We start from the raw sequence: 57671 nt of genomic DNA, 5'->3' as shown, positions 1-57671 counted from the left end.
ATCTTCCCGCAGGCTCACCCACCCACAGAACATCACCTTCATTATAGTTTTGAAATAACTGAGAAGTTGCTCCATCAGGGGAATTAACTTTTATTCCCAAGCCTATTTTCCCCTCATAAGGAGCCGAAGTCATTGAATAATCATTAATAACCTCTTTCCCATGTGATTGAAATCGTATACTGACGAACTGCCCTGCTTCAAACCTGAAATTTTCCTTTAAATTCTCAGGAATATCAAACTCCAGAGAAAAAGTATTTTTGGTCAGCTCTTCCTTTTTCGCTATTTTTAACGGATGAAACTGTATCAGTTTCCCTTTATAGATTTGTTGTTCCATAACTTCAATTCAAAAATAGATAAAAAATAATTTATGAAGAAGATAATTTTATCCACGTTACTTCTTACTGCACTGTACAGCTGTAAAAAAGAAGGTCAGAAAACTGAAAACACGGCAGCGGCAGACTCTGTTTCTGTATCTCAAACTACAGAATCTGAAGGTAGTACAGTTCTTCCTAAAGAACTTTCTCCTGAAAACGTGAGCCAGCATTTAGCAAAAAATAATGACACTTTATATGTTACCAATTTCTTTGCAACCTGGTGTGGGCCATGTATGAGAGAGATTCCAAGTTTTAAAAGTAAAATGGAAGAATTGAAGGGAAAACCTGTAAAATTCACTTTCGTAAACCTTGATGATAAGGCAGAATGGGCTGGTGCTGTGAAAAATTTTGCTACAGAAAATAAACTGGGAGGCAGTATTATTTTACTGGACGGACAAAAATTAGATCAAAACTTCTTCCATAATAACTTCAAACAATGGGACGGCGGTTCTATTCCTTTCACTTTCATGAGAAAAGGAGATAAAACCGATGAATACCTGGGAATGATGACGGAAGATGTCTTGAATTCAAAAATCGATTCTTTCTTACAATAAAAATAGACTGAGCTCTTTCTGAATCATGTCAAAAAGATTTAAAATCCTGTGTTTATTATTCGTGATTGCAATTATTTTAAGTGCTGTCATTAATCTGAACACAGGATTTTTAAGTTTAAGTTTTCAGGATTTCTTTCATGATTCTGCTCATAGCCAAATTGCTGAGATCCGTATCAACCGTGTTTTGGTAATGATGCTAGCTGGAATCTCAATTCCAACTTCGGGTTTTCTGATGCAGGAATATTTTCAAAACCCTCTGGCAGGACCTGATATATTGGGAATTACTTCAGTTGCAAGTCTGTCGGTTGCCTTTTACATTTTCTTTTCTCACAATATTTTATTGCCTGAATTTTTACAAAATAGTTTTCTCAGTTTATCGGCTATTGGGGGCAGCTTACTGTTGATGCTGATCCTTCTCTCGATGTCAAACAGATTCCAGGACAAATCGTACCTTATTATTTTCGGGTTTCTGGTATCTGCTTTTGCGGGAGCAATAGTTTCCCTTCTTCAGTTTTATGCGGAAAATCAAAGTCTCAAAAACTATATTTTATGGTCTTTTGGAGCGAATAATATGGTTACGAGAAATCAGATTTATGTGCTGTTTATTTTAGTTTTAATAGGTATGTTTATCTGTTTCAGAGCCATAAAACCACTTATTGGAAACTCACTGGGTAATTCCTACGCTCAAAGTTTAGGCGTTAACCTGAAAAATCTGAAGCTTTTAATCATCGTTGCATCTTCTCTCCTATCAGCTTCTGTTACGGCATTTTTAGGCCCTATTTTATTTATCGGAATTATTGTTCCTCACTTCTGCAGACTCGTTTATAACCCTTCAAAATTATGGCAGCAATGGATTCTTAATATGTTTCTGGGAATGCTAATTATGTTATTTTTCTCGGTGATTGCTGAGAAAACACAGATTCCTCTGAATGTAATAAGCTCCGTGTTTGGAATTCCTGTGATTCTGATGATGCTTTTGAAACAGAATAAAGTTTAAACTACCAATAACCGAAACAATGAACATTAGAATAACACCTAAACAACTCATTATGGTACACATCATTTTGTTTGTTGTAAGTCTGGCATTTCTGGAGTATTCAAAAATGTTTCGAATGACTCAGAAGTTACATTGGGTTTACTATTGGGGTCATAATTGGTGGATTATGTTTGCATTGCCTGCCGCCTTTTGGGGCTCTATTATCTTAGGTGTTTATACTTTATGGAAAGTCAAAAAAAATAAATTCTTATATTTATTTTTAAGTTTCCTACCTCTTCTGTTATTTATAACCCTTTTCTTATTTTAGTTATGCACCTACAGATCAAACAATCAAATATCGGTTACAATACAACACTAATTTCCAATGCTAATGCAGATTTGAAACTTGGTGATGTATGCCTGCTGATTGGCAATAATGGTGTAGGAAAAACAACATTAATCAAATCTATTCTGCATCAGATTCCTTTATTAAAAGGAGAAATTGCCATTAATGGAAAAAATGTAAAAGATCTATCTGTAAAAGAAATCGCAGAGAATATTGCTATTGTCTTTTCCAAATCGGTTATTCCGCAGCATTATACGGTTGAGGACCTTATTTCTCTGGGAAAATACATCTACTACCCTTTTTATTTTGAGTTAAAAAAAGAAGATCGTGAAGAAGTTACCCATATTATTAAGGAACTGGATCTGACACAATACAGGTATACCCTTTTAAAAAACCTGTCAGACGGCAACCTTCAGAAAGCATTTATTGGACGTGCTATTACTCAAAATTCACCTATTATCATTCTGGATGAGCCTACGACCCATCTGGATGAAAAAAACAAAATCATAATCCTTAAAACCTTAAGAAAGCTAGCCAAGGAACAGAATAAACTTATCTTGTTTTCTTCCCACGACTGGCGATTGGCCAAAGAGTTTGCAGACAAGATATGGTACGTAAAGGAAAATCACCTGTATTCAGGGATTGTTGAGGACATTTTGCTCCAGCATGAAGAACTTACCAATGCTTCGTTATTTCAAATCAACGAGACTTTTATCCCACCTTTTATCTCAGCACCGCAATTTCACAAAGAAATGTTGTATTCCCTGCTTCAAAAAAACTTCCAAAAAGACCTGTCTGAGCTTAATTTTGAGTTTCAGGACACTTTTTGGGTAATTACTAAAGATTCCAGCACTTATCAATATGAATCTTTTGAAGAAATCATTAATTTAGTTACAAACATTCATTAATACACGATTTTCTTTAATTAATTCATATACTATGCATGCATAGTATTATGCTAATCATATAATTTAATTCGTTTATTTACAGCCTATTAACAAAATTTAACGTTAATAAATACTATGCATGCATAATATTTACTAAATTTGGGTAAAACCATTGGCGCAAAAATGATGGATAATAATAAGGAAAAAATAGAAAACGTAGATTTAATTTTAAAGCAGACCTGGTTGGCTGTCTCTAAAATGTACACAGAATTAGCCCAGGAACATGATTCCACAGCGGTACAGGCACTCACTCTTCTTAAAATTGATCCCAAAGAAGGAACCCGAAGTACCAATCTTGGTCCGAAGATGGCTATTGAACCCACTTCATTAACGAGAATCATCAAACTTCTGGAAGACAACGGATACATCTATAAGGAAAAGACCACTACTGATAAAAGAGAGGTTATCATCAAGCTTACAGATAAAGGATTAAACTCCAGAAACATGTCTAAGGAAGTCGTTGTGAACTTCAACAAGAAGGTAATGGAGAAAATAGCTCCGGAAAAGCTGGAGGCTTTCAAAGACGTGATGACCGAAATCATGAAAATTGCAAACGAATTATTGAATAACAGAAAATAAATTATGATGACACCTTCGGGTTCATATAATCTTATAAAAAATAAAAATTTACATATGAAAAGAAGAATCAAACATGTAACGGTTCTTGGTTCAGGAATTATGGGAAGTGGTATCGCTGCTCACTTCGCCAACATCGGCGTGGAAGTATCACTCTTGGATATTGTTCCTTTTGAACTTACTGAAGCTGAACAGAAAAAAGGTTTGACCAAAGATGACAAGGTAGTAAGAAACAGAATTGCTTCCGAAAACTTTGAAAAACTTAAAAAAGCAAGTCCTGCACTCCTTTATTCACCAAAGTTTGCGGACAGAATCAAAATCGGAAACTTCGATGATGATTTACCGAAAATAAAAAATACAGACTGGATTATTGAAGTAGTAGTAGAAAGACTTGACATCAAAAAATCAGTTTACGAAAAGATTGAACAGTTCAGAAAACCGGGCACCTTAATTTCTTCTAATACATCCGGTATTCCTATTCATTTCCTTACAGAAGGTAGAAGTGAGGATTTCAAAAAATACTTCGCAGGAACGCACTTCTTCAACCCGGTAAGATACCTTCCTCTTTTAGAGATTATCCCAACCAATGATACAGCTCCTGAGATCATCGATTTCTATATGAATTACGGAGCAAAATTCTTAGGTAAAACAACTGTTTTAGCTAAAGATACTCCAGCTTTCATCGCTAACAGAATTGGTGTATTCTCTATGATGGATCTTCTTCACAACGTTCAGAAATTAGGACTTACCGTTTCTGATGTTGATAAATTAACAGGTCCGGTAATCGGGCGTCCAAAATCGGCTACATTCAGAACAGCTGACGTTGTAGGTCTTGATACTTTGGTAATGGTAGCCAACGGAGTTCGCCAAAGCGGTGCTGAAGCGAATGACTTCAATGATGTATTTGCCCTTCCTCCTTATATCCAGAAAATGATGGATAATAAATGGTTAGGTTCAAAAACAGAACAAGGTTTCTATAAAAAAGTGAAAAATGCAGAAGGAAAATCTGAAATTCACGGATTAAACCTTGATACTTTAGAATATGAACTTCAAGGAAAATCATCATTCCCTACTCTGGAATTAACAAAAGCTATAGATAAACCAATTGACAGATTCAAAGTATTAATTGGTGGTAAAGATAAAGCTGGCGAATTATACAGAAAATCATTAGGAGCATTATTCGCTTATGTTTCTCACAAAGTTCCTGAAATCTCTGACGAAGTTTATAAAATAGACGATGCTATGAGAGCCGGTTTCGGATGGGAAAACGGACCATTTGAAATCTGGGATGCTGTAGGTGTTCAAAAAGGTATTGAACTGGCAAAAGATGCAGGATACGAGGTTTCTGACTGGGTGAAAAATGTAGAAACTTTCTATAAAGTGAATGACGAAGGTCAAAGCATCTACGTTGATAAAAATTCAGGTGAATACAACAAAATCCCAGGTCAGGATGCATTCATCATCTTAGATAATATCAGAAAAAATAAAACGCTTTGGAGTAATTCCGGTGCTGCGATTGAAGATTTGGGAGATGGTATCATCAACTTCGAGATCCGTTCTAAAATGAATTCTCTTGGAGGCGAAGTTCTTGATGGATTAAACAGAGCCATTGATTTAGCTGAAAAAGAATACGATGGATTAGTAGTTGGTAACCAAGGAGCCAATTTCTCTGTTGGAGCTAACCTTGCTATGATTCTTATGATGGCTATTGAGCAGGATTGGGATGATTTGAATATGGCAATCGCTTACTTCCAGAAATCAATGATGAGAGTACGTTACTCTTCCATTCCTGTAGTAGTTGCTCCTCACGGAATGACTCTAGGTGGAGGATGCGAAATGACAATGCATGCAGACCGAGTGGTTGCAGCCGCAGAAACATATATCGGACTTGTAGAAACCGGAGTGGGTGTAATTCCTGGTGGCGGTGGTACTAAAGAATTGACTTTAAGAACTTCCAGAGAATTCCACAGCGATGATGTTAAAAATAACAGACTTCGTGATGCTTTCATGAATATCGCAATGGGTAAAGTAGCTACTTCTGCTTATGAAGCTTACGACATGGGAATCCTTGAAAAAGGGAAAGACATTGTTTCTGTAAGCAAAAACAGACAGATTGCTGAAGCTAAAAAAGTAGCAAAACTATTAGCAGAACAAGGATATACTCAGCCAATCGAGCAAAAAGTAAAAGTTCTTGGTAAAGATGCATTAGGAATGTTCTACGTAGGAACAGACCAGATGCTAACCGGAAACTTCATCTCTGCACATGATAAGAAAATTGCTGATAAACTAGCCAACGTAATGGTAGGCGGAAACTTATCTGAACCAACAGTTGTAACAGAACAGTATCTATTGAACCTTGAAAGAGAAACTTTCTTACAACTTTGCGGAGAAAGAAAAACGTTGGAGAGAATCCAATATATGTTACAAAATGGGAAACCTTTGAGAAACTAATGGGAAGCTCCGTAGGAGCGAACTGTTAATAGCATGAATAATTTTAAAAGTTGGAAAGCCTCGTAGAGGCGACCTGTTAATATGGCAAATACCTACACTCAGATTTATATTCAAATTGTTTTCGCTGTAAAAGGAAGACAAAATCTGATTGCAAAAGAAAACAGAGAAGAATTACATCAGTTTATTACAGGTATTGTTTCCAATAGAAATCAAAAATTATTCGCAGTTTTTGCAATGCCAGATCATGTACATATTCTTGTAAGTATGAATCCAACACTTTCGGTTTCAGATTTAGTAAGAGATATTAAAGCGGGTTCTTCAAAATTCATTAATGAAAAAGGATGGATCAATGGAAAATTTAATTGGCAGGAAGGGTATGGAGCTTTTTCTTATTCTAAAAGCAGTGTTGATTCCGTTGTAAAATATATTTTAAATCAGGAAGAACATCATAAAAAGAAAACTTTTAGAGAAGAATATCTGGATTTTATGTCAAAATTTGAGATAGAATATGATCCAAAATATTTATTTGAATGGATTAATGATTAACAGGTCGCTCCTACGGAGCTCCACAAAAAAGCATCAACAAACATCTATGAACAGTTTACCTCTACGAGGCAAAAAATTCTTAAAACAATTTAATTAAACAAAAAAAATGAAAACAGCATATATAGTAAAAGGTTTCAGAACTGCCGTTGGAAAAGCTCCAAAAGGAAGTTTAAGATTTACAAGACCTGATGTAATGGCGGCTACCGTTATTGAAAAATTAATGGCTGAGCTACCACAATTAGATAAAAACAGAATTGACGACCTTATCGTAGGAAATGCAATGCCGGAAGCTGAACAAGGACTGAACGTTGCACGTCTGATCTCTTTGATGGGATTAAATACTGATAAAGTTCCGGGAGTAACTGTAAACAGATACTGTGCTTCAGGAAGTGAGGCAATTGCTATTGCTTCTGCAAAAATCCAGGCTGGTATGGCAGACTGTATCATTGCGGGTGGTACAGAATCTATGTCTTACATTCCAATGGGAGGTTATAAACCGGTTCCTGAAACGGATATTGCAAAAACAAACCCTGATTACTACTGGGGAATGGGATATACTGCGGAAGAAGTTGCAAAACAATATAATATTACCAGAGAGGAACAGGATCAGTTTGCTTTTGAATCTCATATGAAGGCTTTAAAAGCTAATCAGGAAGGAAAATTTGCCAACCAGATTGTTTCGATTCCTGTAGAATATAATTTCCTGGACGAAAATCAGAAAATGCAGACTAAAAAGTTTGATTTCTCAGTAGACGAAGGGCCTAGAGCAGACACTTCTTTAGCTGGTTTAGCAAAATTAAGACCTGTATTTGCCAACGGAGGAAGTGTAACTGCCGGAAACTCTTCTCAAATGAGTGATGGAGCAGCTTTCGTAATGGTAATGAGTGAGGAAATGGTAAAAGAATTAGGACTGGAGCCTGAAGCAAGATTAGTTGCTTATGCTGCTGCCGGATTGGAGCCAAGAATTATGGGAATGGGTCCCATCTATGCTATTCCAAAGGCATTGAAACAGGCAGGTTTAGAATTAAAAGATATTGACTTGATCGAGCTTAACGAAGCTTTTGCATCTCAATCTGTTGCTATCAAAAAAGAATTAGGTTTAAATCCTGATATTTTAAATGTAAACGGAGGAGCTATCGCCCTTGGACACCCGCTTGGATGTACAGGAACAAAGCTTACCGTTCAGCTTCTTGATGAAATGAGAAGACGTGGCAACAAGTACGGAATGGTTTCTATGTGCGTGGGAACAGGTCAAGGAGCAGCTTCTATTTTTGAGCTACTTTAGATAGACAAATAGACAATAGATAGATAATAGAAGGACAAGACACAAAAATGCATGAATGATTTCAAAAGACACAATTTTAAGAAGCTTAAAATTTGGCAAATGAGTATGGAGTTATCAAGACTAACTTTAGATCTTACGGATACTTTTCCAACTTATGAAAAATATGGTTTGAAAAGTCAAATGGACAGATGTGCTATTTCAATTCCATCAAACATAGCCGAAGGTTCAAGCAGAACAAATAAGTCTTTCAGTCATTTTTTAGATATTTCTTTAGGTTCTTCATTTGAATTGCAAACACAAATATTGTTGGCAAATCATAGAAAATATTTATCTGATGAAAAAACTGAAATCTTTGAAACCAAGATTGAGGAATTTCAAAAAGCAACAATGGTATTTCAGAATACTTTAAATAGAGATTAATAAGAAAAAAGACAAAGAGAGAATAGACAAATAGAAAATAGGCCACAATAATAATCTATCATCTATCCGTCTATTATCTGAATGTCTAAAAAAATTTAAAAAACAAAATAATATATGGCTACATTAAAAGGCGGGGAATTCCTTATCAAACAGATTCCTGCAAACGAAATTTTCAGTATTGAAGAACTGAACGAAGAACAAAAGATGCTTCGTGATTCTGCAAAAGAATTTATCGACAGAGAGGTAGTTCCTCAAAAAGAACGTTTTGAGAAGAAAGATTATGCATTTACTGAAGAGACAATGCGTAAATTAGGAGAAATGGGTATGCTTGGTATCGCTGTTCCTGAAGAATATGGTGGTCTTGGAATGGGCTTTGTGACTACAATGCTTGCCTGCGATTATATTTCCGGAACTACAGGTTCATTAGCGACGGCTTATGGAGCTCACACAGGTATCGGAACCCTGCCAATCGTTCTTTACGGAACTGAGGAGCAAAAGAAAAAATACCTTCCGGATTTAGCGGCTGGAACTAAGTTTGGTGCTTATTGTTTAACGGAGCCGGATGCTGGTTCTGATGCCAATTCAGGAAAAACAAAAGCAAAACTTTCCGAAGACGGAAAACATTATATCATCAACGGGCAGAAAATGTGGATATCTAATGCAGGATTTGCAGATACATTTACATTATTCGCTAAAATTGATGATGATAAAAATATCACAGGTTTTGTAATCAACAGATCTGAACTTGAAAACCCTGAAAGCTTAACTTTTGGAGAAGAAGAGCACAAATTGGGTATCCGCGCTTCTTCTACGCGTCAGGTTTTCTTCAATGATATGAAGATTCCTGTGGAAAATCTTTTAGGAGAAAGAAACAATGGTTTCAAGATCGCTTTAAATGCATTGAACGTAGGCCGTATCAAATTGGCTGCCGCTTGTCTTGATGCACAGAGAAGAATTTTAAACCACTCTATTCAGTATTCTAACGAAAGAAAACAGTTTGGTGTTTCTATTGCAACTTTCGGAGCGATCAGAAAGAAAATCGCAGAAATGGCAACCGGAGTTTTCGTAAGTGAAGCAGGTTCTTACAGAGCAGCTAAAAACGTTCAGGATAAAATAGATGAATTAGTAGCAGCTGGATTAAGCCACCAGGAAGCAGAATTGAAAGGTGTTGAAGAATTCGCGGTAGAATGCTCAATCCTTAAAGTATTCGTTTCTGATCTTGCTCAGCATACAGCAGACGAAGGAATCCAGGTGTACGGAGGTATGGGATTCTCTGAAGATACTCCGATGGAAGCAGCATGGAGAGATTCAAGAATTTCAAGAATATATGAAGGGACCAACGAAATCAACAGATTATTAGCAGTAGGAATGCTTATTAAGAGAGCAATGAAAGGTGAATTAGATCTTTTATCTCCTGCAATGGCCATCAGCAAAGAATTGATGGGCATCCCTTCATTTGAAGTTCCTGATTATTCAGAATTCATGAGTGAAGAAAAAGCAATTATCGCTAATCTTAAGAAAGTATTCTTAATGGTTTCCGGTGCTGCCCTTCAGAAATACATGATGGATATTGAAAAACAACAGCATTTATTATTGAATGCATCTGAAATCCTTAACCAGATCTATATGGCAGAATCTGCAGTATTAAGAGCAGAGAAACACTTCTCTCCTGAGTCTGTAGAAGCAGCTATGGCTCAATTGAACCTTTACAAAGCTGTTGAGAAAATCATCACTGCGGCTAAAGAAGGAATCATTTCTTTTGCTGAAGGAGATGAGCAGAGAATGATGCTTTCAGGATTAAGAAGATTCACAAAGTATACCAACCATCCGAATGTAGTAGCACTTACTGAAAAAGTAGCCGCTCACTATATCGAGAAAGGAGCTTATTAGTCTTTAATAACATAAATTTGATTCAGCGTCTCAATTTTTGAGGCGCTTTTTTTATATACGTCGATAATGACAACCATTGAATTTACTGACATTCAGTGGTTTTATTCAAAAAAAATCATTATTTTTATTTAAAATTAACAAACACATGAGAATTATATTATTTCCCCTGCTCCTTATCTCTGCTGCTCTGACAGCACAAAAAAGAGATAAATTAATACCTTTTCCTAAAGCAGATACCGTAAAAATTCAGAATAAAGATTTGTTTAAAAGTTTTGGACTGACTTCAACTCAACAGCAGAAAGGATTGTATAAAATGCTGATAAAGAAGCCTAACGACACGATCATCTATCTTGCCCTAAAAGAGCCTTCAAAAGACTATTCTCAATACAAAATTTTAAACGCCATTACCCCGGAAAAAATTCAGGCGGATCCTAAAAAACTAATACCATCCAAATAATCACAAAAACTATTACCATGGGAAAATTTATTATCTCTAAAAGAACAAACGGAGACTTTCAGTTTAATCTTAAAGCAGGAAACGGACAGGTTATTTTAACCAGTCAGGGATACAGTACAAAGCCATCCTGCGAAAACGGAATCGGATCTGTAAAAACCAACTCACAGGAAGATTCAAAATTTGAAAGAAACACCGCCAATGACGGCAGATCTTATTTTAATCTTAAAGCTGGAAACGGACAGATCATAGGAACCAGCCAGATGTATGAATCTGACAACGGCATGGAAAATGGCATAGAATCCGTAAAAAACAATGCTCCGCACGCTCCTGTAGAGGATGAAAGCAATTCATAAAATCATTTGAAATAATTTTAATAAAAATGCCTTAGTTTTTAAGGCATTTTCTATTTTTGTATTCTATTTTTCATTAGCAATGACAAAAGAAGAATTACTGAACAAAGCAATCAAAATCGCCGATAAGGCTCATAAAGGACAAACTGATAAATACCATGCTCCATACATTGGCCACGTAATGCGTGTGATGAATTATGGTAAAACACTGGACGAAAAAATTGTAGGCGTTCTGCACGATGTTGTAGAGGATCACCCACTGGAATTCAGCCTTGATTATTTAAGATCTGAAGGATTTCCTGAATATATTATTTTCGCGATCAGCTGTCTTACCAAGTTTGACCCTGAAGAAGATTATGATGAATTCATAAAAAGAACAGAAAGATCCCTCCTTTCCGTTGCTGTAAAGCTGAATGACCTTCGTGATAACATGGACCTCAGAAGAGTAAACAGAGAACTTACTCCTAAAGACATCAAAAGATTTAACAAATACCTGAAAGCCTATCGTTATCTGATAGAAAAATATTAATCCGCACCCGGGAAATCATAAGTTTTCGTGTGATGGTCTGTACCGTCAATGTTGATGTTTAAAGCCAGATAAATAAAATGTAAATTTTTATTTCCTTTGGCTTCAAATTCACGCTGCCACAAATATCCGCTCACAATTCCAAAATAATCATCGATCTGATAGCCGAAACCGCCATAGACTCTGTTTCTGGCAAAAGTAGGCTTCATCGGAGAGACAAAGAAAACTTCGTCATAAGCATTAGCGAAAACAGTTCCTTTCTTGATCGTTTTGGCATTTAAAGGGACACTTACATTCAGACGGTATCTGTAACGCATTCTCTGGGAAGTCTGATCTGTTTTGGGCTCATAAAACCAACTCTTTTCAGCACGGAAACGGTTTTCAAATTTTACAATACCCTTTTTGATATCGATAACATCCTGCAGCCAAACCCTGAACTCCTCTCTGCTTAAGCTGTGGTCTTTGTAATTCACATATCTTCCAAGCCCCACAAAAGGTTTATGGTTTTTAGTAAGATTATACCCTAAGCCCCCTTTTATTTCATAATAATCAGGGTAGGTATAATCTTCGTTACCACGCATCTGCCCTTCTGCATAAAGGAAAAATTTGGGATGAAACTTATAGGTCAGAGTTACTGCATTGAAGCTGGAAATGTGTTCCTGTGCTTTAAAAAAAGAAATTCCAAGTAGTAAACCTAAGCCTATAAGACGTTTCATAAAAAATTTTTGCAAATGTAGATTTTTTAACAATTTGTTAATATTAACTTTCATTAATATTAAATTAACACCTACTTAATATTAATTGTATAAGAAAAACCAATGTGGAACCACCTTTGCGGCATTCCTACGCCAAACGCTTCTGTGTATTGTGTATTCGTAATATTGTTAATCAGCACATACACAGAGTAGTCTTTTTTAGCAAAGCTTAGTTTCTCATCTACAAGATTATAGGTTCCAAGATTTACTCTTTCATTGTAACGGTAAACAACCTCATTCGTAAAGTTTTTCAGGAATTTCACTTCTAATTTAGAAATAAACTGGTGTTTCAGATTGTCCAGAATATATCTTGAAACTAAACCATTTTTTTCTTCATATTTACTGTCGATATAGGTATATCCAATCGTATATTTTAACCAGTCCAGCGGTCTGTGGCTCCACTCTGCTTCAATTCCTTTGGTTTTGATATCTCCCACGTTTTCTGCAAACCAGATTTTATCATTTATATCTTTTTTCACCCAATCAATAGAGTTGCTGGAATTTCTTAAAAACCCGCTTACTTTGGCTAAAATTTTACTATCCTGATATTGGTATCCTACCTCGGATGACAGTGCATTTTCAGGCTGTAAATCCGGATTTCCCTGTTCTGTTTTACTGATATAATACAGATCCGTAAAAGTCGGGATACGGTGTACTTTTGCAATATTTCCGTACACTTTATGATTAGGATTGAAGTTATACCCTACATCCAGCCCAGGATAGAAAAAGTTTCCTTCCTTCGAATAGTTTGCCCAAGAAATTCCCGGGCTGATGTTCAGTTTTTTATCCAGCAATGAAAAATGATGTTCAAAGAAAACCTGAGATACAAAACGGTTTCTGTCGCCCAGATTACTGCTTGCTAAAAATTCTTTTCTCAATTCAACACCAATTCCGGTGGTTCCCAATCCCCATTGATAGCTGGAATTAACTTCTCCACCCACATTATTTCCAATATGCATATTTCGGTAAAAATCCGGATTCCATCTGTCATAAAGGTACATATCCTGCCCTCTTCGCCAGTATACATTAGAATTAAGCTTTAGCTTTCCAAAAGTCTGCTGATGAGCCACACTTACAATGGAAGCCTGTGTTTCCTCATACTGTTTTGTGGCAGCACTGGAAGCATAAAAGCCGTTAGCCCCGAATTTCTTTTCCGAAAAACCAGCCTGAACCCTTACATCTCCGTTTTTGATATTCAGTTTTCCCTGATAAAATACATTTCTGATCTCGTAATCTGTATTGAACATATATCCTTCAGAAGACGAAGAATTGGCCTGAAGTGAATTCGTAAACTTCTCATTTCCAATTTGCGCATTGAATCCGAGACCATAGGTACTATAATCTCCTCCATCAGCACTGATCTTCACTCTTTTTCCTGGTGTAGCTTTGGTAATGATATTGATAACCCCTGCGTAAGCATTCTGCCCAAAACGTCTGGCAGCAGGTCCTTTTATGATTTCTATCTTTTCTACGTCATCCAGATCTACCGGAATATTCATATTATTATGTCCGGTCTGGGAATCATTCATTCTGATTCCGTTCAAAAGCAGAAGAACCTGCTCAAAAGAACTTCCACGGAAACTGATATCACTCTGTACCCCATTAGCTCCTCTCCTTCTGATATCCATTCCTGTTACCTGCTGAAGAATTTCATCAATACTTTTAGCCGGAGAATTTACAATATCTTCTCGGGTGATGACACTGATGTTCTGGTTAGCACTTTTGTATGGTGTGGAGATAAATTTTCCCTGAAATTCAATGCTTTCAATATCCGTTGTCTTTTCCTGTGCGTTTATCCAAAGTAAAGATCCCAGAAAAAAAGCACTTCCTATCTTTTTGATCATAATCGTTTCCGTAGTTTTTTTAACAGGGTCAAAAGTAAGGGAGTTCATCAAGACAGACAAATGATAGTTGTCATAAAAAAAGATGCAACATAATGCTGCATCTGTGTGAGGGAGTAATTCTATCTTTTTCTCATTAAATGTGTAACTAGATCTCTGAATAATTTTCTCATTTCTATATTACATATTTACGAGTACAATTTTAAATAATTTTAAAACATAAAACAATACTTAAATAAAAAAACATAATGTATTTCGCAAATTCATGCAAAATACTGTAAGACAAGCTATGAAACTACAATAACTCCACAAAACATACTCATTCCTATTGTTTTCCAATGGAAATATTTTCACTTTGCTCGTCTTATTTAACGTTTACAATAATCAATTTTAACAATAAGATAAACATAAAATTTTCACTAAAAATTCGTAATTTTGTGGGTCTTAATTTTACGATGAAAGTATTCTTTTTTTAATGATAATTCTGTAAATACAAATGCAGGATATCTTATGAATACAGGGATACAGATAAGAGTTCAATTGATGACAGCTGCAGATATTCTGTGGCAAAACACCATTACTGACAGCCTTAATGCTGTACAGTCTTTTTATGAATAAAGAAAATATGGCTAACACAACAGAAATAGATATAAAAAAACAGATTTTCGTTAAGAATGCACATCTTAACAATCTGAAACATATAGACGTCCTGATTCCGAAGAACAAACTGATTGTTATTACAGGAGTTTCAGGAAGTGGTAAATCGTCTTTGGCTTTTGATACTATTTATGCAGAAGGACAGAGAAGATATGTTGAAAGTTTAAGTTCTTATGCCCGTCAATTCTTAGGAAAATTAGAAAAGCCAAAAGTAGATGACATCAAAGGGCTTGCGCCTTCTATTGCTATTCAGCAGAAAGTAATCTCTTCCAATCCACGTTCTACTGTGGGAACTTCTACAGAGATCTACGATTATATGAAACTTTTATTTGCGAGGATCGGAAAAACCTTTTCACCGGTTTCCGGAGAAGAAGTGAAAAAAGATTCGGTTTCAGATGTAGTTGACTTTATCAAAGCTTCTAAAAAGGATACTTCTTTTCTACTCACTGCTCCTTTGGAATATGATGCGGACAATTTTAAAGAAACCTTAAATATTTTAAAACTGGCAGGTTTCACAAGATTGGAAATTAATGGAAATGTAGCTGGAATTGAAGATTTGGAAAGCTTTGGTTTCAATCCTGAAAAAGGAATGGCAATCAATCTTGTCATCGACCGTTTCTCGTATGAAGAAGATGAAAGCTTTCTACAAAGGCTTGCAGACTCTATTCAAATGGCTTTCTATGAAGGACGCGGATATTGTTCATTAAAGAATACAGATACTGAAAAAGTAAAGGAATTCTCCAATAAATTTGAACTGGACGGAATGGAGTTCCTTGAACCCAATGTTCATTTTTTCAGCTTCAATAACCCATACGGAGCATGTCCTGCCTGTGAAGGGTATGGAAAAGTAATCGGAATTGATGAAGATCTTGTTGTTCCTAACAAAACATTATCGATCTACGAAGATGCCGTTGTCTGCTGGAGAGGAGAAACCATGAGCGAATGGAAAAAGGATTTCATTAAAAAAGCAGGTGATTTCCCTATTCACAAGCCTTATCATCAGTTAACAAAAGAACAGAAAAACTTCCTTTGGAAAGGTGACGGAAAAGGTAATTTTCCCTGCATCAATAATTTCTTCAAAATGCTTGAAGAAAATTTGTATAAAATCCAGTACAGAGTAATGCTTTCCCGTTACAGAGGAAAAACTCTTTGTCCGACATGTGAAGGATTGAGGCTTCGTGAAGAAACGAGCTGGGTAAAAGTAGACGGACATAATATCCAGTCCATGATTGAACTTCCTTTGGATGAACTGGCTCCGATAATTAGTGGATTAAAGCTTTCAGATCACGACAAAGAAGTGGCCAAAAGACTGACCTACGAAATCACAACCCGTCTGGAATTCTTATTAAAGGTTGGATTAGGATATTTAACCCTGAACAGAACATCCAATACCCTTTCAGGAGGAGAAAGCCAAAGAATCAATCTGGCAACCAGCCTGGGAAGTTCTTTGGTAGGTTCCATTTATATATTAGATGAGCCTTCTATCGGGTTACACTCTAAAGACACAGAAAATTTGATTGAAGTATTGAAAAATCTTCGTGATCTTGGAAATACCGTAATTGTGGTGGAGCATGACGAAGATGTGATGAGAGCTGCCGATTATATTATTGATATTGGTCCTGAAGCAGGTTATCTTGGTGGTGAACTGGTTTTTGCCGGGGATTACAAAGATCTGAAAAAAGCCAACACCCTTACTTCAGAATATCTTACCGGAAGACTTGAAATAGAAGTTCCAAAGAAAAGAAGAAAAGCAAAAGAATGGATTCACATTAAAGGAGCCCGTCAGAATAATCTTAAAAATATAGATGTAGACGTTCCTTTGGAAAGTCTGGTAGTCATTTCAGGAGTTTCAGGAAGTGGAAAATCTACTTTGATGAAAGAAATTCTTACCAATGACATCCAGATCCAGCTTGGAATGGGCGGTAAAAAGGGAGACTATGATTCTGTAGAATTCCCTAAAAAACTGATCAAAAATATTGAACTGATTGATCAGAACCCGATTGGGAAATCATCCCGTTCAAACCCTGTAACGTATTTAAAAGCTTACGATGATATCCGTGATCTTTTTGCCAAGCAGAAAGTAGCTAAAATGATGGGTTATAAACCTAAACATTTCTCTTTCAACGTAGATGGCGGAAGATGTGATGAATGTAAAGGAGAAGGAGTAATCAATGTTTCCATGCAGTTTATGGCAGATATTGAACTTGAATGTGAGGTTTGTAAAGGAACACGATTCAAAAATGAGATCCTTGAAGTAAGATTTGACGAGAAAAACATCTCTGATATTCTTCATATGACTGTAGATGAAGCATTGGCGTTCTTTAAAGATAATAATGAAGACAAAATTGTAACGAAACTGAGACCTTTGCAGGAAGTAGGTTTAGGTTATTTACAATTGGGACAAAGCTCTTCTACCCTTTCTGGTGGTGAGGCACAGCGTGTGAAACTGGCATCATTCCTTGTAAAAGGAGTAACCACGGATAAAACGTTATTCATCTTTGACGAACCTTCCACAGGACTTCACTTCCATGATATTCAGAAATTGCTGAAATCATTGCAGGCATTGATTGATCTTGGACATTCCGTGATTGTTATTGAACATCAGCCCGATATTATCAAATGTGCCGATCATATTATTGACATTGGTCCGGAAGCCGGAAAACACGGTGGAGAAGTCGTATTTACAGGAACACCTGAAGATCTGACAAAAAATAAAAAGTCTCACACCGCAAAATATATCAAAGAAAAACTGGAACAATAAATACAATCGGCTGTTATAAAAACAGCCGATTTTTTATTGAGATTCTCTATCTTTATTCAACTATTACAAAAATTATTTTATGCCCTGGAATCCCGAATTATATGATCAGTACAAAGATGTACGTTACAAACCCTTTTACGATTTAGCCGCATTAATTAAACCTGAAAATAGTATAAAAGCTATTGACTTAGGCTGTGGTACCGGAGAGCAAACCTCTATTCTGACGGAAAAACTGACAGGTTCAACATTTTTAGGAATAGATTCATCGGCAGAAATGCTTGAAAAATCTAAGAAGTTTGAAAAGGAGAATCTGCATTTTAAACTTCAGACCATTGAAGAAACAGCACAGTCTGATCAGAAATGGGATCTTGTTTTCAGTAATGCCGCTTTACAGTGGGCTGATGATCACGAAACTTTATTTCCTAAAATCATTGGCTTGCTTTCACAAAACGGACAATTAGCCATCCAAATGCCTGTTCAGAAAGAAAATATTCTGAACCAGATTTTAACGGAAATGGCAGATGAAGAACCTTATGCATCACAGTTAAAGCACTTCAACCGTGATTCGCCAGTGCTTTCAATGGATGATTATGCACAGATATTATTTGATAATGGAATTCAGGATATTGAAATATTACAGAAGGTTTATCCCATTATTGCAGATGATCACGAAGCCTTATATACTTTTATTTCAGGAACAGCATTATTGCCTTATTTGGAGCGTCTGGAAGGAGAACAGAAAGAACATTTCATCTCTGAATTTAAATCACGAATTGCAAAAAGGTTTACAAAATATCCTGCCATTTATGCATTCAAGCGCATTTTAATGTACGGTCGTAAGAAATAAAAAAGCTTAATACCCAATAAAAAAAGCTGCCACAATTGTCATTCTGACGAAGGAAGAATCTCATTAATAACCAATGATATGAGATTCTTCATTACACTTCTTTTCATTCAGAATGACAAAATTATGGTGGTTTCTTCTTTATAGATTCTTTACTCTTTCACATTATACAAAAACGGGCTTTTCCTGATATATTCAGAATCCTTGATCTGAGAAACTAAAAATTCCGCCAGATCTACAGCACTGATTCCTTCACCTTTGCAGTCTGTAAGGTTTGTTTCCGTTGGAAAGTTTTCTTCTGTAAGATGGATGAGTGGTAATCTTACCAAAGTCCAGTCGAGGTTACTATCTAAAAGAAGTTCATATTCTTTTTGCTTATCAGCTGTGGTCTCTGGATAATTCTGATACATCCAGTCTGTCGCCATTTTTACCCTTTCATTTTTATGATCGGATGCTGTATTTATACTTAAGCCAGTGGTTACAATATAACGCCTGATCCCATAATGATTCATTGCAGAGATAATATTTTTTGCAGCATCACTGAATATAGACTTCTCTCCTTTGGGTTGTCCTAAAGTACTTATGACAAGATTAGTTCCTTCAATCAGTTTATCAATCGTTGTTTTGTCCCTTGCATCTCCTTTTATAATTTCAATTAATGGATGTTGAAGGGTAAAATTTTCAGGATGTCTTAGCAAAAGTTTAAGATGATATCCCTTTGCAAGAAGGTTTTGCACCAAATATTGTCCGGATTTTCCGGTTCCGCCTATGATAGCTATTTTATAAGTTTTCATAATGATTTTTTTGAATATTAAATATCAATAATCAGCAGCAGATTGACTGCCAATGACCGTTGATACTGCAAATGACACATTGTCTTTGCTTTTAAATATGATATAATAGAATTATTGGGTTCAGAAGATTGAACCTAAGATGTTCAGGGTTAAAATAACACCTGACTCATTGTAATATGTATTACGAGATTTTAATGAATTAAAGTTACCAATTTTCCATCATTGAAAAATCAAAAAATTTATAATTTTGACAACATTTATTAAAAGAGAAAATTTTTAACTTTGATAACCATCTTACTATCAATATTTTCCATTAACAACACTTACACCAATAAAATATAATAATATGGAACCATTTACAGTAAACATTCCCGAATCAGTTATCACCGATCTGAAAAACCGTCTGCAAAATGCCCGCTGGCCAGGAGAACCAGAAGGATCTGGCTGGAACTACGGAACCAGCGAAGCTTACCTGAAAGAACTTACCCACTATTGGATCAATAGCTATGACTGGAGAATGCATGAACAGCAATTGAATCAATATCCCCAGTATATCGCCCTGATAGACGGAATTTTGATTCATTTTCAATACATAAGGGGAAAAGGCTCTAATCCAAAACCATTGATCCTTACTCATGGCTGGCCAGACAGCTATTACCGCTTTCATAAAGTTATTCCATTGCTTACAGAAGGGGAACAGAGTTTTGATCTTGTCATTCCTTCTATTCCCGGATTTGGCTTTTCTGATAAAACAGCTGGCAGTAGCGAAAGAGTGGCAGATCTCTGGAAAAAACTGATGACTGAAGTTCTTGGTTATGAAAAATTCTGTGCAGCCGGAGGAGATATCGGCATGGGGGTAGTAAAAGCACTGACTTCAAAATACCCTGAAGCATTGGAAGCCGTTCACCTTACCGATGTAGGGTATCCTACTGGTCAGGAAGATTTCACAACAATGAGTGAGGAGGAACAGGCTTTCGCTCAATTTGTGCAGCAATGGTGGTACAGTGAAGGAGCTTACGCCATGGTACAGTCTACCAAACCTCAATCTCTGGCCTATGGTCTCAATGACTCTCCAATCGGACTCGCAGCATGGATCATAAGTTTTACTAATGCAGGAGCTCCTCCGGAATTGATTGAAACCGCATTTGGTGGAAGGGACGAGTTGCTGACCAATATTATGATTTATTGGGTGACTCAAACCATAGGTTCTTCCGCAAGAATGTACAAAGAAGATGCAGCTGCTTTATGGAGCGGCGGACAGGTTCATCAAAAAAGTAACGTTCCTGCTGGAGTTCTTGTTTTTCCTCGTGAGGCACAGTTTCCAAAAGAATGGGCCGAACGTTTTGTGAATGTGACCAGCTTTAAAAAGATGAATGAAGGAGGACACTTTGCCGCATTGGAATTACCCCATATATTTGCGGAAGAATTAAGATCATTCTTTTATTCTGTCCCATAAAAACCAATTCATGAAATGCATTTTATCCACTCTTATTATAGCTTCTATTTTTATCACAAGCTGTACCCTGCAAAAGAAAACTACCGAAAGTAATGATTATGAAGTAAAACGGGACACTTTAACTTTATTTGACCACAGCAGAAACCGTAAAATTCCGGTTGCTTTTTATTATCCTAAAACGAATAAGAAAATTCCTAATCAACAGGTTATTATCTTCAATCATGGATATGGTTTTAATAAGGGTGGAGATTATTTTGTATACTCTTATTTAACGGAAAAACTGGCTTCAAAAGGTTATTTTACCGTAAGTATTCAGCATGAGCTTACAACAGACAGCCTTTTGCCGACAGAAGGAAATTTACAGATCGTAAGAAGACCTTTCTGGCAGAATGGTTCGGATAATATACTGTTTGTTCTGAATGAACTTAAAAAGACGAGGCCAGAACTTGATTATCAGCATCTGACCCTCATAGGACACTCTAATGGAGGCGATATGGCAGCATTATTCACTAATCAGCATCCTAATCTGGTGTATAAACTGATCACCATGGATAACCGGAGAATGTTTCTGCCGAGAACTTACGTTCCTAAAGTGTATACTTTACGTTCTAACGATTATCCGGCTGATGAAGGAGTATTACCCAACGAAGAAGAACAGAAGAAGTATCATATAACGGTACAGCCTACCCTCATCAATCATGGTCATATGGACAATAAAGGGACAGCTGAGGAGCAAAAAAACCTGAATTATTTTGTTTTAAAATACCTTTCTGAGCCGTAATTTCAGAGAATCATATAAGTTATCCACAGTAAATTGTGGATAACTTGTGAATTTTAACATTAAATTCATATTTCGTATTAAATTTATTACTACATTTACTATGTAATAAAAATCGAAGTGGAAACTTTATTTGCTTTTCTTACTACTATTGAAATTGCAATTAAATTTGAAATAAAAATTTAAGCACAGCATTGTCGGCTGTGCTTTTTATTGTTGTCTAATTAAAAAAATGAGATGTATTTATCTACTGAGTCTACCCCTAAAGGGTAGATTCTTTTATCCATATACCCTTTCATAAAAAGGTTTTCAGAGTTTTTGAATTATTGAAAATCTATTTATTCTAAACTGAATTATTGAGCCAATCAGAAAGCTTTTTTTCTTTAATAAAAGCAAAATTCATTTTAATCAAATTGTTCTTTATAATATTATAATTTTCTCTGTTTTTTCCTATGTACGGTATAACATTTGTATTTTAAAATTTAATTATCAACATTATGGACGAAACAAAAATAGAATTTTTAGACCTGATTAATGATAAGTATTTAATAGATGAATATTTTAAGCTTAAGGTAAATAGAGAATTAAATATTGACATTGATCTTAGCACTGAATATGTGACTGCACATAATATAGTTTCAAAAAAATTAATTCTTGTGCAAACATTTTCTGATACCACTATTGGAAATCCCCAGCTCTATCTTTTATTACGTTCTTTAATTCATAACGTTAACAGTTATCACATAACAAAAAGTCAAATGATTTCTGCACTGAGCAATAAATAAAAAATCTCTCAAGTTTTGAGAGATTTTAATTTTTGGAAAATCAAATGATTTACACCTGTTCTTTTATATGTTTTGCCACCATTTCTTCAAGATCATCCAGATTGAAAGGTTTTGATACATAATCATCTGCCTGCGCTTCGGAAGCCAAAGCCGCGATATCATTGTTTGCTGTAACATAGATGACAGGAATGTGATTAAATTCTTCACTGTTTTTAAGAAGTTTTGTGGCTTCCACTCCTCCAATTTTCGGAATCCAGTTATCCATCAGAATAACATCCGGATGATATTCAGCCACTTTCTCCAGGATATCATGTGAAGTTTCTGAGATTCTGACCTCGTAGCCATTCTCTTCAAATATGATGGTAATCACTTCTAAAATAGCAGCATCATCATCAAAAATTAAAATTTTCTTTTTGTTCATATTATTTAGGTTATTCTATTACAACTGATTGATATAACCTGCCAAATTATCTGGTTTGACAATGAGGTCATAATCAATTTCTTCTACGGCATGTTTGGGCATATATTCCACTTCTGCCGTTTCAGGATCCTGAATCCACACCTGTCCGTTATTTTTTTTAATGTAGCATAGTCCTTCCACTCCATCAGCATTGGCTCCGGATAAAAGAATTCCAATCATATTTTCTCCGTAAATTTCTGCTGCAGATCTGAAGGTAACATCTATTGAGGGGCGGGAATAATTCATTTTTTCTGAGCTGTCTAATGACATATTTTTCTTATTCTCAAACAGCAAATGATAATCAGCCGGAACAATATATATGGCATTATTGTCCATTTCAGTTTTATCTTCTACTTCTATCACCGGTATTTTTGTAAACTGCTGCAATAAGGTTCTCAGAACGTCTCCGGATTGGGCTTTACGGTGGACTACCACTACAATTGGGATTTTTAGAGTATCATTCAGGTTTTTGATCATTTCAATAATGACCTGTAAACTTCCTGCTGATCCTCCTATAACAATTAATTCAATGTTCATCTGTGATTCCATAGCCTTAGTTATTAATGATGATCAAGCTTTTTCCAGATTTTCTGGTCTTCAATCTGATGATAATTCTTTTCAATAGTGGAAAATCTAAGCGTTTCTTTTGCTCCCAACGCCAGAAAACCTAAGTTTTCCAGACTGTTATCAAAAAGTTTGAATACCCTTTCCTGCAGCTCTCTATCAAAATAAATCAGAACATTTCTGCATATAATCAGCTGAAAGCTATTGAAAGAACTATCTGAAACCAGATTGTGGGTAGATAAAATAAGTTTCTCCTGTAAGCTTTTATCAAATTTTACACTGTCATAATTGGCTGTATAATAATCTGAAAAATCACGCTTCCCTCCTGAAAGCATATAGTTTTCAGAATATAATTTCATCTGGTACAATGGGAAAACCCCTGCTCTGGCCGTCTCAAGAACTGCGGGATTCAAATCTGTACCATATATCAGGGATTTATCATATAACCCTGCCTCTTTTAGTAAAATGGCGATAGAATACGCCTCTTCTCCTGTAGAACAGCCTGCAATCCAGATCCTGATCAGCGGATAGGTGCCTAACTGAGGCAGAACCTTCTCTCTCAATGCTTTGAAAAAAGAAGGATCCCGAAACATTTCTGTGACGTTTACTGTAACTTCTTCTACAAAACGTTTCAAATATTCTGCATCATTCATGATCGTATATCTAAGTTCCGCGAAGCTGGTAAACCTATCCAAAAGGCATATCCTGTTTACCCTTCTTTTAAACGAAGCCCTGCTATAACCGGAAAAGTCATAGCCATACATTTCATAGACATCGTTGATCAGATATTCTACTTCTTCGTCTTTTACGATACTTGGTTCCAGCATCTATGAGAGTTTTTCTATTGCCATTAGTAAAAGGTCTACATCAATAGGCTTTGAAACATAATCATCAGCGCCTACCTCAATACATTTCTGACGGTCTTCAGGCATTGCCTGTGCGGTTACTGCAATAACTGGAATATCTTTGATTTCAGGAGTATTTCTTATGATTCTTACTGCTTCATAGCCATCTATTCCAGGCATCATCATATCCATAAGTACCATTGAAAAACCAGGATCAGCTTTTAGCATATCTAAAGCTTCCTGAGCCATTGTACAGGTTTCAACTGCATATCCACGAGCCTTAAGGGTAAGTTTCAATGCAAATATATTGCGTGGATCATCATCCACAATTAAAATTTTCTTCTTCATCAGAATTTTATCTGTTTAACTTTCATATAACCAAACGCGAAGCAGCGACAACAGCTGATCAATATCTACAGGTTTTGAGATATAATCTGAAGCTCCTGCTGTAATGCATTTCTCACGTTCTCCAATCATTGATTTTGCGGTTACTGCTATAATAGGCAGCTTCTTAAATGCAGGCATTTTTCTGATCTGCTTTATGGTTTCATAACCATCCATTTCCGGCATCATCATATCCATTAAGATCACGTCTATATCCGGATGGTGGTGAATTTGTTCTAAGGCATGCTTTCCGTCCATGGCTACAATAACCTCAACTTTATATTTTTCCAATGCTTTGGTTAAAGAAAAAATATTGCGGACATCATCATCGGTAATCAGTACTTTTTTGCCACTCAGCACTTCAGTTAGAGATCCCAACATTCTGCCTGTAGTATTTTCTGAAGAATTATTTTTTTCTTCCACTAAATGCAGGAACAAACCTACTTCATCTAAAATTCTTTGGTATGAATGTGCTGTTTTTACAACAATTGAATCTGCATACTGTTTTATTTTAAGCTCTTCTTCTTTAGATAAATGGTGTTCTGTAAAGATGATAATGGGAAGATTTTCCAGTCCTTCATGACTTTTTATTGACTCTATTACATGATAATCATTTCCTTTTGTACTTCCGATATCCAGAATAACGCAGTCTACAAGATCAGAAGTCAGGGCTTTTACACTATCTTCCACCGTATGCTCTACGGATAAAGAGATATTAAAATTGCTCAGGAAATAAGACAATGCACTGGCATGTTTAGCATTTTCTTCAACAATCAGAACTTTTTGGGATCCTTTTTTCAAAGCATCTTCAATCGTTTTGAATACGTCGGTCATTTTATCCAAAGCTACCGGTTTGTTAATAAAATCTACGGCACCTTTCATGAGACTTTCTTTTTTAAGATGAAGCACAGACATCATATGAACCGGAATATGTTTGATATAAGGATCAGATTTCAGTTCATCCATAACCTCCCAGCCATCTTTTACAGGAAGCTGAACGTCCAGTAAAATAGCATGCGGATGGTACTTCTGAGCCGCTGAAAGCCCATGATCTCCTCTTACCACAACCACTCCTTTATAACTCTGCAGGTGGGCGTATTTCAATAAAGCTTTTGCAAAATTGATATCATCTTCAATGATCAGAATAACTTTATCTCCTTCCTGAATATTTTCCCGGTCATCCGCTACATCTTCCGGGATTTCAAGGGTATTTACAGGAATTATTTTGACTTCTCCTTCTTCAAGGATATTCTGAATTTCTTCTACATCTTCACGGATCACCTCTACAAGATCCTGATCTGTTTCTGAATGTATAACTTCTGTTGCTATGTGTACAGGAATAATAAAACTGAATTCACTTCCTTTATCTACCTCACTTTTCAGAACTAGTTCACCTCCAAGGAGTCTTGCAATTTCACGGCTTATAGACAGTCCTAAACCTGTACCTCCAAATTTTCTTTTGGTAGAACCGTCAGCCTGTTGGAATGCTTCGAAGATAATTTTTTGTTTATCCTCTGCTATTCCAACGCCTGTATCTTTCACTGAGAATATAATGAAATCAGGTTTTTCAGAATGTTTCCTGATATGTAAATCAATGCTTCCTTTTGTGGTAAATTTTAAGGCGTTTGATAATAAATTTCTCAATACCTGATCAATTCTTAGGCGGTCACTTTCGATCACTTTCTGCACATTTGCATCAATCTCGATATTAAACGGAAGAGATTTCTCCTGGAATACCGGATTGAAAAGACTTTTCAGGTCTTTTACCACTTCTTCAAGGGTTACGTCCTGATATTCAAGGGTCATTTTACCGGATTCTATTTTGGCCAGATCCAGAATTTCATCAATAAGGGTTAATAAGCTTGTACCCGAACTATGAATTACTTTGGCAGATTCCATCTGATCTTCATTGAGATTTTCATCAGGATTTTCTGTCATTAATCGGGATAAAAGAAGAATTGAATTTAGCGGAGTACGCAATTCATGAGACATATTGGCTAAAAACTCAGATTTGTATTTGGTGCTTAATGCAAGCTCTTCCACTTTTTTCTGAATTTCATTATTACGTTCAGCAATCAAATGATTTTTTTCTTCCAGCAATCTGGAACGTTCTTCCAGTTCTGCATTGGCCTGCATCAATTCTTCCTGTTGTACTTTAAGCTCTTCTTCCGATGCCTGAAGTTTCTGGGTTTGTGCTTCCAGTTCTGTATTCAGATTTTCAAGCTCAGAATGCTGAACCTGCAATTCTTCGGACTGAGCCTGGGTTTCTTCCAATAACTGCTGTTCTTTTTCTCTGCCTTTTGCAGCGCTCAAAGCAATTCCTATATTGGTACAGCATTCTTCAAAATAGCTTATTCTGTCTTCCTCAAAATTAGAAGTGGAACCAAGCTCCAGCACTCCTATTATGTGGCCGTCTGCAAACAGCGGAAGCAATATAATTCCGTAAATTTTTATGGTACTGCTGGCAAAAGTGACCACAAAGTCCTCTTCATGAAGGTTATTATAAACCTGTGTTTTAGCATTAACAAAAGCCTGTCCCACCATTCCTTCTCCGGGCTCAAAAGCTTTTTTCATATTGGATTCCAATCCAAATGCTTTATTAAGCTTTAAAATACCCTCATCATATAAGTACAATGAACCGTTAATGCAGTTTCCATATTCAATCAGCTGCATTAAAGATTTATTGGAAACTTCCTGTACAGTCTTATTCCCTACCAGGGATTCATTGAGTAAGGCAAGTCCTTTCTGGCGCCAGTCGCTCTTATTAATAGTATCAAAAGATGTTTTAAGAGACTCTGTCATGTGATTAAGAGATTCTACAAGATCTCCAAGATCATCCTGAGCATTATCCACTACTTTTTCACTGTAATCACCATTTGCCACTCTGTTGGCAATTTTTTGAATAGCACTTACACGGCGTGTCATTTCTTCATCCTTTTCCTTAAGCATTTTTTCCAGTTTGTCTCTTCGGATAAGATCTGCACGCATTTTTATATAGAAAAATGTAGTTACCACTACTGCAGCAATTGCAGAAAAAAGGATAAAAATAACAGTTGTATCAGACGAACGGTTGAGATCATTATTTTTAATTTCAACCTGGCTTTCCTCATATTGAACAAAATCTTTGACAATTTTTCGGCATTGATCCATATAAGTCTTACCTTCAGTAATCTGCTGCTGAGTCATAATAATGCCTCTTCGTCTGTTCTCAACCAAATGCTCCAGATTCTGCATTACCTGATCAACTGAGGTTTTTAAACCTGCGAGTCTTTGTAATTGATTCTGATCATTGATACCCAAAGATTCAGCACGTACCAAAGCTTTAGGATATTCTCTTAATCCTCGTTTATAAGGTTCAAGAAAATCTTCCCTTCCGGTAAGCTGATAACCTCTGTTTCCTGTTTCTGCATCCAGCAAAGCAACCAGCACATCTTTCACGGCTGTTACAGATCGTCTGCTTTTGGAAAGACTTTCACGGTGATTCATTTGATTTTGGATACTCCAATAAGAGGCCAATGAACTGGCAATTAAAATCAAAAGTGAAAGACCTACTCCAAACTGAAGATTTCTTATTATTTTTTTCGGCATTAAAATTAGTTTAGTGGTAATGTGAAATAAAAAGTAGAGCCTTCATCTACTATACTGGAAACCCCAACACTTCCATGATGCTGTTTGATAATCTCGGAACAGATAAACAATCCGATTCCCATCCCTTGAAACTGCAGTGAAGATTCTTCTACACGATAGAATTTTTTGAATACAGCATCCTGTTTAAAATCCGGGATACCAATTCCAAAGTCGGTTACGTTCACCCTTACTTCTTCTGCTTCTTCATCTACAAAAGTGGTAACAATAACCTGATTATTATCTGGTGAATATTTTATAGCATTGGTCAGAAAGTTGATGAGCACCTGTTCTATACGGATTTCGTCCAAAGGAATTAAAATATCCGGTTTGGTTCCGTGACGCTCAATTTTCACTTCACGCTGATCATGAGTCTGTAATATTGTTTCAATAGCATTGCTAATCAAATTTTCCAGATTAACAGGCTTTTTATTAATTTTCAGCTTACCATTTTCTATTTTAGAAACATCAAGCAGATCAGTAATCAATGTATTCAGCTTTTCAATCTGCCCCTGAACTTTCGTTACAAATCCTGCTTCAGAGCTTTCTTTGTCGAGTTTCAATTTTCTTTCTAATAGCTGAACATAAGCTTTAATACTTGTTAAAGGAGTTTTCAGTTCATGGCTGGCGATGCTTAAAAATTCATCTTTTTCTTTTTCAACTTTCTTCTGATCATCAATATCGGTGAAAGTTCCCACCCAGTTTTTAATACGGCCTTCGTCATATACCGGCGTTACTCTAAGCAAATGATAACGGTAATTACCTGAAGCTACGTTTTTAATTCTAACTTCCAGCTCAAGAGCTTTTCCTTTTTTTCTGCATCTCTCAAACTCCTCTATGATATCGGGGTCATCGGAATATATTTCAGGAAAATTCTGTTCGGAATCTGAATATTCATACCATTTACCATTCACAAAATCAACGGTTCCTGATTCATTCAGGGTAAATGCAATTTGTGGAAGCGACTCCAGCATTAAGTGAAAATGGTCTATCTGAGACTTCATCGTCACTTGTGATTCACGTCTTCCCTTAACTTCCAGTTCCAGATTCTGCTGGGTCTTTTTCATCGCTATATTCTGTTCCTGAAGATTATAGAATGTTTTCACCTTAAGTAAAAGAATTTCCGGATCTACAGGTTTAGTGACATAGTCTTTGGCGCCAGAAGCATAGCCTTTCGTTATAAATTTCTTGTCTGTATTGACAGCGGATAAAAATATAATGGGAACTTCTTTTGTTTTACTATAATCTGCCAGTGTTTCTGCTACTTCAAAGCCGTCCATATCAGGCATCTGAACATCCAGAATAATGAGGGCATAATCGTTTTTAAGGGCCTTGCCCAGAGCCTCTTCACCGGAGTTGGCTGTTTCCACCTGAAAATCCTTGGACTCTAGTAATTTTTGCAGTGAATAAAGATTACTTTGATTGTCATCAACAATTAAAATCATAGAAGTTAAAATCAATAATTAGTTACAGATATTTAAACCTCAAAAATACTCACAATATTTCAAAACATAGCAATTTTTAAAGTGTTATGAATAACTATTTCATACCACATTTTGTGCTTTAAACAGGAATAAAATGAGGATTAGCACAGATTATAAAACTCCTAAAACATACCTGAGCATGTCTTGTTAAAGTTCCCCCCTTTAATCAACATCCTGATCATTAAGCTACTCCGGCAAATAATTTGTAATTTTATGATGTAAGCCAGGCCTCATAGTTCAATGGATAGAATAAAAGTTTCCTAAACTTTAGATCCAGGTTCGATCCCTGGTGGGGCTACAATTCACACTTATAATCAACACATTACACTAAATACCCCAAACAAACCCCCGGAAAAATATTTTTCACCTAAAATGATACGCCTTTTTCTTTTAGTTCTTGAATACTTTCTTCAGATTATTGCTTTTGATAGTAGTTATACAATCCTAAAGTTCAATAATATTTCTAATAATAGCCTATTTCTAAAATATAAAATAAACTGAAGTGTGAGGCATCGATATTTTACATTCAAAAGTATTTTTATCCTAATTTTATTTGTAATTTAACAATCTGAGCTAAGTGTCAAATATAGAATGATTTGATGCGAACCTGAAATATATCCATATTATAATAAGAAAAAGATAATTAAAAAATTGCTATAAAATAGTACAATGATAAAGTCTATCAATATCAAATTGTTATTAGTCCTTCTTTCCATTGTTTTTGCATTTGATTTAGTGTTTATTGCTATAGATCGTAGTTCTTGGCGGCTTCTTTCCAAACCACTGTTGTTACCTATTATTATCTGGTTTTATTTTACTTATTCCAAACAGGATGTATTTCGGATAAACCAATGGTTTTTGTCTGGATTAATTTTGAGTTTTTTGGGGGATGTGTTTTTGTTATTTAGATGGGGGTTTATGCCCGGTTTGGGCAGCTTTTTGTTGGCTCATATTTGTTACATCGTTTATTTTTTTAAGATTAGAAAGAAAAATGTATGGAGTTGGATTACCGTTGTTCTGCTATATTTAGTCTCGTTTATTTACTTTATATATCCGTATTTAAACGAAATGAAGATACCCGTGGTGATTTACGGAATTACCATTTCTACAATGCTGTATTTTAGTATCAGTACTAGTTCTTTATTATTGTTCATAGGAGCTATTTTGTTTGTAGTATCAGATTCTGTATTGGCCATTAATATGTTCGTACAGCATACTATCGGGAAAGAACTTGTTGTTATGATTACGTATGTTTTAGCACAATTGATGTTGGTATTGGGAGTGGTTGATGTTGAAAAAAAGAATAGAATTATTCAATAAAATGAAGACTTATGAAAGAAAAGATAACCTTTTTTCATAGTATTGGGTTATTCAGTCCATTGGATTTTACTGATCCGGTTACTGACCTTCTCCCGAAAAACCTTACCATTTAAAAGTAGAGATTTTCAATAAAAACAAAAATCCCCGAAACTCTCCGGGGATAAAAACTAATAACCATGAAAACTCAATTAAACTTGAGCTGTATCTTGATATACGATAAAGTGATTGGCTTGGTTTTGTCACGCATCATTAAAAGTCACTAAATAAAAAAACTCTCATAATTGAGAGGCAACATAGATTAAAGTAGTCGATAATTCGAGCTATCGATTAGTCAAATATACAAAAACCTCCAATTAATGGAGGTTGAATACATATAATCCGAAATTTAAATTAATCGAACATTTAAATATACTAAAACAAAACCCACCTCGAATGGATTGTGGTACTAAAATATCAAATTTAATTTACCCTTAAATAAAAATACCTCGACAATGCCCATTATTACAAGTAATTTCAAAACATAATTTATCACCAATTATAGAAATATTTAATTTTAATACATATTAAAACAATAACCTAATTTCCCTAACACAAAAAAACCTCCCGAATCATCGGAAGGTTATACTGTAATTTGTCAGAAATATGAAATTTTCTATGGGTCAAATATAATTAAGTGTTTACACCGCCGAGTATGATCTCAATCATACCACCAAGAAAAATATTTCATGTATCCAAGGAGGATAAATCAATAATTTTAAAGTTGTGGCCTTGTTTTTACTCAAAAAAATTACTACTTTTTATCGATAACTCAGTTTTTATCAAATTAAATTGTACATTTGTTTTTCTATTATGCAAAAATTTCTCAGAGTCTTTTTTGTTTTTTCTTTACTTCTGATATTTGTTTCGAATGTCAGCGGTGTAAGCACATGTCTTGATCATGCTAAGCACACCAAAAGTAAAGTGATGTATAAGAAAGGGTCAAAAGAAGAGAAAATTCCTACCTTTTCACAGGACGACGAATGTCAGTGTGTACTTCATATGCATATGAACAACATACTTCTTCCTGAACCTTTGAATTTGGATTTTGCCATCAATATTACAAACGACAACGAAATGCCACAACCGAAAGCTATTTCATATTGTTGTCTCCTTGACTTTTTCAGTTCAAGAGCTCCCCCAGCTTCATTTTTCGCGGTAGCTTAATCTTTGCTCCCCTACTTTTCATTTACAGATTTTTTAGTCTGTAGTGTTATTCCGTGGATACCTGTGTCTTCACACCAGTAAGGATATCCTTTTATTAATGGGCATAGTCACTGCCTGTACATTTCTATTCATGATTACCAATAATTTTAATTATTCGGAAATAATTCATTGTATTTCCCCAAATCCTGTGAAACTTTTCAGCGTAAGTTTCATCACCGTATCATCATTTCTCTATGCTCAGTCAAGTTCTGAAGACTCCTTATCTACAGAGGTTCAAACCGTTGAGGTTATTGGAAGAAAATCTAAAGATTATACTTCTGACTACTCTTTTGCTGCCACCAAGATTGCTATGAAAAATAAAGACCTCCCTTTAACGCTTAATACCATTACAAAAGAACTGATTACCGACCGTCAGGCTTTTCAGCTTGGAGAGGTCATGAAAAATGTAAGCGGAGTCTCTCCTTCCAGCTATTACAACCAATACAACATCCGTGGGATCAGTCAAAATGAAGAAGGACAGATTATCAATGGAATGCGTACCAGACAATATTATTTTTTACAGCCTATGACTTCCAATATTGAACGTGTAGAAGTTTTCAAAGGCCCTGCAAGCATTACCATGTCCAGTGTAGATCCCGGAGGAACGATCAATATGGTAACCAAAAAACCATTGTCTAATCCTCGTCATGAGATCAGTTTATCAGGGGGAAGTTTTGATACCTACCGTATTACCACAGATCTTACAGGTCCTTTAAATAAAAGTAAAACTTTATTATATCGTTTTAACGGAGCCTATCAGAATGCCCATTCATTCAGGGATCATGTTAAAAACAGCGGTATTCTCATCTCTCCTTCCATCACTTTTGTTCCTAATGAAAAAACATCGGTGAATGTGGAAATGATTTTCAATGATCTTTATGGAAATCTAGACCGTGGACAACCTATTTTCGGAGCGGTGGCAGGAAAAACAGACTTATACAGCACGCCAAGAACTCTGAATCTGGGAGCTCCGGACGATTTTTTTAAAACCAGAGAACTCATATTAATGGGAACGGTTGCTCATCATTTTAACTCATCTATCAGTTTTAATGCTTCCTATATGAAGCAATACTGGAGAGAAAATCTTCAGGAGCACAGAACAACCAACTCTTTTGTCCCTGATATAAAAAACAAACCAGTTTCCAGCCTTGCCATGATGCAGTTTGTGCAGAGAAAACAGAATTGGGCAACAGATAACATCAATGCCTATTTTAATTATAAATTCAAAACAGGTTCTGTTCAGCATCAGGCTTTGATAGGCTATGACAATCAAACCTGGGAAAAACGCAAAGGCGGGCAACAGAATGCAGCAAGAGGTTTTCTGTTAAAGAACGGTACTGTAGCTCCTTCCTACAATCCCGCAAAAGCTTCAGATTATCAAACTATTAATCTTAATGGAACAATCATTCCTAAGCCAAATGTCACTCCATTCGATTTGAACCCGGGAGCCGCAAATTATCAAGGTGCAGATTTTAATACCCTTAATGTGATCACTCCTTTACCTTCTGCTCTTACTACAACCCATGCAGCTTATATACAACATCTTTTCACCTGGAAAAAGTTTAAAATATTATCAGGACTCCGCCAAGAGTGGTTTCAGGATATTACCAACTTTAAAGATTCCAATGAGTCATCTTTTAAAAATAACAAACTTCTTTACAGGTTTGGTATTACCTACAGCCTGACAGATAACATCAATCTGTATGGAACTTATTTAACCGGATATCAGCCACAATCCAATACGGTAACCTTAATGCCCAATACCTCCAGTCTTACGGGATCTGCGGCCAGGTTTAAACCTTTGACCTCTGATCTCAAAGAATTGGGAATCAAAGCTCAGCTTTTTGGGAGAATCTCAATGAATCTTGCAGTGTATGAAATCAACCAGAGAAATATTTTAATTAATGCCAATAATCCTTCGGAACCTGATGAGCTTGTACAGCGTGGTGCTGACCGAAGCCGTGGATTTGAAGCTGAGTTTTCAGGACATATTCTTCCTCACTGGCATATTTACGGTGGCTACAGCTATATTGATGCTAAAATACTAAATGATACCAACCGTGATCTTATAGGAAAAAGGAAAGAAAACACTTCTAAAAACTCGGTTAATATCTGGACACGTTACAATTTTTCAACTATTGAACTGCTAAAAGACTTTGGAATCGGAGCCGGAATGCTTTATCAGAGTTCTAAAGTCCCATGGTTTACCAGAAGTTTTGAGCTTCCCGCTTATACAACAATAGATGCTGCCTTGTATTACACTCCGGCAAAATCTGTCCAGCTTTCTTTTAATCTGAATAATATCACCAACAAAGTTTACTGGATCGGGGCTCAGAACTATTTAAGACTATTTCCGGGAACCCCAAGAAATTATTTACTAACTGCTACTTATAAATTTTAAATTATGGCTATTTCAAACTTACAACTGATGGTGAGAAAAACCTGGCAGGATTTGTTTAAAGGCAAACAAAATCTTCTCACCACTATTGCCGTACTCTTATTCTGTATGTTGAGTATTGGTATAGGATATACAAAATATACGGACTCTTTTTCGAAAATAAAAGAATACCGCAAAGAAGTCCGGGAAAGCTGGGAGCATCGACCAGATAAGCATCCGCACCGTATGGCTCATTATGGTTATTTGGTTTTCAGAATCGGGCATCCATTGAATATTTTTGACAATGGACTGGATGATTATCTTGGAAATGTCATATTCCTGGAGGCTCATAAACAGAATACCGCCAACCTTTCGGAAGCAGGAAGTTCAGGTACTTTGGTCAGATTCGGTGCGTTTAGCAGTGCATTTATTCTGCAAAGTATTGTTCCATTGATTATTCTTTTCTTAGGATTTGGATTAATTGTGCAGGAACGTGAGAATGCCACTTTAAAGATTATCAGTGTGCAGGGAACTTCAGGAAGGGATATTATCTGGGGTAAAATTCTGGGACTCTGGCTTTTTTCTTTATGTTTCCTGATCCCGGTAATTCCTATTGTTTTTATGGCAGCATTCATGTCAGAGACAACAAATCCGGCTGATATTGTTTTACGGTTATCATTTCTGCTGCCAGCCTATATGATCTATTACTTTTTTATCAGCACTTTGACTGTTGTAGTTTCGGCAAACAGTAAAAATACTTCTTCTGCACTGATCAGCCTTATCGGTTTCTGGCTTCTTTTTATTATTGTTTTGCCTAAAGGAATTCAGTTTGCAGCACAGAATTTATATCCTGCCCCATCCCGAATTGCTTTTGAAACAACGCTGGAAAAGGATATTTTAAAATCGGGAGACAGCCATAACCCTGATGATCCGCATTTCAAAAAAATCAAAGATTCTTTACTGGCAAAATATAAGGTGAAAACAACCAATGAACTTCCATTCAACTATGGAGGATTTGTCATGAAGGAAGGGGAAAAAATAAGTTCCCAGATTTACATCAGACATCAAAAAGAGTTGCAGACCATTTACAATAAGCAGCAAAGACTGACTGATTTTTCAGGACTGATCAATCCCGCCATTGCTATTAAAAATTTCTCCATGATTGCTACAGGCACAGATTTCTTCTCTTATAACCAGTTTCAGAAACAGGCAGAAGAGTATCGCTATCAGATGGCTCAGCATTTAAATGATTTACAAATTGAACAGATCAGCAATATTAAACCGGAAAACGGCGGTCCACCTGCTGTAATCGACAAACATAACTGGGAAAAATTCCCGGATTTTCAGTATCGGTATACTTCTGTTCTGGACAGCATGAAACAACAGCCAATACCTGCTGCAGCATTAGTTTTATGGATGGCTGTATGCGTTATTGCGATTGAAATAAGTGCAAGAAAATTAAAATTAATTTAAATGAATCGTTATTTATATACCCAATTTTACCGTAACAAAGCATATGTCATTGCACTGTTGTTTTTATTGATGGCCGGTTTGATGGCTATTTATACCGGGGAAAAATTTCTGGACAGGAATGAAGATATCATCTCCAAAAGCGGAGCTTTTCAGAAAGAAAGTATAGAAAGGAATGTAAAATTTCATAAGGATGATCTGGGACTTGTTCTTTATTATATTAAATTCAACCTGGTGAATGAAACACCCAGATTGGCTGCATTGAATATCGGGATGCGTGATTTAAATCCATCCATCCAAGGAGTAACCATCCGAAATCTGGAGGAACAGCGCTACAATGCTGATTTTTACAATCCAGCTAATGCTGCTGCTGGAAATTTTGACTTTAGTTTTGTTATCGTTTTTCTATTTCCACTGGTGATTGTTGCATTTTGTTATAACCTGATTTCTGAGGAAGAAGAAAGAGGAACCTGGAAACTGCTCTCAGTTCAAAGTGGTAATTTGCAAAAGCTTCTGGATCATAAGATGTTCATACGTCTTTTAGCAGTAACCATTGTTTATCTTGTATTAATTATCATTGCTTCGGTTTGGCTAAAAATACCTTTAGACTCCTACTATATTGCTTTTCTCATCAGCGGATGGCTTTATATTCTGTTCTGGTTTGTCCTGTGCAGATGGATTATTTCTTTTCGTAAATCATCGGCTCAGAACGCTTTGATCCTTTTGATTGTATGGGTGGGGATCAATTTTATTATCCCAATGAGCAGTAATATTCTGATACAAAAACTCTATCCGGTGCATGAATCCCTTAAAGCGGTAATGGAACAGAGAGAAGGTTATCACAACAAATGGGATGAGGCCAAGCTCCCTACAATGGAAAAGTTTTACAAAGCCTACCCTCAGTACAGCAATTTCACTGTAGAAGAAAATGATGCCTTCACCTGGACTTGGTATTATGCCATGCAGCATATGGGAGACCTTGAATCTGCAAAATCATCAGAGCAGTTCACAGAAAAAATGGAGAAACGGAATGAGGCTGCAGCCTATTTAGGATTTTTCCTTCCAAATCTTCATACTCAGCTTGTAGAAAGTCATCTGGCAAAATCTGATATGCAGAATCATTTGCAGTACGCATCATCACTTAAGAAGTTTCATGAGAAAAAACGGTTGTTCTTCTACCCTCTTATTTTCTCCGGAAAGAATGCCGAATCTATCAACTGGGCACAGCAAATCATACAGGTATTCAAATTTTCTCCATCTATTAAATGGGGACAGATACTTCTTCCATACCTCATCTTTATTGCTTTATTCATCATGCTTTCACAATACAAATACAGAAAACTATGTTAAAAACGGTCAACTTACATAAAAAATACAACGATTTTACCGCGCTTCATTCTCTTAATCTGGAAGTAAAGAAAGGAGAAATATTTGCGCTGCTCGGGCAAAACGGAGCAGGAAAAAGTACAACGATCAATATTCTTCTGGGACTCATTAAAGCCACTTCCGGTAATGCTTTCATTAATGATATTTCGGTGCAGGAAGAGCCTCAGAAAATTAAAAAACATCTCGCTTATATTCCTGAAACTGTTCTTTTATATCCTAATCTTACCGGCATAGAAAACCTTGATTTCTTCTCCAAAATTGCAGGATTCAATTATCAAAAGGATGAATTGTCTGCATTACTCAAACGCACAGGATTGCAGGAAACCGCTCATGAAAAAGCATTGGGAGGATATTCCAAAGGGATGCGCCAGAAAGTAGGTATTGCTATAGCGCTTGCCAAAGATGCCAAAGTACTCCTTCTGGATGAGCCTACGAGCGGACTGGATCCTATCGCCACAGCAGAGTTTACAGAAATTGTACGCCAGCTGGGTAAAGAAGGAAGAACAGTTTTAATGGCAACCCACGATATTTTCAATGCGGTAAGTGTAGCCACCAATATCGGGATTATGAAGCAGGGGGAACTTGTACAGAACTTAACGTCCAAAGCATTTACAGCGCAGGAATTACAGGAACTGTACCTGAAAACAATTTAATATTCAGTTTACTTTCATATTAAATATCAATTGGTTGATGCCCGGTTACATTTTTGTTACCGGGCATTTTGCTGATATTGTATTATTTATGCCAGTGCTTTTTTGTATTCGGATAAAGCTCTTTCGCGGGCAAACGTATGTTCTACCATTGGTGAAGGGTATGCTGAGGTATTCCATTCCGGGAGCCATTTTTTGATATACTGTAAGTCTTTATCAAATTTTTCCATCTGAGCAGTAGGATTAAAAACTCTAAAATAAGGAGCAGCATCACAACCTGAACCCGCTGCCCACTGCCAATTTCCATTGTTTGCAGACAAATCATAGTCATTAAGTTTCAAAGCAAAATAAGCTTCACCCCAACGCCAGTCGATCAGCAAATGCTTGCATAGAAAACTCGCCACGATCATTCGCACCCGGTTATGCATAAAGCCAGTCTGATTCAATTCTCTCATTCCGGCATCTACGATCGGGTAACCGGTAGTTCCTTCACACCAATGTTTAAACTCTTTCTCATTATTCCGCCAATGGATATTGTCATACTGCCTTTTGAAAGATTGATGAACCACCTGTGGAAAATGATATAAAATCTGCATAAAAAATTCGCGCCAAATCAACTCTGAAAGCCACACAGCATTATGTTTCAATGCAAAATCCACACACTTTCTGATGCTGATAGTCCCGAATCGTAAAGCAATCCCGAGCTGTGTAGTATGCTGTAACGACGGATAATCACGAAACTGATCATAGTTATCTATAATAACAGCGTTCAAAACCTGTTTTTTAAAATCAAATTCTGTTTTTTTGAAACCGATTTCTTTTAAAGTAAGAATCTCAGAATACTTCTGTGGAAATAAATTTTTAACGTTTAATTCAACAGATTGATAATGTTCTGGAGTTAATAATTCCCGCCATTTCTTTGCAAAAGGAGTGTAAACGGTGTAAGGTGAACCATCTTTTTTAATAATCTGATCCTTATCAAAAATTACCTGATCTTTATAAGCTTTAAAAGGAATGTTCTTTTCTGTGAAAAAATAATAGATTTCCTTGTCCCTCTCAATCGCCTGAGGCTCATAATCCCTGTTACAGAAAACACCTTCGATAGTATATTCTTCTGATAGTTTTTTGAATATTTCGATGGGCTTACCATAATAGGTATTGACTTTTGAATGATATTTTTTTAATGAAATATTGATATCTGTCAAAGCCTGGTGAATATAATCTACCCTGCGGTCTTCTTTATCTTCCAGCTTTCCCAGAATATCAGTATCAAATATAAAAATGGGGATTACCGGAGCATCAGACTGGAGTGCATGATGAAACCCAACATTATCCTCCAATCTCAAATCACGTCTGAACCAGAAAAGGGTGATTGTATTTTTCATAGAAGTTCTTTTCAATTTCATTGATCATTTCTGTTTTAGAAATGCTTTCATAAATACGGATAAATATACAGATTTTAACCTATAAATAATTTTAGCGATTTGTATTATTTGGCTTTATCATTATAATTTGTATGATCATATGAATTATAATTTTCCGACATTTGTCCCGATTTTTAAATGAATAGAACTCAACAATGGAAGAATTTGAAGTACCGGTAACTTATAAGGGTCAAGAATTGCTTTTCAATGGAAAGCTTGCCACATTCTCTTATGGATATAAACTGTATGTGGACGTAGATGGAACCGAAGTCGTTATTGAACGTGATGATCACGGTGATTTGCGGGCTCTCTTGCCAGATGCTGCTTCGGAAAAAAATATAGACAAAGGGCTTATTGAAGCGATTATTGAAGTATTTAAAGAACTTCAGGTTTTATAATACGTTCTGCATAAAAAGTCGTCTCAAAAGTTGAACAATTTGGTTTCTGTCATTGACTGCGTCGAATCTTCGATTTCTGACGAAGGAAGAATCTCATTAATAACCAAACATATGAGATTCTTCATTACATTTCATTTCATTCAGAATGACACCTTGGAGATAATCTCTTTCATTTAATTCGTTTATTCAAAAACTACATAATTTACTTTATCTACTCCTGTATTTCCTGTTTTCTCATGATACGCATACAGGACCAGCTCATAATTTCCCGGAGAACTGATCATATGACTTCCTTCAAACAGATTAGTTGAAACCAGTGACATGTCTATATTCTTTACCCATTTTCCATCTTTTTTCAAAATTCCTTTCACTTCTATTTCATCGGAATTCCATACACCTCCTTTATCAATGACACATCCGCACATCATCACAATATTAGCCTGAAACAGAAAAGGTTTATCTTTAATACTGTTCAAAGCAATATATTGATGGGTTCTTGGTTTCAGAATATCAATAATATATCCGGGAATCTCAAGAATAATTCCTTCTCCCAGAATATGCTTTCCCGGGATCAGCCACAATTCTGTACTTACCACCGCCTGAGCCTGTTTGCTGTTCAGAGGGGAAATCACTTCTATATTTACAAATGTAGGCTCATCAATATCTACAGCAGCCATAAAACCTCCTGTCTGCTCATCTGCAATAGAGTTTCCTCTGATTTTAGGAGTTTTCATGATCAAATCTGTATTTCCGGTACTTCCGGAAGTATTTCCTTCTGCCAGGATTCTTTGATTAAGCTTGTTTCTAATGATAATATGAGCTCCACCCAATGAAGTTCCGATAAATTTGGCATCTCTTGCTTTTGCTCTGACCATGATTTTCGTTTCCGTTGCCGAAATCATACTATGGGAAAAAAGAAATACTGTGATGAGAATTAATGTTTTCATGATTGGATTGATTTTAAATATTCGTGTCTAAATCGATGATGAAAAGATTCATTTTTTAATTCCTGATCAATATGATCCAGATAAGTGAGAATCGAGAGATCTTCTGATAATACCTTCAGAATAGCTTTCTCACAACTGTCCCAGATGTGCTCCAACTTGGGAAGCATTTCAATGGCTTTTGGAGATAATGAAATAATCTGTTTGCGTTTATCTACCTTGTCTTTTTTGATGATAAGATAGCCGCTTTCATTCATTTTTTTGACAATAACCACAACTGACGGGTGAGAATATCCCAAAGGCTCTGCAATATCAGTAATTGAAATTTCACCCTTCTTTTGCAGTAACATAAAAACCAGATACCAGTTCGGCTCTACGTCAATCCCGAATTCTTTATAAAATTTACGGACATCGTGAGACATCCTGTCACTGATTCTTTTCAGCCTGCTATCCAAAGCTTTGTATCCTAATTCTTTAATAAAGTCAAAATCCATCTGAAATATATTTGCTGTAAATATATAATATATAAAGTCAACTATATAGTTAACTTTATATATTTTTTTAAAATGAATTTAAATACTCATGAAGAGGGTTGATCAAAAAAGATATTTATTTAAAATTTTTCCTGTATTCACCCGGAGTTACGCCCCTATATTTCTTGAAAAGTTTGGAAAGGTGGCTTTCATCACTGAACTGGAGTTCATAAGCAATCTCACTTAGCCGGACACTGCTGTATTTTAGATAGGTCTCAACTAATTTTAGTCTATAATCCAGCAGATAATCCTGATAAGAAGTTCCGGTCTGTTGTTTGAAATATTCGCCGAAATAATTCCCGGAAATACCAAAATGATCAGCAATAACCTGAATTCCGGTTTTCTCACGGTCTTTTATATGCTGTTGAATATAAGCGATAATCTTCATGATGGAGAAAGCCTTCCGGTTTTCCTGCAGGTCCGAAGTTTCGCTTTGAATGATATTCCGGGCAATCAAATTCAATAATATTGACATACAGTTACGGATAATAAGGTAATCTTCTGCTTTATTTTTGAACTCATTGGCAATCTGCAGAATAAGGGTTTCTGCAAAGTTCTCATCATTTTTATTCCTGAAGACACACCCTGCTCTTGCATGATAATTATGACTGATGTATTGCAGTTTATACAAATTCTCACAGCTTTCAATACGATCTGCTTCCAGGCGGATTTTATCAATAAATTCCACCGGACACTGAATACTGATAAGCTGAGCAGCATTACTTTCAAACCGGTACACCTCGTGCTGCGGAATAATGAAAAGCTTACTCTGAGAAAAATTAATATTGCGATCATCATAAATAAGCGTACCCATTCCTTTTACAATATAAATAAACGAGAGAAAACTCTTTGTTTTAAAGGTAATTTCTTCTTCTTTAAGTTTTATTTCCTTTACATCAATTTCTTCAAGAGGCAGTCCTTTCATGATACACTGTATTTTCCTCCAAAAGTACAATTTTAACAGAACGTAAAGTGGATAATTTTGCATAAAAAAATATGAATACATATCCGAAACGGTGGCAGGCACTCAACTTTCTGATTGCAGGAGCTTTTCTTTCGCCTCTGGATTATTTTATCGTCAATATGGCTTTGCCTTCTATTAAAAAGGCATTTAATGCAAGTGATCATCAGCTTCAGATGGTTATTGCTATTTATGGACTTACCTATGCAGCACTTGTTGTTTGTGGCGGACGGCTGGGAGATATTTACGGCCGCAAAAAGATATTTATATCAGGATTGTATACTTTCCTGTTTTCATCTCTTGCCTGTGCTTTTTCTCCGGATATTACATGGCTGATTATTTTCAGGCTTTTTCAGGGGATTGGCGCATCATTGCTTGCTCCGCAGGTATTAGCTTCAATAAAAGACCTCTTCAACAGTCAGGAACAACCTAAGGCTGTAAGTCTTTTCAGTTCAGTATTTGGTCTTGCTTCCGTGATCGGGCAATTGTTTGGCGGCGTTCTTTTAAGCATGCATTGGGGACATTTCTCCTGGGAAATGGTATTTCTTGTGAATGTACCCATTACCATTATTTGTATTCTGGGCATTCATTTTACGATGGACAACAGTAATCGGAGAGAACAAACAGGTATTGATTTTACAGGAGCTTTATTATTAGTTCTTGCCCTACTGCTTCTCATCTGCCCTCTTATTTTCGGACAGAAATTCGGATGGGCATGGTGGATTTTCGGAATTCTTCTTGCCGGAATCTCATTATTAATTTCATTTTTAAAATACGAAAAGAAGCAGCTTCAAAAAAACCGGCCGATACTTATAGATCTGGCTTTACTGCAGCAGAAACCTTTTGCACTAAGCCTTTTGATTATTTTCTTTTACAATTTCACTGCAGGGTTATTCATTTGCTATCCTTATTATCTTCAGCAGTTTCTTCATCAAAACTCAATGCAGACAGGATTGGCCATAGTTCCTTACGGGCTGGCCTTTTTTATAGCACCTCTGATTACTTCAAGGATAAAACTGACAGCTTCCAAAATAATCTATACAGGATTAGGATTATTAATGATAGGATTTGTGCTAAGTGCAGCCTCTTTCTATTTTCAGCAAAAACCCTCGTTTATCACTCATACTACCCTGTTTATTGCCGGATTTGGACATGGTATCATTATGCCTGTTATGATGCGGACAGCTATTTCTTTGGTTTCTAAGGATAAAGCCGGACAGGCTTCAGGGTTGGTAAGCATAGGAATTCAGATTGGAAGTGTCACTGGAGGAGCTATTATTGGTACATTCTTTTTTAATCTGATACCCGTTCTGGGATTCACAGAAGCATTTGCAGCAGCTGTAGGGATGATAGGTGTTTTTCAGCTGATTGGATTATGGGCAGGAAACAGATTAAGAAAAATAATTGATTGAAAGATAAATTTAAATCAAAAAATAAATACATTTAACAATGAACAATACAGAAAAGATCGTTTGGGAAATTGAAGAATTTCACAGGAATATCGAAAAATGGTTTCAAGGGAAAGCAGAGAATCAGGAAAGTCTTTATAAGGAACTATTATCCGGATTTTTGCCAGATTTTAATATGATTAACGGAAATGGTGATACTGTTACCTTACCTATGCTTAGCGACTGGCTTCCAACCGTATTTGGAAAATTTCCGGAGCGAAATATTCAGGTGGAGAATATAGAAGTAACTCATTCTGAACATCATGGATTGGCGACGTATATTGAAACGCAGGTTACCGGAGAAATCACAACCAAAAGAAAATCATCTGCTATTTTTCTGCTAAATAAAGAAAAAGCATTGTGGCTTCATCTTATAGAAAACTGGATATAAATTTTATATAGTAACAGCCCTGAAATCAGGGCTGTATTTTATTAATAACAGAAAAACTTCATTACGATTTCCTAAATACTTTCATCTGCCCTGCCATAATCGCCAGTAAAATTCCAAAACACGCAAAAAGTCCGTATGAATATCTGAGATCAAAGCTTTCTGCAATATATCCGATAAGAGGAGGTCCCATCAGAAAACCTAAAAACGAAATACTGGAGACAAATGATAAGGCAATACTTGGAGCCACTGTACTCACTTTTCCTACTGTACTGTAAACGGACGGCACACTCAGAGAGCTTCCAAGACCAATGATCATAAAAGCAATGATACAGATCCACAATTGAGGAAAAAAGACACTAAGAAAAAGTCCTCCGCTCATCAATATGCCACAACATTGCAAAACGATCTTCTTCCCGTATTTTTCAATGATCTTATTGCCAATAAAACGGCCTAAAGTCATCATTAAAATAAAACTCGTATACCCTAGTATCACAAGGTTTTCAGGTACCTTAACTATCGTTTGAAAATAAACTCCGCTCCAGTCGAACATAGCGCCTTCAATCGCCATACTCAAAAAACCTATAATCCCTAATCCAACTAGTGTAGGGTTCACAGCCTTGAATATAGAACGGGTTTGAGGCTCTGCTTTATGGATAATATTGGTGAGATTTCTTGTACTGTAGAACCAAAGTAATCCTACAAGAATGAAAATAACAGCAAAATGATAAAAAGTTCCTACATGAAGATTGATCATTAATAAGCCTACAACAGCTCCTGTAAGTCCTGCAAAACACCATGCTCCGTGGTACGAAGAAAGCAGCGTTCTTTTTGTGATTGATTCTATTTCTATAGCCTGAGTATTGATCGCAATATTGCACATATTCCCGGAAACTCCAAAGAAGAAAAGAACAACCCCAAGCGTCCAGTAAGATGGTGATAAACCAATTAGTAACAGAAAAAAAGGATATAGCAAAAAACATCTTTTAATAATCCCGCTGCTTCCGTAAATACTGATCAGTTTTCCGGCCAAAACCATTGTAGAAAGCTGTCCTATCGGCATGAGAAGCAAGAGTGTTCCTAATTGTGCTTCATTAATGGAAAGAGCAGTTTTAATAATAGGAATCCGGCTCGCCCATGAAGAAAAAACTAGCCCGTGGGCAAAGAAAAGTAAAAAACAGGCTGTTGGCATTTTTGCATTAAAAGATTCTTTCTCGTTCATTATAACAGGGTGATAAAAATTCCTTTTGCAAAGTTAGATAGGTAACCCTATTAAAATCTAGTCCGTTTTTGTCATTTTTATGTTCCATTTTAACCAATAACAGAAATGCAGCTCTTATCATGGCAGAAAATCACTTTATTTTTTGAATACAGATTTTCATTTTTCATTAATTTCGTCCTATAAAAATGAACCATGAAAGAAAAATGGATTTCCTATCCAACAATTTTAACAGGAGAAACCGTTGAATTAATTCCTCTTGAAAAAGAACATTTTGAAGAATTATATGCCGCAGCCGCAGATAAAGAGCTTTGGAAACTGATTCCTACAGATTGTTCAGAAAAAACAATGTTTTATAAAACATATGATTTTGCCTTATCAGAAAGAGAAACCGGAAATCAATATCCGTTTGTAATCCGTCATAAGGAATCGGGAAAACTGATTGGCTCTACCCGCTTTTTTGAAATTTACCCGGCTGACAGAAAACTGGAAATAGGATGGACATGGATCACAAAAGAATTCTGGGGAACAGCCATCAACCTTGAATGCAAATTACTGCTTCTCAACTTCTGCTTCGATGTATTGAAAGCCAACAGAGTACAATTAAAAACTAAAGACGATAACTTCAGGTCAAGAAAAGCCATTGAGAAAATTGGTGGTGTATTTGAAGGCATTTTACGCAAAGACAAAGTGCTTAGTGATGGCAGCACAAGAAATGCAGCCTATTACAGTATTTTAGATGATGAATGGAATATAGCCAAGCTTAAAATTGAAGTTCTGATAAAAGAAAAGCAACGCCAATAAATAATAAAAACAGTATAAAATCAATTCCAGCTGGGAAAAGATATTATACTGTCAACTTTATTAAGGTTTAAAACTGAATTCAGGTTATTTTTTTATAATTTTCTTTGAAATAAATCCTCCTTTCTTCAATTCTCCCCGAAGAATATATATTCCTTTAGAAAGCCCTGAAATAGTAATGGTTTTAGAATTTCCTGCAGTTAAAACAATCTTTCCATCCAAAGAAGTCACCGTCACATTTCTGATGTCTTCCTGAGTATTAAGAGTAATGACATCAGCAGCGGGATTCGGATAGACTGATATTTCTTTCTTTCTGATTTCCGGATCAGCAGTAGATAAAGAGGTCGTTTCAGGATATGAAACACTTTTTACAACACTTGTATTTCCATTGATGGTAAAAGTATTGATTGCAAAATTAAATACGATTCCTGCACTCTGGCTGACCCACATATAAGATTCATTAGTATAATTGAAAGGTCCAGGTGTTTGTGTGGCGGTTCTCATTCTTTTAATTCTCAGAACGTTCGGATAAGTTCCTGTAGGAGTAGTAATTGTTCCATAGGCATCCACTGTATACTCCACCTGCCCTGTTTCGGTCATATTGGGTACTCCTCCCGAAGTTACATTGAACTGATAATTATCGGTAAACTGCTGCAGATAAGTGACAGGAAAGTTAAAATTAATCAAAGGATCCGAATAAGAAATCAGCATATCTCCCGGATTAGCATAGCTTCCCAACATTACATCCTGCGTATCTGAAATAGAAGTAAAATCATAGACATCTGAGAGAGTTGGTGTAGTGATCCTGTTAGCTCCCGGAAACCTAAAGCAGTTGGCTTCTCCCGGACAAGCTTTTGTGGTGTTTGTATTGACATTGGGAGCTGTATAAGCAGAAAAATTCCACGTAACATTCGCTCCGGAAGGGCCTGCAGTCACAATAAGGTCTACATCTCCTGCTCTGAAGGTAAAAGGTATATTTACCCTGTCAACAGCAGATCTCGTTACGGAAGGCTGAGCATACGCTGCCATTCCTATAACAAGAAATAAAACAGAATTTAGCTTTTTCATATGGTTTAGTTTTAAAATTTGGTGTCTTGTAGTGTACAACAAATATATTTTTAGTTCCAAAAGCTATCAATCCTGAAAAGAATGTATTTTTATCTACCTGAAATCCGGTATTTTTTATATTATGATGAATGATTATTTTATGTAAAAATACCCGGTGTATGAACCGGGTGATTATATTTAATTGAAAGATTGTCTGTAACTCAGAGGAGTTTTATCTGTTTTCTTTTTGAACAGCTTATTGAAAGACTGAGGGTGCTCAAATCCCAGTGCATAGGCTACTTCAGATACAGAGAAGCCTGTGGTGGTAAGATATTCCTTAGCCTTTTCAATCAGTTTTTCATGAATATGCTGCTGGGCATTTAATCCCGTAAGATTACGAAGCATATCACTCAGATAATGAGGTGACAGATTGAGTGTGGAAGCCAGAAACTCTACCGTAGGAAGTCCTTTATTTAATGTTTCCTGCTGATTGAAATAATTTTCCAGCACAACATCCATTTTAGTCAATAAATCACTATTAACGGCTTTCCTTGTTATAAATTGTCTTTTATAAAAACGATTGCTGTAATTGAGAAGAACATCAATATAAGAAACAATAACGTCCTGGCTTACTTCATCAATAGCTGTATTCAGTTCATTTTCAATATTATCCAGCAGTCCTGTTATGGTAGCTTTTTCCTGATCAGACAAATGCAGTGCTTCGTTCGTATCATAAGAAAAGAAACCAAAATTTTTGATTTTCTTTGCAAGATCATAACTTCTGATGAAATCCGGATGCACCAATAAAGTATACCCGCAGTATTCTGCATTCTCATCGGTATAAAGAACCTGTCCTGGAGCAGTGAACATCATTCCGCCCTCATTGAAATCATAATATCCCTGCCCATAGCCCATTTTCCCAACGGTAGAATATTTATAAGAGATTTTATAAAAATTCATCATAAAACTTCTCTTCAGCATATCCTTTTTGATACTCATTTTCGTATTATCCACAAGGCTTACCAAAGGATGAAGCGGTTTAGGAAGCTGCAGCATACTGTGCAGTTCAGATATGGATGAAATTTTTAAAGGGATGTTATCTTTCTTTTCCATGATATAAAATTATAAATTATTTGGTGGAAAAGACAGCATAAATGTGATTTACTTTATACTGTCTTTCAAAAACCTGACTAAATAAATTGCTTTCCAAACTGCTCTCTGAAAGCTTCATCACCTAATTCAAGGCGCTGAGCATAAATCGCTTTAGCATCTTCTCCGGCTACATATCTCAACTGTTTTTTGCCATCTGTAGCAGCCTCATATACCACTTCTGCAATCTGCTCAGGTGTAGAAGCAGCTTCCATCATTCCTTCCATTTTAGAAAACAGAGAATTGGTCATGTCTTCATAGGCAGGGCTGGATGCTGAATCCAAGGAACGACTTACAAAATCGGTCTTAATCCCTCCTGGAGAAACCGTTTTAATATCAATTCCCAATGTATTAAGTTCAAAAGCTAGGCTTTCGCTCCATCCTTCAAGAGCCCATTTGGTAGCATGATAAGTAGAGCTTAACGGGAAAGCAACCAGTCCTCCTATAGACGTTGTAGAAATGAACATTCCTTTTTTCTGTTCTCTGAAGTAAGGAATAAATGCTTGTGTAACGCGTATAACCCCTAATAAATTCGTGTTAAGCTGTTTTACGATCTGATCATCAGAAAGAGCCTCTAAAGGTCCTATTAAGCCATATCCTGCGTTATTATACACCACATCGATATCTCCGAGTTCCAACGCATTCTTTACGGTAGACTGTATCTGTTCCGGATTGGTAACATCCAAAGGAAGTACAGTTACGTTCTCCAAAGCAGCAAGATCGGCAGCTACTTCTGGATTTCTCATTGTAGCGATTACTTTCCATCCGTTGTTTTGAAATAATTGGGCAGTTGCTTTACCTAATCCTGTAGAAGCACCTGTTATAAAAATTGTTTTCATTTTTCTTGGTTTAAAATTACAGGACAAAGTTCAGCATTAGAACAAACCCAAGAGTTGCCAAAATGGGGTAAGCTGTAGCCAAAACGGATAGGGATAAATAAAAAGTATTGAATAAAAAAAATCCTTTAGCCGACAATGCAGGCTAAAGGATTTCACTTCGGAAATACATATGGCTTATTTCCGGAATTAAAAATCAATATATAATAAACGTTTCTTTAAATAGTATCAGCTGTCACCTTCTTCATCTCATATCCTTCATAATCAAAAACTTCCGACATAGATAACCCAAGTGCCCGGCTCACTCCTTCTCCATACGCAGAGTCAGCCCTGTAACAGTTTCTGATATGGCGAATCTGTATAAACTTCTGAGCACCTCCCACGGCTTCGGCTGTATTCTTAAATAAAATCTCTTTTTGCTGATCAGACATCAGTCTGAAAAGATTTCCTGGTTGAGAAAAATAATCGTTATCCTCACGATGATCCCAATGACCGGCATCGCCATCAAGCTTTAAAGAAGGTTCGTTAAAATCATGCTGTTCCTGCCACTTACTAAAACTATTCGGCTCATATCCTATCGTACTTCCAAAATTTCCGTCCATTCTCATAGCACCGTCCCGATGATAAGAATGGTATGGACATTTAGGAGAATTAACAGGAATCTGATGATGATTAACCCCTAATCGGTACCGTTGGGTATCTCCATAAGAGAATAAACGCCCCTGAAGCATTTTATCTGGTGAAAAACTTATCCCCGGAACAATAGAAGCAGGATTAAAAGCAGCCTGTTCCACTTCCGCAAAATAATTAGCCGGATTTCTGTTCAGTTCAAGTTCCCCTACCAGAATAAGAGGATAATCTCCATGAGGCCATACTTTTGTTAAATCAAACGGATTGATATGATAGCTATTGGCGTCTTTTTCTTCCATAATCTGAATGTACATTGTCCACTTAGGAAAATGACCTTCCTCAATGCTCTCATACAGATCCTTCTGATGGCTCTCCCGGTCGGTTCCGATAATTGCCTTTGCCTCTTCATTACTCATATTCTGGATTCCCTGTTGTGTTTTAAAATGAAATTTAACCCAAAACCTGTTATTTTTATCATCAATAAAACTGAAAGTATGACTTCCAAAACCATCCATATGGCGGTAAGATTTTGGAATACCGCGGTCACTCATGGTAATGGTAACCTGATGAAGAGATTCCGGCAGTAAAGTCCAGAAATCCCAGTTATTGTCAGCACTTCTCATATTGGTTCGGGGATCTCTTTTCACGGCATGATTTAAATCCGGAAATTTTAAAGGATCACGAAGAAAGAAAACAGGGGTATTATTTCCTACAAGATCCCAATTGCCTTCTTCCGTATAGAATTTGATAGCAAAACCGCGAATATCCCTTTCCGCATCAGCAGCTCCCCTTTCTCCTGCTACTGTAGAAAAACGGACAAATAAAGGAGTTTCCTTTCCAACAGAAGAAAAGAGATTTGCTTTTGTATATCGGGTAATATCATGGGTTACCCTGAAAGTACCATAAGCACCTGATCCTTTAGCATGCATTCTTCGTTCAGGAATGACCTCGCGGTCAAAATGAGCCATTTTTTCTAAAAACCAGATGTCCTGCAATAAAGCCGGACCACGACGTCCTGCGGTTTGAATGTTCTGATTGTCGGATACCGGAGCTCCGGTTCGGTTTGTTAATTTATTTTCGTTCATGTTGTATAATTTATAATTCAAAATTATAGGATTCATACCATGGCAGAGTCATCCAGTTTATATAAAAAAAAGCAGTCCAAAAAACGGTTAGCCTGAGCTGTCAACAGCCTCCTCATTCATTTGTTTTTTGTAAGTTTGTCTCCATCTATTTTTATGGCAGAATATATTCTTGACAACATCAATATCAGTACACTTTCCGTATATGACCTGCTGAAACATACCTCAGACAGTACATTTATCGGAATCAGAGATTTTCGTGAGATCTATCCCGTTGCTATTGAAAACAATACAGGAATATTTACAAAACAATCTTCATTACAGGACTTTCCGATTGTTACTATCAGCAAAATAGGCAGCTCATTAATTTGTTCCTGTACCTGTGACAATCCGAAAGACCAGCTTTGTTCTCATCAGGCAGAAATTATTCACTGTATTATTGAGGATAAGAATTACCGATTGTTTTTTGATGAAACTCTCCGCAAAAAGATACTTATTCCTAAAGCCAAAGGATATGGCCTTGAAAATGAAGGCGATCTGGATCAATATTTTCAGCTGGAATATGCTGACGGCAAAATTGAAATACTGCCCAAGATCAAGGAAATGCTTCCTGTAGATGATATGATGCTGACAAAAGATCTTCTTCCCCAGCTTCCTTCTAAGCTGGATGAACTGGCTGTACTTGAATCGGGTAAAAAGCAAATATTAGTTATCGGTAAACACCGTTATTACAATCATATGACCTTCTCTCTGATGGAGGCGGAAATAACGCAGACAGGAAAAATAAAAAATCCTGTTACTCCTGTAGATGCCATGCAGCTGATATGGAAAGCGGAGAAACCGGCAGACATCAAATTTTACACGGCTATTACTTCTTTTCAAAATAATTACAATGAAGATTACAATCCGTCAGAACTGGAAGCTTTAAAACTTATTGTACAGAATCCTCTGGAGCTTGAAGTCTATTATCACGACCGTGAAATTGCAGAAACAGTTTCCGCAAAGTCACTTTCCCATATTGAATTAAACACTTTAGATGCAGAGGTTCAATTATCTGTATTTAAGAAAGATCCGTTTTTTGAAATAACCGGAGAATTATTGTTTAATGACATTTCTGTTCCTTTTAAAAATATTATTCTCAGAAATGAATATTTTGTATATAACCAGAACATTTTCAGCTTTGTAGATGATCCGGACATACTCAGAATCATCAGGTTTTTTAAGGCTAATAACGAAATTTTACTGGTTCACTCTTCAAAATATGAAGCATTCATGCAGAATATTCTTTCTAATTTAGAAGAACGTATTCATATAAATTACAGCTACATACAACCCGCAACAAAAGTACAGCTTGAAGACAAGAATTATACGACTGAAAAAATCATTTATCTTCGTCAACAGGAAAATTATATAGGTATTACTCCTGTTATGAAATATGGAGATGTAGAAGTTCCGGTCTATTCCAGAAAGCAGCTTTTTGATACGGATCAGAATGGAAATCCGTTTAAAATAGAAAGAAATGAATCAGCTGAAGCCCGTTTTACATCTTTAGTAATGCAGCAGCATCCCGATTTTGAAGAGCAGATGGACGGCTATCAGTATTTTTATCTTCACAGAGATAAGTTTCTGGATAACAACTGGTTTCTTGATGCATTTGAGACCTGGAGAAATGAAGGGATTATCATACTCGGCTTTAACGAACTAAAAAACAACAAATTAAATCCTCACCGTGCTAAAATCAATATTCAGATCACCAGTGGACTGGATTGGTTTAATGCTAAATTAAAAGTTGGATTCGGCCCTAAAGAGGCTTCATTGAAACAACTTCACAGAGCGATCCGGAACAAGAGTAAATTTGTTCAGCTGGATGACGGCAGCATGGGAATTCTTCCTGAAGAATGGATGGAAAAAATATCCGCTTACTTCCATGCAGGAGAAATTGATGAAGAGCTTTTAAAGATTCCGAAAATTAATTTTACGGAGGTTACATCACTATTTGAAAAAGAAATACTGAGCCAAGAAGTTTACGAAGAACTTACTTCTTATTCCACCAGATTTTCAAACGTTAAAAACATCCCGGAGACAGCTGTTCCTGCTGAACTAAATGCCGAACTTAGAGATTATCAGCATGACGGACTGAACTGGCTTAATTTCCTTGACAGTTTCAATTTTGGAGGATGTCTCGCAGATGATATGGGATTGGGAAAAACCATCCAGATCATTGCTTTTATTCTTTCTCAGAGGGAAAAACGAGGGCATACCACCAACCTGATTGTGGTTCCTACTTCCCTGCTTTTCAACTGGCAGGAAGAACTCAGCAGATTTGCACCTTCTATAAAAGTTCTGCTTCATTATGGCGCAGACCGACCGAAAACAACAACTCATATGCCTGATTATGAAGTGGTGCTTACTACTTATGGAATGCTTCTTTCGGACATTCAATTTTTGAAAAACTTTAATTTCAATTATGCATTTCTGGATGAGTCACAGGTGATTAAAAACCCAAATTCAGAAAGATACAAAGCGGCACGCCTGCTTCAATCGAGAAACAGAATTGTACTGACCGGTACCCCTATTGAAAACAGCACTTTTGACCTTTACAGTCAGCTTTCCTTTGCATGTCCGGGATTGTTGGGAAGCAAACAGTATTTTAAAGATATTTATGCTATTCCTATTGATAAATTTGAATACAGCAAACGCGCAATAGAGCTTCAGCAAAAGATAAAACCTTTTATTCTCAGAAGAACCAAGAAACAGGTTGCCAAAGAGCTTCCGGAAAAAACAGAAACGGTCATCTACTGTGAAATGAATACGGAACAACGCAAAATCTACGATGCTTATGAAAAAGAACTTCGTGAGTTTATTGCCGCCAATGATGATGACGATCTTAACAAAAATAGTATGCATGTTCTTACAGGGCTTACAAGGCTCAGACAGATATGTAATTCCCCCGTTCTGATGAAAGAGGGATATTCAGGTGAAAATGCCGTTAAAATCGAAATTTTGATGGAACAAATCCTTGGGAAGTCAAAAGATCATAAGATCCTTGTTTTCTCACAGTTTGTCGGAATGCTGGATCTGATTAAAACTGAGCTTGAACGTCACAACATTCAATTTGAATATTTAACAGGCCAAACTAAAGACAGAGGGGAAAAGGTAGCTAATTTCCAGAAGAAAGAAGATATCCGTGTATTTCTGATCAGCTTAAAGGCTGGAGGTGTGGGTCTCAATCTTACTCAAGCAGATTATATTTATCTTGTAGATCCGTGGTGGAACCCTGCGGCTGAAAATCAGGCCATAGACCGTAGTTATCGTATAGGGCAGACCAAAAATGTAATTGCCGTAAGAATGATCTGCTCCAATACTGTAGAAGAAAAAATACTTACCCTTCAGAAAAAGAAAAAAGAACTGGCTCAGAATCTGCTTACCACTGACGGAAAAAAACTTCAGGGATTGTCTAAACAGGATCTGATGGATTTGCTGGAATCTGGTTCATAATAATCCCTTAAATTCTTAAAAATAAAAAACCGACAGGTAAAGGACCTGTCGATAAAAAACAAAAATTGATATGGATATGATTTAGATATGATGTGTCTATTTTTTAATAATCTTTTCTGTGACTGTTTTCTGATTTTTTGTCTTGATTTTGATCAGATAAGTTCCCGGAACAAAACTGTCCATAGAAACTGTGATCGAATTACCTTCAAGCATCTTTTGTCCGGTCATATTGTAAATTTCGTATTTCTCTAGTCCTTCTTTCATTTTGATCGTCACTGAACCTGATGTAGGATTCGGATATAGCTGCACACTGGCTGAAGCATCTCTCGAGACTTCTGATGTTGAAAGATTTTCAGGCTGAATTTTAAGGGTATAATCCTCTACCTGCCCGATAAACCAACCTGAAGGGCATGGAAGATTTTCCAATGTTCCCATCCATGAATTGGATTCATATGCTTTTACCAGTCTGAAGCGGGTGTCTCCCAGTTGTGCTCCTGCCGGAATGGTGATATTACCTGTTGTAACCCCGGACTGGTGACCAGAAACCGGATTCGAGTTGTCAAGATATCCCAGATTGAATTTTTCATCAGCATCAAACTGATTATTATGGTTAAAATCAATATAAGCATAAGCAGATACCGTATTTTGACCATGTGTACCTCCTGTTACTGTTATCGGATAGCTATTTCCGCGGTTCACATTGAAAACAGTTGCTGTAAAGTTCTCAAGAACATCAGAATTTCCGTCAAGCACACTGTTTTTAACCGTTCCTGCAAATTCTACTGTACTAATTTCGCTTACAGTAAGACTTGTGATGTTTTCAGTACCACAATAAGGAGCCGGGAAGTTGGCTGTATTTCCTATAATGTTAACAGTGTAATCTTCTGTCTGTCCTGCTCTTAAACTTGTATCGCAAGCAGAACTGATAGAATTAGCAGCTGTAGGATTTGAATAAGCCTGAACATTGGTATTTTTAAGAACTCTCATTCTTGTATTTCCGTTGACTGCATTAGCAGGGATTGTTATAGTATTGTTGATCGTAAAAGCATTGGCTGGATTAGCAGCTTCAAGTCTTCCGATATAGAAGCTTTCTCCTGCATCATCAAAATTTCCATTCTGGTTAAAGTCTATAAACACCACTACATCACTTGGAAATGTACTGGAAGGACCTTTCACTGATATTGGGTAAGAATTTCCCGATTGCAGATCTGTGGACATTGCAGTAAAATTCTCATAAATTTGCGCATTCCCCGATTGAACCGGTGATGAATTGTTAATCGTTCCGAAAGTCACATTACTGATCATGTTGCTGTCAGCGCCATACTGAAAGGTTGGTGTACAATATTGCACCTGTGCATTCATTAGTGAAGCAAGTACAATACCGGAAAGAGTAGTTATTTTCTTCATTTTCTTCGTTTAATTTCTTGGGACAAATTTATATTTATTTAGAATGAATAAAAATAGCAATGTGATGATATTTGTCAGTTTAATAAAAATAGATTGTTTAATGCTTATTTGCACTCATTGAATATGATGATTTATCAATGGATAATCAATCTGTTACCAATACAAAAGATCCCTCTCAAATTTAACTTCAAGAGAGATCTTTTTAATATAATAATTGGAATCTAAAGTATTTTTATCACTTTTAACCTATATTTTCAATAAGAATTGCGGAAGCTCCTCCACCTCCATTACAGATGGCAGCAATTCCATATTTACCTTTTTCCTGGCGCAAAACATTCACCAAAGTAGTTATAATTCTGGCACCCGAAGCACCAATTGGATGCCCCAACGCAACGGCTCCCCCATACACATTTACTTTATTCAAATCATACCCAAGAATTTTCTGATTGGATAAAATCACGGAAGAATACGCTTCATTAATTTCGAAAAAGTCAATATCTGATAGTCTAAGACCAGTTTGTTTTAAAAGTTTCTCAATTGCTACCGAAGGTGAAGTAGTAAACCACTCTGGTGATTGGGCAGCATCTGCATAAGCAATTATTCTAGCCAGTGGCTTCAGATGATGACGTTCTATAGCTTCAGAGGATCCTAAGAGTATCACTGCAGCACCATCATTAAGATTACTTGAGTTTGCAGCGGTGAGAGTTCCGTCTGCTTCAAAGGCAGGTTTCAAAAGGGATATTTTCTCAGGAATCAGTTTATCAATATCTTCGTCTTTATCAACGATTGCCGTTCCCTTTTTACCTTTAATCGATATTTTGATCAATTCATTGTCGAACTTGCCATTTTTGGCTGCTTCCTGTGCTCTATGGTACGAAAGCAATGCATAGTCATCAAGTTCTTGTCTGGTAAGCCCGTATTTTTTTACACCTAATTCGGCGGCACTTCCCATGTGGAAGTCATTGTATACATCCCATAGACCATCCTTAATCAATCCATCGGTAAGATTGGTATCTCCCAGCTTTGTTCCCTGGCGAATTTTGATATAATGCGGGACGTTACTCATACTTTCCATTCCTCCTGTCATGACGATATGATCCAGTCCAAGCTGAATCTGCTGAGCTCCAACCATGGCTGATTTCATTCCGGAAGCACAAACTTTATTAATCGTGGCAGCATCTTTATCAACAGGAATTTTAGCAAAAATTGCAGCCTGTCTTGCAGGCGATTGTCCCAGTCCGGCACTCAGTACACTTCCCATATAAATGCTGTCTATATGCTCGGGTGTAAGATTGATGCTTTCATAAGCATTCTGAATGGCAAGAGCTCCTAACTGCGGCGCAGTAAATCCAGACAGACTTCCCATAAAACCACCAACAGGAGTTCGTTTTGCTGATACTATAAATACTTCTTTCATAGGTTTTATTTTTACAATATACCGATCAGTATATTTTTAATTAAAAAAAACTCTCTTATTTTTCAAGAGAATGTAACAAAGATAATCAAAATATACCGATCGGTATCTTGCTAATGAAAAAAAATCTTACTTTCATTAGTAAGATTTTTTTATTTAAGTTCTGCTTAGCTGATCTAATTTTTTCAGCAGCGTAGGCATTCTGTAAGCACCATGCATCTGTTCTACTTTCATTTGAACTTCATCTACATCCATTCCTCTTGCCGTCACAAAAAGTGACGTTTTACTTTCTCCACGCACTACATTTCTTCGCTGGG

At 36.3% G+C, this 57671-nt stretch carries 50 protein-coding genes and 1 tRNA gene (2 of these 51 cut by a window edge); 29 read left to right on the top strand and 22 right to left on the bottom strand.

Annotated features, from left to right (window positions below; translation table 11 throughout):
- Positions 1 to 334, bottom strand: partial view of a 2Fe-2S iron-sulfur cluster-binding protein gene (locus ACM6F9_RS07895; RefSeq protein WP_414845203.1) — the start only. Its footprint begins 791 nt before the window's first position; only the first 334 of its 1125 coding nucleotides appear in the window; the start codon lies at positions 332 to 334; the stop codon falls past the left edge of the window.
- A 33-nt stretch (positions 335 to 367) separates the two neighbouring features.
- Here ACM6F9_RS07895 and ACM6F9_RS07890 point away from each other — a divergent pair, with 33 nt between their 5' ends.
- From ACM6F9_RS07890 to ACM6F9_RS07835, 12 genes are all read left to right on the top strand, one after another.
- Positions 368 to 928, top strand: coding sequence for a TlpA family protein disulfide reductase (locus tag ACM6F9_RS07890; protein WP_414845202.1), 561 nt, complete (start codon positions 368 to 370; stop codon positions 926 to 928).
- 25 nt (positions 929 to 953) lie between these two features.
- Positions 954 to 1925, top strand: a complete 972-nt coding sequence (locus tag ACM6F9_RS07885) for a FecCD family ABC transporter permease (protein WP_414845201.1) — start codon at positions 954 to 956, stop codon at positions 1923 to 1925.
- Between the two features lie 309 nt (positions 1926 to 2234).
- A complete protein-coding gene (locus tag ACM6F9_RS07880) occupies positions 2235 to 3158 on the top strand; it encodes an ABC transporter ATP-binding protein (protein WP_414845200.1) in 924 nt (307 codons plus the stop codon).
- A gap of 165 nt (positions 3159 to 3323) precedes the next feature.
- Positions 3324 to 3776, top strand: coding sequence for a MarR family winged helix-turn-helix transcriptional regulator (locus tag ACM6F9_RS07875; protein WP_105703816.1), 453 nt, complete (start codon positions 3324 to 3326; stop codon positions 3774 to 3776).
- 54 nt (positions 3777 to 3830) lie between these two features.
- Positions 3831 to 6224, top strand: coding sequence for a 3-hydroxyacyl-CoA dehydrogenase/enoyl-CoA hydratase family protein (locus tag ACM6F9_RS07870; RefSeq protein WP_414845199.1), 2394 nt, complete (start codon positions 3831 to 3833; stop codon positions 6222 to 6224).
- Between the two features lie 81 nt (positions 6225 to 6305).
- On the top strand, positions 6306 to 6770 hold the full coding sequence (gene tnpA, locus ACM6F9_RS07865) for an IS200/IS605 family transposase (protein WP_414845198.1): 465 nt from the start codon (positions 6306 to 6308) through the stop codon (positions 6768 to 6770).
- 106 nt (positions 6771 to 6876) lie between these two features.
- Positions 6877 to 8055, top strand: coding sequence for a thiolase family protein (locus tag ACM6F9_RS07860; RefSeq protein WP_121487666.1), 1179 nt, complete (start codon positions 6877 to 6879; stop codon positions 8053 to 8055).
- A gap of 51 nt (positions 8056 to 8106) precedes the next feature.
- Positions 8107 to 8475, top strand: coding sequence for a four helix bundle protein (locus ACM6F9_RS07855; protein WP_414845197.1), 369 nt, complete (start codon positions 8107 to 8109; stop codon positions 8473 to 8475).
- A 114-nt stretch (positions 8476 to 8589) separates the two neighbouring features.
- Positions 8590 to 10365 carry an acyl-CoA dehydrogenase family protein gene (locus tag ACM6F9_RS07850; RefSeq protein ID WP_414845196.1) on the top strand — a complete coding sequence of 592 codons (1776 nt, stop codon included), beginning with the start codon at positions 8590 to 8592 and terminating at the stop codon, positions 10363 to 10365.
- A 145-nt stretch (positions 10366 to 10510) separates the two neighbouring features.
- Positions 10511 to 10822 carry a hypothetical protein gene (locus ACM6F9_RS07845; RefSeq protein ID WP_414845195.1) on the top strand — a complete coding sequence of 104 codons (312 nt, stop codon included), beginning with the start codon at positions 10511 to 10513 and terminating at the stop codon, positions 10820 to 10822.
- 17 nt (positions 10823 to 10839) lie between these two features.
- On the top strand, positions 10840 to 11175 hold the full coding sequence (locus tag ACM6F9_RS07840; RefSeq protein ID WP_105703784.1) for a YegP family protein: 336 nt from the start codon (positions 10840 to 10842) through the stop codon (positions 11173 to 11175).
- Positions 11176 to 11254: 79 nt separating this feature from the next.
- A complete protein-coding gene (locus ACM6F9_RS07835; protein WP_105703785.1) occupies positions 11255 to 11701 on the top strand; it encodes a phosphohydrolase in 447 nt (148 codons plus the stop codon).
- Here ACM6F9_RS07835 and ACM6F9_RS07830 read toward each other — a convergent pair.
- Together ACM6F9_RS07830 and ACM6F9_RS07825 are read right to left on the bottom strand one after the other, a co-directional pair.
- The gene (locus ACM6F9_RS07830) at positions 11698 to 12414 is read right to left on the bottom strand and encodes a DUF2490 domain-containing protein (protein ID WP_414845194.1); all 717 of its coding nucleotides are present in this window, start codon (positions 12412 to 12414) and stop codon (positions 11698 to 11700) included. The two genes, ACM6F9_RS07835 and ACM6F9_RS07830, sit on opposite strands and share 4 nt — an antisense overlap.
- Positions 12415 to 12485: 71 nt before the next feature.
- On the bottom strand, positions 12486 to 14297 hold the full coding sequence (locus tag ACM6F9_RS07825; protein WP_414845193.1) for a TonB-dependent receptor plug domain-containing protein: 1812 nt from the start codon (positions 14295 to 14297) through the stop codon (positions 12486 to 12488).
- Positions 14298 to 14919: 622 nt separating this feature from the next.
- Here ACM6F9_RS07825 and uvrA point away from each other — a divergent pair.
- Both uvrA and ACM6F9_RS07815 read left to right on the top strand, forming a co-directional pair.
- The gene (uvrA, locus tag ACM6F9_RS07820; RefSeq protein ID WP_414845192.1) at positions 14920 to 17712 is read left to right on the top strand and encodes an excinuclease ABC subunit UvrA; all 2793 of its coding nucleotides are present in this window, start codon (positions 14920 to 14922) and stop codon (positions 17710 to 17712) included.
- A gap of 79 nt (positions 17713 to 17791) precedes the next feature.
- Positions 17792 to 18559, top strand: coding sequence for a methyltransferase domain-containing protein (locus tag ACM6F9_RS07815; protein ID WP_414845191.1), 768 nt, complete (start codon positions 17792 to 17794; stop codon positions 18557 to 18559).
- 149 nt (positions 18560 to 18708) lie between these two features.
- Here the strand turns inward: ACM6F9_RS07815 and ACM6F9_RS07810 are convergent, their stop codons facing one another.
- On the bottom strand, positions 18709 to 19350 hold the full coding sequence (locus tag ACM6F9_RS07810) for an NAD(P)-dependent oxidoreductase (protein WP_414845190.1): 642 nt from the start codon (positions 19348 to 19350) through the stop codon (positions 18709 to 18711).
- A gap of 346 nt (positions 19351 to 19696) precedes the next feature.
- On the opposite strand from ACM6F9_RS07810, the gene ACM6F9_RS07805 reads away from it, so the two are divergent.
- The 3 genes from ACM6F9_RS07805 to ACM6F9_RS07795 all read left to right on the top strand — a co-directional run bounded on the left by ACM6F9_RS07805 (position 19697) and on the right by ACM6F9_RS07795 (position 22369).
- Positions 19697 to 20806: an epoxide hydrolase family protein gene (locus ACM6F9_RS07805; protein ID WP_414845189.1), complete on the top strand. Its 1110-nt coding sequence runs from the start codon at positions 19697 to 19699 to the stop codon at positions 20804 to 20806.
- Positions 20807 to 20816: 10 nt separating this feature from the next.
- Complete coding sequence (locus ACM6F9_RS07800; protein WP_414845188.1) at positions 20817 to 21587, top strand: alpha/beta hydrolase; 771 nt, start codon at positions 20817 to 20819, stop codon at positions 21585 to 21587.
- 494 nt (positions 21588 to 22081) lie between these two features.
- A complete protein-coding gene (locus ACM6F9_RS07795; RefSeq protein WP_414845187.1) occupies positions 22082 to 22369 on the top strand; it encodes a hypothetical protein in 288 nt (95 codons plus the stop codon).
- A 49-nt stretch (positions 22370 to 22418) separates the two neighbouring features.
- Here the strand turns inward: ACM6F9_RS07795 and ACM6F9_RS07790 are convergent, their stop codons facing one another.
- From ACM6F9_RS07790 to ACM6F9_RS07765, 6 genes are read right to left on the bottom strand one after another with little or no spacing between them, the layout of a single operon-like run.
- Positions 22419 to 22790 carry a response regulator gene (locus ACM6F9_RS07790; protein ID WP_034694282.1) on the bottom strand — a complete coding sequence of 124 codons (372 nt, stop codon included), beginning with the start codon at positions 22788 to 22790 and terminating at the stop codon, positions 22419 to 22421.
- An 18-nt stretch (positions 22791 to 22808) separates the two neighbouring features.
- Positions 22809 to 23378, bottom strand: a complete 570-nt coding sequence (locus ACM6F9_RS07785; RefSeq protein ID WP_414845186.1) for a chemotaxis protein CheB — start codon at positions 23376 to 23378, stop codon at positions 22809 to 22811.
- A gap of 11 nt (positions 23379 to 23389) precedes the next feature.
- Positions 23390 to 24220: a CheR family methyltransferase gene (locus tag ACM6F9_RS07780; RefSeq protein ID WP_414845185.1), complete on the bottom strand. Its 831-nt coding sequence runs from the start codon at positions 24218 to 24220 to the stop codon at positions 23390 to 23392.
- The gene (locus ACM6F9_RS07775) at positions 24221 to 24586 is read right to left on the bottom strand and encodes a response regulator (RefSeq protein ID WP_414845184.1); all 366 of its coding nucleotides are present in this window, start codon (positions 24584 to 24586) and stop codon (positions 24221 to 24223) included.
- Between the two features lie 15 nt (positions 24587 to 24601).
- Positions 24602 to 28210, bottom strand: a complete 3609-nt coding sequence (locus tag ACM6F9_RS07770; protein WP_414845183.1) for a response regulator — start codon at positions 28208 to 28210, stop codon at positions 24602 to 24604.
- 5 nt (positions 28211 to 28215) lie between these two features.
- A complete protein-coding gene (locus tag ACM6F9_RS07765; RefSeq protein WP_414845182.1) occupies positions 28216 to 29691 on the bottom strand; it encodes a response regulator in 1476 nt (491 codons plus the stop codon).
- Positions 29692 to 29956: 265 nt separating this feature from the next.
- Here ACM6F9_RS07765 and ACM6F9_RS07760 point away from each other — a divergent pair.
- The 7 genes from ACM6F9_RS07760 to ACM6F9_RS07730 all read left to right on the top strand — a co-directional run bounded on the left by ACM6F9_RS07760 (position 29957) and on the right by ACM6F9_RS07730 (position 38178).
- A tRNA-Arg gene (locus ACM6F9_RS07760) sits at positions 29957 to 30028 on the top strand.
- A 371-nt stretch (positions 30029 to 30399) separates the two neighbouring features.
- Positions 30400 to 31050 carry a lysoplasmalogenase gene (locus ACM6F9_RS07755; RefSeq protein WP_414845181.1) on the top strand — a complete coding sequence of 217 codons (651 nt, stop codon included), beginning with the start codon at positions 30400 to 30402 and terminating at the stop codon, positions 31048 to 31050.
- 963 nt (positions 31051 to 32013) lie between these two features.
- On the top strand, positions 32014 to 32253 hold the full coding sequence (locus ACM6F9_RS07750) for a hypothetical protein (RefSeq protein WP_414845180.1): 240 nt from the start codon (positions 32014 to 32016) through the stop codon (positions 32251 to 32253).
- Positions 32254 to 32350: 97 nt separating this feature from the next.
- A complete protein-coding gene (locus ACM6F9_RS07745) occupies positions 32351 to 34693 on the top strand; it encodes a TonB-dependent siderophore receptor (RefSeq protein WP_414845179.1) in 2343 nt (780 codons plus the stop codon).
- Between the two features lie 3 nt (positions 34694 to 34696).
- A complete protein-coding gene (locus tag ACM6F9_RS07740; protein ID WP_414845178.1) occupies positions 34697 to 36142 on the top strand; it encodes an ABC transporter permease in 1446 nt (481 codons plus the stop codon).
- Entirely contained in the window at positions 36143 to 37489 is a 1347-nt protein-coding gene (locus tag ACM6F9_RS07735) for a DUF3526 domain-containing protein (RefSeq protein WP_414845177.1), read from the top strand.
- On the top strand, positions 37483 to 38178 hold the full coding sequence (locus tag ACM6F9_RS07730; RefSeq protein ID WP_414845176.1) for an ABC transporter ATP-binding protein: 696 nt from the start codon (positions 37483 to 37485) through the stop codon (positions 38176 to 38178). Before ACM6F9_RS07735 ends, ACM6F9_RS07730 begins: the two co-directional genes overlap by 7 nt.
- Positions 38179 to 38264: 86 nt before the next feature.
- Here ACM6F9_RS07730 and ACM6F9_RS07725 read toward each other — a convergent pair whose 3' ends face one another.
- Positions 38265 to 39560, bottom strand: coding sequence for a cryptochrome/photolyase family protein (locus ACM6F9_RS07725; RefSeq protein WP_414845175.1), 1296 nt, complete (start codon positions 39558 to 39560; stop codon positions 38265 to 38267).
- Between the two features lie 194 nt (positions 39561 to 39754).
- Between ACM6F9_RS07725 and ACM6F9_RS07720 the strand changes: the two genes are divergently transcribed.
- Entirely contained in the window at positions 39755 to 39997 is a 243-nt protein-coding gene (locus tag ACM6F9_RS07720) for a hypothetical protein (protein ID WP_414845174.1), read from the top strand.
- A 182-nt stretch (positions 39998 to 40179) separates the two neighbouring features.
- Here the strand turns inward: ACM6F9_RS07720 and ACM6F9_RS07715 are convergent, their stop codons facing one another.
- The 3 genes from ACM6F9_RS07715 to ACM6F9_RS07705 all read right to left on the bottom strand — a co-directional run bounded on the left by ACM6F9_RS07715 (position 40180) and on the right by ACM6F9_RS07705 (position 42399).
- Complete coding sequence (locus ACM6F9_RS07715) at positions 40180 to 40944, bottom strand: hypothetical protein (RefSeq protein ID WP_414845173.1); 765 nt, start codon at positions 40942 to 40944, stop codon at positions 40180 to 40182.
- A complete protein-coding gene (locus ACM6F9_RS07710) occupies positions 40941 to 41435 on the bottom strand; it encodes a MarR family winged helix-turn-helix transcriptional regulator (protein WP_414845172.1) in 495 nt (164 codons plus the stop codon). Before ACM6F9_RS07710 ends, ACM6F9_RS07715 begins: the two co-directional genes overlap by 4 nt.
- Positions 41436 to 41550: 115 nt before the next feature.
- A complete protein-coding gene (locus tag ACM6F9_RS07705; RefSeq protein WP_414845171.1) occupies positions 41551 to 42399 on the bottom strand; it encodes a helix-turn-helix domain-containing protein in 849 nt (282 codons plus the stop codon).
- A gap of 71 nt (positions 42400 to 42470) precedes the next feature.
- On the opposite strand from ACM6F9_RS07705, the gene ACM6F9_RS07700 reads away from it, so the two are divergent.
- Together ACM6F9_RS07700 and ACM6F9_RS07695 are read left to right on the top strand one after the other, a co-directional pair.
- Entirely contained in the window at positions 42471 to 43847 is a 1377-nt protein-coding gene (locus tag ACM6F9_RS07700; RefSeq protein WP_414845170.1) for an MFS transporter, read from the top strand.
- A 37-nt stretch (positions 43848 to 43884) separates the two neighbouring features.
- The gene (locus ACM6F9_RS07695) at positions 43885 to 44274 is read left to right on the top strand and encodes a hypothetical protein (protein WP_414845169.1); all 390 of its coding nucleotides are present in this window, start codon (positions 43885 to 43887) and stop codon (positions 44272 to 44274) included.
- Positions 44275 to 44335: 61 nt separating this feature from the next.
- Here the strand turns inward: ACM6F9_RS07695 and ACM6F9_RS07690 are convergent, their stop codons facing one another.
- Positions 44336 to 45493 carry an MFS transporter gene (locus ACM6F9_RS07690; protein ID WP_414845168.1) on the bottom strand — a complete coding sequence of 386 codons (1158 nt, stop codon included), beginning with the start codon at positions 45491 to 45493 and terminating at the stop codon, positions 44336 to 44338.
- A gap of 192 nt (positions 45494 to 45685) precedes the next feature.
- On the opposite strand from ACM6F9_RS07690, the gene ACM6F9_RS07685 reads away from it, so the two are divergent.
- Positions 45686 to 46294, top strand: a complete 609-nt coding sequence (locus ACM6F9_RS07685) for a GNAT family N-acetyltransferase (RefSeq protein ID WP_414845167.1) — start codon at positions 45686 to 45688, stop codon at positions 46292 to 46294.
- Positions 46295 to 46378: 84 nt separating this feature from the next.
- On the opposite strand, the gene ACM6F9_RS07680 is transcribed toward ACM6F9_RS07685, so the two are convergent.
- The 4 genes from ACM6F9_RS07680 to ACM6F9_RS07665 all read right to left on the bottom strand — a co-directional run bounded on the left by ACM6F9_RS07680 (position 46379) and on the right by ACM6F9_RS07665 (position 51038).
- Positions 46379 to 47359 carry a T9SS type A sorting domain-containing protein gene (locus tag ACM6F9_RS07680; RefSeq protein WP_414845166.1) on the bottom strand — a complete coding sequence of 327 codons (981 nt, stop codon included), beginning with the start codon at positions 47357 to 47359 and terminating at the stop codon, positions 46379 to 46381.
- Between the two features lie 177 nt (positions 47360 to 47536).
- Complete coding sequence (locus ACM6F9_RS07675) at positions 47537 to 48451, bottom strand: helix-turn-helix domain-containing protein (RefSeq protein WP_414845165.1); 915 nt, start codon at positions 48449 to 48451, stop codon at positions 47537 to 47539.
- Between the two features lie 77 nt (positions 48452 to 48528).
- Entirely contained in the window at positions 48529 to 49326 is a 798-nt protein-coding gene (locus tag ACM6F9_RS07670; protein ID WP_414845164.1) for an SDR family oxidoreductase, read from the bottom strand.
- A gap of 215 nt (positions 49327 to 49541) precedes the next feature.
- On the bottom strand, positions 49542 to 51038 hold the full coding sequence (locus ACM6F9_RS07665; protein ID WP_414845163.1) for a catalase: 1497 nt from the start codon (positions 51036 to 51038) through the stop codon (positions 49542 to 49544).
- 153 nt (positions 51039 to 51191) lie between these two features.
- Here ACM6F9_RS07665 and ACM6F9_RS07660 point away from each other — a divergent pair, with 153 nt between their 5' ends.
- A complete protein-coding gene (locus ACM6F9_RS07660) occupies positions 51192 to 54533 on the top strand; it encodes a DEAD/DEAH box helicase (protein WP_414845162.1) in 3342 nt (1113 codons plus the stop codon).
- A gap of 96 nt (positions 54534 to 54629) precedes the next feature.
- Here ACM6F9_RS07660 and ACM6F9_RS07655 read toward each other — a convergent pair whose 3' ends face one another.
- The 3 genes from ACM6F9_RS07655 to ACM6F9_RS07645 form a co-directional block, all read right to left on the bottom strand.
- Positions 54630 to 55940, bottom strand: coding sequence for a T9SS type A sorting domain-containing protein (locus ACM6F9_RS07655; RefSeq protein ID WP_414845161.1), 1311 nt, complete (start codon positions 55938 to 55940; stop codon positions 54630 to 54632).
- Between the two features lie 241 nt (positions 55941 to 56181).
- Positions 56182 to 57357, bottom strand: coding sequence for an acetyl-CoA C-acyltransferase (locus tag ACM6F9_RS07650; protein WP_414845160.1), 1176 nt, complete (start codon positions 57355 to 57357; stop codon positions 56182 to 56184).
- 153 nt (positions 57358 to 57510) lie between these two features.
- Positions 57511 to 57671, bottom strand: the 3' portion of a protein-coding gene (locus tag ACM6F9_RS07645; protein ID WP_414845159.1) for an endonuclease V. It continues 340 nt past the right edge of the window; the window shows 161 of its 501 coding nt (coding positions 341-501); its start codon lies off the right edge, out of view — the gene reads right to left on this strand; it ends in the stop codon at positions 57511 to 57513.

This window comes from Chryseobacterium sp. IT-36CA2 (assembly GCF_949767875.1).
In the GTDB taxonomy this organism is placed as follows: domain Bacteria; phylum Bacteroidota; class Bacteroidia; order Flavobacteriales; family Weeksellaceae; genus Chryseobacterium.
This window is presented reverse-complemented; position numbering and strand designations above follow the sequence as displayed.

Bases quoted from the DNA above. Each gene is read 5' to 3' on its own strand.
- ACM6F9_RS07810 (WP_414845190.1), bottom strand. From the start codon at position 19,350: ATGAAAACTTATAAAATAGCTATCATAGGCGGAACCGGAAAATCCGGA.
- ACM6F9_RS07785 (WP_414845186.1), bottom strand. From the start codon at position 23,378: ATGGAATCACAGATGAACATTGAATTAATTGTTATAGGAGGATCAGCA.
- ACM6F9_RS07805 (WP_414845189.1), top strand. From the start codon at position 19,697: ATGGAACCATTTACAGTAAACATTCCCGAATCAGTTATCACCGATCTG.
- ACM6F9_RS07795 (WP_414845187.1), top strand. From the start codon at position 22,082: ATGGACGAAACAAAAATAGAATTTTTAGACCTGATTAATGATAAGTAT.
- uvrA (WP_414845192.1), top strand. From the start codon at position 14,920: ATGGCTAACACAACAGAAATAGATATAAAAAAACAGATTTTCGTTAAG.
- ACM6F9_RS07815 (WP_414845191.1), top strand. From the start codon at position 17,792: ATGCCCTGGAATCCCGAATTATATGATCAGTACAAAGATGTACGTTAC.
- ACM6F9_RS07775 (WP_414845184.1), bottom strand. From the start codon at position 24,586: ATGAAGAAGAAAATTTTAATTGTGGATGATGATCCACGCAATATATTT.
- ACM6F9_RS07850 (WP_414845196.1), top strand. From the start codon at position 8,590: ATGGCTACATTAAAAGGCGGGGAATTCCTTATCAAACAGATTCCTGCA.
- ACM6F9_RS07705 (WP_414845171.1), bottom strand. From the start codon at position 42,399: ATGAAAGGACTGCCTCTTGAAGAAATTGATGTAAAGGAAATAAAACTT.
- ACM6F9_RS07715 (WP_414845173.1), bottom strand. From the start codon at position 40,944: ATGAAAACATTAATTCTCATCACAGTATTTCTTTTTTCCCATAGTATG.
- ACM6F9_RS07670 (WP_414845164.1), bottom strand. From the start codon at position 49,326: ATGAAAACAATTTTTATAACAGGTGCTTCTACAGGATTAGGTAAAGCA.
- ACM6F9_RS07860 (WP_121487666.1), top strand. From the start codon at position 6,877: ATGAAAACAGCATATATAGTAAAAGGTTTCAGAACTGCCGTTGGAAAA.
- ACM6F9_RS07830 (WP_414845194.1), bottom strand. From the start codon at position 12,414: ATGAAACGTCTTATAGGCTTAGGTTTACTACTTGGAATTTCTTTTTTT.
- ACM6F9_RS07690 (WP_414845168.1), bottom strand. From the start codon at position 45,493: ATGAACGAGAAAGAATCTTTTAATGCAAAAATGCCAACAGCCTGTTTT.
- ACM6F9_RS07675 (WP_414845165.1), bottom strand. From the start codon at position 48,451: ATGGAAAAGAAAGATAACATCCCTTTAAAAATTTCATCCATATCTGAA.
- tnpA (WP_414845198.1), top strand. From the start codon at position 6,306: ATGGCAAATACCTACACTCAGATTTATATTCAAATTGTTTTCGCTGTA.
- ACM6F9_RS07835 (WP_105703785.1), top strand. From the start codon at position 11,255: ATGACAAAAGAAGAATTACTGAACAAAGCAATCAAAATCGCCGATAAG.
- ACM6F9_RS07800 (WP_414845188.1), top strand. From the start codon at position 20,817: ATGAAATGCATTTTATCCACTCTTATTATAGCTTCTATTTTTATCACA.
- ACM6F9_RS07750 (WP_414845180.1), top strand. From the start codon at position 32,014: ATGTATAAGAAAGGGTCAAAAGAAGAGAAAATTCCTACCTTTTCACAG.
- ACM6F9_RS07765 (WP_414845182.1), bottom strand. From the start codon at position 29,691: ATGATTTTAATTGTTGATGACAATCAAAGTAATCTTTATTCACTGCAA.
- ACM6F9_RS07755 (WP_414845181.1), top strand. From the start codon at position 30,400: ATGATAAAGTCTATCAATATCAAATTGTTATTAGTCCTTCTTTCCATT.
- ACM6F9_RS07770 (WP_414845183.1), bottom strand. From the start codon at position 28,210: ATGCCGAAAAAAATAATAAGAAATCTTCAGTTTGGAGTAGGTCTTTCA.
- ACM6F9_RS07655 (WP_414845161.1), bottom strand. From the start codon at position 55,940: ATGAAGAAAATAACTACTCTTTCCGGTATTGTACTTGCTTCACTAATG.
- ACM6F9_RS07790 (WP_034694282.1), bottom strand. From the start codon at position 22,790: ATGAACAAAAAGAAAATTTTAATTTTTGATGATGATGCTGCTATTTTA.
- ACM6F9_RS07885 (WP_414845201.1), top strand. From the start codon at position 954: ATGTCAAAAAGATTTAAAATCCTGTGTTTATTATTCGTGATTGCAATT.
- ACM6F9_RS07680 (WP_414845166.1), bottom strand. From the start codon at position 47,359: ATGAAAAAGCTAAATTCTGTTTTATTTCTTGTTATAGGAATGGCAGCG.
- ACM6F9_RS07720 (WP_414845174.1), top strand. From the start codon at position 39,755: ATGGAAGAATTTGAAGTACCGGTAACTTATAAGGGTCAAGAATTGCTT.
- ACM6F9_RS07740 (WP_414845178.1), top strand. From the start codon at position 34,697: ATGGCTATTTCAAACTTACAACTGATGGTGAGAAAAACCTGGCAGGAT.
- ACM6F9_RS07875 (WP_105703816.1), top strand. From the start codon at position 3,324: ATGGATAATAATAAGGAAAAAATAGAAAACGTAGATTTAATTTTAAAG.
- ACM6F9_RS07890 (WP_414845202.1), top strand. From the start codon at position 368: ATGAAGAAGATAATTTTATCCACGTTACTTCTTACTGCACTGTACAGC.
- ACM6F9_RS07650 (WP_414845160.1), bottom strand. From the start codon at position 57,357: ATGAAAGAAGTATTTATAGTATCAGCAAAACGAACTCCTGTTGGTGGT.
- ACM6F9_RS07685 (WP_414845167.1), top strand. From the start codon at position 45,686: ATGAAAGAAAAATGGATTTCCTATCCAACAATTTTAACAGGAGAAACC.
- ACM6F9_RS07745 (WP_414845179.1), top strand. From the start codon at position 32,351: ATGGGCATAGTCACTGCCTGTACATTTCTATTCATGATTACCAATAAT.
- ACM6F9_RS07710 (WP_414845172.1), bottom strand. From the start codon at position 41,435: ATGGATTTTGACTTTATTAAAGAATTAGGATACAAAGCTTTGGATAGC.
- ACM6F9_RS07840 (WP_105703784.1), top strand. From the start codon at position 10,840: ATGGGAAAATTTATTATCTCTAAAAGAACAAACGGAGACTTTCAGTTT.
- ACM6F9_RS07735 (WP_414845177.1), top strand. From the start codon at position 36,143: ATGAATCGTTATTTATATACCCAATTTTACCGTAACAAAGCATATGTC.
- ACM6F9_RS07880 (WP_414845200.1), top strand. From the start codon at position 2,235: ATGCACCTACAGATCAAACAATCAAATATCGGTTACAATACAACACTA.
- ACM6F9_RS07855 (WP_414845197.1), top strand. From the start codon at position 8,107: ATGAATGATTTCAAAAGACACAATTTTAAGAAGCTTAAAATTTGGCAA.
- ACM6F9_RS07825 (WP_414845193.1), bottom strand. From the start codon at position 14,297: ATGATCAAAAAGATAGGAAGTGCTTTTTTTCTGGGATCTTTACTTTGG.
- ACM6F9_RS07725 (WP_414845175.1), bottom strand. From the start codon at position 39,560: ATGAAAAATACAATCACCCTTTTCTGGTTCAGACGTGATTTGAGATTG.
- ACM6F9_RS07780 (WP_414845185.1), bottom strand. From the start codon at position 24,220: ATGCTGGAACCAAGTATCGTAAAAGACGAAGAAGTAGAATATCTGATC.
- ACM6F9_RS07870 (WP_414845199.1), top strand. From the start codon at position 3,831: ATGAAAAGAAGAATCAAACATGTAACGGTTCTTGGTTCAGGAATTATG.
- ACM6F9_RS07695 (WP_414845169.1), top strand. From the start codon at position 43,885: ATGAACAATACAGAAAAGATCGTTTGGGAAATTGAAGAATTTCACAGG.
- ACM6F9_RS07845 (WP_414845195.1), top strand. From the start codon at position 10,511: ATGAGAATTATATTATTTCCCCTGCTCCTTATCTCTGCTGCTCTGACA.
- ACM6F9_RS07730 (WP_414845176.1), top strand. From the start codon at position 37,483: ATGTTAAAAACGGTCAACTTACATAAAAAATACAACGATTTTACCGCG.
- ACM6F9_RS07700 (WP_414845170.1), top strand. From the start codon at position 42,471: ATGAATACATATCCGAAACGGTGGCAGGCACTCAACTTTCTGATTGCA.
- ACM6F9_RS07665 (WP_414845163.1), bottom strand. From the start codon at position 51,038: ATGAACGAAAATAAATTAACAAACCGAACCGGAGCTCCGGTATCCGAC.
- ACM6F9_RS07660 (WP_414845162.1), top strand. From the start codon at position 51,192: ATGGCAGAATATATTCTTGACAACATCAATATCAGTACACTTTCCGTA.